This window comes from Nocardia sp. NPDC050412 (assembly GCF_044458825.1).
Classification (GTDB): Bacteria; Actinomycetota; Actinomycetes; order Mycobacteriales; family Mycobacteriaceae; genus Nocardia.
The window spans coordinates 608987-666657 of sequence record NZ_JBITIJ010000004.1; the positions used below are offsets into that span (position 1 = coordinate 608987).

The following is a 57671-nucleotide window of genomic DNA, read 5'->3' on the forward strand; positions in this document are numbered from 1 at the left end:
GACTGATGCGGGCAGTTGTCGTGCGTCAGGACGACACCGTCCGGGCCGATAAGCTCGCCGAGAGCGGACGTCGCCTGCGCGGCCGAGCAGCCGAGCGCCCCGTAGACCAAGTCGGGCGCGTTCGCGAAACCTGGCCGCAACGAGTCGAGGAATGCGTCAATTTCTTGGCGCTGGTACAGGCCGCCGACGATCATCGCGGTCCACTCGCCCAGGCTGTGCCCACTGAGAGCGCCGGGGACCACGCCGAGCTCACTGAGCGCTGCGGCGAGTATTCGACCCATCGAGATGAGGTCGACAGCCTGCTCGATGAAGTCGGTGCCGTGCCGTAACGCCGGCACAGGTAGCCCGAAGTGCGACGCCACTTCGTCCACGCTGGGCTCGAACCCAGCTTCCAGACCGGGGAAGACGAAAGCGAGGCCACTGGAGTCGGTGAGCAGGGGTTGTGGCGCGAAGTGGATGTCGTTTCGGCCCCGCCACGGCGTACCCCGAGCAACGATCTTGCGCGCCAACGCGAGCCGCTGATTATTCGGGCCGACGATGGCTAGCCGGGCGGGGCTGCCGTCGATGCGCGGGCCGGTGGCCGCCTGCGCGAGCAGCGCCTCGTCGTCGGCGTCGAGTTGGCGCGCGATATCTTCGGGGCCGGCCCCGGCGAGGAGCAGCAGGCATTCAACGGAACTGTTCCCATTCCGGCCGGAACGAGCATCGGCCTCGATGACGGCACCGGCAGAACCGGCGAGCCGCCTGCGAACTGTGTGCCCTTCGGACGGCTGCTCGACGATGACGTGGGCATTGATCCCGCCGAACCCGAACGCGTCGACTGCGGCTCGGCGCGGAACGTGTGCCCGGCTGTCCCAGGGCCGAGCCTGAATGATGGGGACGAACCGGCTGCCGGTAAACCCGCGGCGCGGGTCCTCGCAGTGCAGGGTCGGCGGCAGAACACCGTCATGGACGGCGCAGATGGCCTTGATCAGGCCAGCGATCCCGGCGGCCGGCATGGCGTGGCCGATCATGGATTTGACCGAACCGATCCCGATGTCCGGCGCCGCTGCAATGACCGGCCCGAAAACGCTGGTAAGGGTGGCCAGCTCGGCCTGGTCACCGGCAGGCGTCGCGGTGCCATGGGCCTCCATCAGACCGATCGCGTTCGGTTCGGTGGGGTCCAAGCCGGCGGATCGCCACGCCCGCTCCACTGCGAGCACTTGGCCCTCCATCCGGGGGGCCATCAGGGTGGCCGCCCGTCCGTCGCTCGAGACGCCCGTACCGCGGATCACGGCGTATATCCGGTCGCCGTCACGTTCAGCGTCGGCGAGCCGTTTGAGCACAACCATCCCCGTGCCTTCGCCGATGAGCAGGCCATCGGCCTCGCGATGGAACGGGCGAATCATCTGTCGGCGGCTGATGGCACCGAGCTGGGTGAAGACCGACCACATCACGATGTCGTGGGTGTGGTGCACCCCACCGGCGATCACCGTGTCGCAGCGGCCGGTGGCCAGTTCGGAGCAGGCCAGGTCGACTGCGACAAGCGCGGAGGCGCAGGCAGCATCCACGACATAGGCGGGGCCGTGTAGGTCGAGCCGATTGGCGATGCGCGAAGCCGCCAGGTTCGGCACCAACCCGATCGCGGCCTCGGGCCGATCGGGGCCGAGTTTCTCCTGGAAGGCCTCGCGCACGCGCACCAGTTCGTCCTCGGCAAGCCCCGGTACCAGCTCGCGGAGAGTCGTTACGAGCTGATGCGCCGTGCGAACCCGTTGGTCCAGGCGTGCGCCGGCCGCCGACAGGTAGCCGCCGCGGCCCACGATGACCCCGACTCGGCTGCGATCGTGCAGGTGGTCCTCGCCGCCGGCATCGGCAACCGCCTCGGTGGCCACGCGCAGCGCCAGCAGCTGGTCCGGCTCACTGCCCGCCGCCGCGACCGGCATGATGCCGTACGCCGCGGGGTCGAATGTCGCCAGATCATCGACGAATCCGCCTCGGCGGCAGTACATCCGGTCACTCGCGGCAGGCAAGTCCGGCTGGAAGTACGAGGGGTCCCAGCGGGTGGCGGGAACCTCGGTGATGGCGTCCACGCCCGCCACGATGTTTCGCCAGAACGCTTGGGCGTTCGGCGCAGCCGGAAACACCGCGCCGATCCCGACGACGGCGACGTCCTGGCCGGTGGGGCCCCGGCTCTCAGCCATCACGGGAACCATTGCGCCGCAGCCTGGCCGGTGCACCGGAATCGGCGCCGTACGCCTCGGGAGATCCACACAAGTACACGACTTGTGCGCTATCGCCCTGCGCCAGCTCCCGCAGAAGGCAAGCGACGCCCTCGTCGGGGTCGATCGCCTCGATGCCCCGGCGGGAGTACTCCCGCAACAGCTCAGCCGAGACCATGCCGCCCCCGGACGAGGTCCATGGACCCCAATCCACCGACACGACGCGTCCCGTGAAACGTTTTGCCCAGATGTGCGCGAGGGTATCGAGGGCGTCGTTGGCAGCCGCGTAATCCACCTGACCACGGTTGCCGTAAACGCCCGACACGCTGCCGAAAAGTACGAGGAAGGCAAGGTGGTCGGGGTCCACAGCGTCGGCGAGCGCCTTGGCCCCGTCGACCTTGGTCGAATAGACCCGTTCGAATCCCTCGGGACTCTTGTCCCGAAGCATCCGATCGTCCAGCACGCCCGCACCGTGGATCACGCCATCGAGCCGACCGTGTCGTTCGGAGATATTCTCGACGACACCGCGCACTCCGTCGGGATCTCGGACATCGACGGCGTGGTAGCACACGGAAGCGGCATACCGGTTCAGCTCTGCCATCGTGGAACGGATCTCCCGCTGAACGAGCAACTGGCGTGTGCGCACCTCGACCTCGGCCGGCGCCCGGGTACCCAGCTCGATCACGGCACGCCGCAGCGCTACCGAGTCGGGTGCGTCCGCGGTTGCGGGATCCTCGTCTTCGATCGGTTGCGGTGTACGACCCAGCAACTCGATACGGCACCCGCTGGCGCGGGCCAATCCGATCGCAACCTTGGCGGTGATGCCGCGAGCGCCTCCGGTCAACAGGACAACCGAGGAAGCATTCAGCCCCAGTTCCGGTTCCGCCTGTGCGCCTTGCACACGCTCCAGCGGGGCCGCCTCGATACGCCGGGAGACGCGCTCGCCGTCGCGATACCCGACAACTACGGGCGATTCCTCATCGGCCCCGAGCAACTCGGCCAGTAGGTGCGCGGCAATCCGCTCCGCGGCATCCGTGGGATCGACATCGACGGCGCGCACGACGAGTTCGGGGAATTCCTGCGCGATCGTTCGCACCAGCCCGTGCAGGCCTAGGCCCGCGGTTCGCCCGCCGTCCGGGGAAACCTGACCGAAGCGGCCGCCGAACGCGGTCACGACCAACAGCCGCTGAGCCCCGCCGAGGAAGACCTCGCGCATCTCGCCGAAGCCGCCTGGCAGCACGGGCGGCCCCTCCAGAGCGATGGCGCCCAGGTGAACGACCGTATCGGCGTCAGAAAGCGACCCGTGCCCGTTACCATCCGGCGACAGCAGTACCTCGGCGCCATGCCGTCGCAGGAGCCCTGCCAGTTCTCGGCTCACGCCGTGATCGGGGTTGATGATCGCGAACCGACGCCCGGCCAACAAGCTCGCCGGACCGGACCCGTTGGTGCCGCCTGGCGGGGGTAGCGGAGCGACCCGAACCACGTAACGCGAACAACTTGCTGCGGCAGGCGGTTCCGAACCGGATTGCTCGCTGTCCGTGGTCGCCTCGCTGGGCGCGGGTGGCCGAAGGGATTCGCCCACACGGGCCAGGAGCCAATCGACGATCGCTCGCAGCGTCTTCAGCTGGGCGAGTTCCTCAACGACCGACTCGTCGGGCGCGGCCGCGTTGAATCCCAAGAAAGATGTGTGCTCCTGTAAGGCGCCAACGATCTCGATGCGTTTGATGGAGTCGATGCTCAGATCGCCTTCCAGGTCGAGATCGGCTTGCAGCATGTCCTCTGGATAGCCGGTGCGTTCGCTGACGATCTTGCGCACCGCATCGAGTGCGCGCTCCGGCGTGACCGGGATGATGTCCGTGACCGCTGCAGCACTTTCCACGGCGACCAGGGCGGGGGCCTCGATAGGCACCGGCGTCTGCGCCGGTGGTGCCGGCAGCGGCGCGCCGAGGTACGCCAGCATGACGTCACGCTGGGCACCCATCACCTCGCGCGTGGACCGCAAGTACTCCAAGACCGCGCCATCACGGTCGGGTTCGGATCGCCCCGCCGCTGGAATGGGCTGGATTGCAAGTTCGCGGGCCGGCTTAAATGCACCTGGGAGGTACTCGCCTGCGGCGGTCCGGATCAGGTGGCCGTTCACGATCCATCCGGGTCGTCGCGCAACGGAGGACGTCGACACGGTCGTCGCGTCCCGGCCGTGGAACAGCGGCGTCAGGTCGACCGGCACGCCCGCCACCGCGAGCTCGCCGATTGTGAGCAGCAACCGGCGCAGCCCGGGCTCGCCCGGCACATCGCAGGCCACCGCCGTGTGCGGGCGCCCGGCGAGAATTTGACCGACCAGCCCGGTCAGCACTCGACCGGGTCCGGCCTCGACGAACACGCGAATGCCGGAGTCGTACATTGCCTCGATCTGGTCCGCGAAGCGCACTGGCTCGGCGAGCTGGCGCATGAGCATCGCTCGGATCGATCCGGGCACTCCCGGATACGGCGACGCGGTCGTGTTCGACCAGACCGGGATCGACGGTTCGGCCACCGAGTACCGGCCCAGATCGGCGGCCAGCTGCTCGCCAGCTCCGGCGACGACCGGGCTGTGGAAGGCGCACGCGACCTGAAGTTTGGTGGCCTTCAGCCCAATTTCGCCGAAACCGGCGATTGCGGCTTCGATCGCGGGAGTGGGCCCAGAGATGACAGTTTGCGCGGGAGCGTTGTGGTTTGCCACCACTGCACCTTGGCAGCCGGAGTTTCCGGCGAAGACGGCTCGGACCCGCTGCGGGGTTGCGGCTACGGCTGCCATCGCCCCTGGATCCCCGTCTGCCGCGGACACTGCCGCGGCGTGAATCGCCTCCCCACGCGCGATGCTCAGATCGAGCAACTCATCCGCATCGAATACGCCGGCCGCATACAGCGCGACGAGCTCACCATAGCTGTGACCCGCAACCGCGTCGGGCCGGACACCGAGCGAGGTAAGCAGCTGGTGCATGGCTATGCCCGCCGCTCCGAGTGCCCGCTGCGCGACCCTGGTGTCGGCCAAGGCGGCTCGCTGGCCTGCCACATCCTCCGGCGAGAACGCCGCGGGCGGGAACATCGCGCCGGCCACCTTGTCGTCGGCTATCAGAGTTCGCAGCCTGGGGAAGGCCACGAATAGGTCGGCGAGCATCCCGACCCGCTGTGAGCCCTGACCGGGGAATAGAAAGGCCACCTGTCCGGGCTCGACCTGCGGCGCGCGGACGTACAGTCCAGCGGAAGTATCGGTCTGGAACGCGCGGGCCAACTCCAATTTCTCGGCCAGTTCGTCCAGGTCACCGGCCACGAGTGCAACCTGTACCGGCACATCGGCGGTCGAGGGATGCCGCTCGGCCGTAAGTGCGAGGTCGCGCAGCCGCCAGGGCCGCCCCGCTGCGTCGTTTCCCGCAATCAGCTCGGCCAAGCGATCGATGTCCCGCACCGCCTCGGCCTGGTCGACACCGCGGAACAAAAACAGCTCGGCGGGCCATTCATCGAGGCCGTGCGCGGGCTCTGGTGCGCCGCCATAGCCAGCGACCACCGCATGGAAGTTGGTGCCACCGAAGCCGAACGCGCTCACCCCTGCGATCCGTTCGGCGGCCGGTGTGCACCACGGCCGGGCAGCTGTATCGAAGAAGAACGGGCTGTTCTCGCGCTGCCAGTATCCATTCGGATTCTGTAGGTTACCGGTCGGCGGGCGCACTCCCGCGTGCACTGCTCGCGCCGCCTTGATCAGGCTGGCCAAACCCGCAGCGCATTTGGTGTGCCCGATCTGGGACTTCACCGATCCCAGGGCACAGGCTCCGGCAGGTGCACCGGCCTCGGTCAGAAACGTCGTCAATGTGGACAATTCGGTTCGATCGCCGACAATTGTTCCGGTGCCGTGCGCTTCCATGAGGCCCAGCCGAGCGGGCGACACACCAGCCATGCGGTAGGCACGCTCCATCGCTAACCGCTGCCCCTCCGGCCGCGGAGCGGTCAATCCGCGCGAGCGCCCATCACTGGAGCCGGCCAGGCCCTTGATCACCGCGACAATGTGGTCGCCGTCGCGTTCGGCGTCGGTCAGACGCTTGAGCACTACGCACCCAACCCCTTCACCGAGCGCGATGCCGTCCGCCGCACCATCGAACGTGCGGCACCGACCGCTCTTCGACAGCGCGCCGACCGCGGCGAAAAGCAGGTAGTCGCAGATGCCGTTGTGGGTGTCGGCGCCACCGCACAGCACCATGTCGCTCGTTCCGGCCTGTAGTTCCTTGCATGCTGTGTCCAGGGCCGCCAGCGATGAGGCGCATGCCGCGTCGACCGTGTAGTTGACGCCGCCGAGGTCGAGCCGGTTGGCGATACGGCCCGCGAGCACGTTGCCGAGTACGCCCGGGAAGCTGTCTTCGGTCAAGGCGGGCAAATGAGCATCCAACGCTTCCGGCAGGGTCCCGAAGTAGCTGGGGAACAGGGAGCGGAAGCCGTACGCGGTGCCGAGGTCGGTGCCCGCCTCCGTGCCGAACACCACCGAAACGCGTTCCCGATCGAACTCGCGACCAGTGCCCCCGCCGCCGGCCCTGTCATCCAACACCCGGTATCCGGCATCGCGCAGCGCGCGGGCGGCCACCTCCAGCGCGAGCAGTTGCACCGGCTCGATGGCGGCGAGCGATGCGGGCGGGATACCGAATTCGAGTGCGTCGAACGGCACGTCGGGTAGGAAGCCGCCCCATTTGGACGGGGTCTTACGCCCGCCGGCGTGTCCAACCGCTTCCGGGTCGTAATACAGCTCGGGATCCCACCGGTCCGGCGACACCTCGGTAACGGTGTCCCTATCGCTGACAATGTTCGTCCAGTACCGCGCCAGATCCCCGGCCTCCGGAAATACGCCGGCCATTCCGATGATCGCCACATCCAATGGTGCTGCCGCACGCTCTCGGGGCGAACCGAAGTCGGCGTCGAAGCCCAGCTCGGCCGCGCGCGCGCCGAGAAGTCCGGTGGCACCCTCGCTCACCTGGGAGTGCAGCACGGGCATCGTCGTCGTGGCAGACCGCAGTGCAGCGACGTCGCCGATCATGACCATCCCGTCGGCACGCTGGATGTCCTCGCCGACCGGGACGATCTGCTCGCCCTCGCGTCGCAGCCCTTTACTAGCAATGCGCAGCCGGCCGAGGTTCAGTTGCTCCAGCTGCGCCCACATCTGTTGCTGTGGTGCCCGATCGGCGACGAGCTGTCGCTTGGTGTCCTGGAAGGCCCGCACATAGGGCGAGTCTGCGCACCGGGTGGAATGCCCGGGCGAAGTCTCGAGGAGCACGGTGCCGTCGCACTGCAATGCCGCCTGCTGGAAGGTCGGCATGATGGCGCCCGCCGCCACCGCCTCCTCGGTAAAGAGGTAGGCGGTGCCCATCAGCACCCCGATCCCTGCGCCACGCTCGACCAGCGGAGCGCCCAAGGCTGCCGCCATCGCCGCGGATCGCTCATCGTGAATTCCGCCCGCGAAGAGGATCTGCAGGTCCTCGAAGAATCTTTCATCGGCGGCTCGCTCACCGAAAGCGAGCAGGTGTTCCACCTGGACATCCCACAGTGCGAAGCTGCTGCGCGGACCGACATGGCCGCCGCACTCGCGCCCTTCGAATACGAACCGCCGCGAACCCTGCGCCAAGAACTGGTCGAGCAGCCCAGGCGAGGGGACGTGCAGGAATGTCGGGATGCCTGCCGCCTCGAGCTCCGCCCCCTGCGAGGGCCGTCCGCCCGCAATGAGCGCATACGGCGGACGAATCGCGAAGATCGCCTCCATCTGGGCATCCCGTACCTCACCCGGGACGAACCCCAAGATCCCGGCTCCCCAAGGGGCGTCGCCCAGCAGGGCTGCGGTCTGTTCGAGTAGCGCCTTGGTCTTTTCGCCGGACAGCAGCGACAGCGCGAGGAACGGAAGACCGCCGGCGTCGGCGACGGCTGCGGCGAACGCCGACTTGTCGCTGACATGCGTCATCGGTCCCTGTGCCACGGGATACCGCAGGCCATGTGCCGCGGCGAATACCGCCCCCGCCGCCAGGGGCCGGCGTTCGACAACGGTGTTCAGGTCAGCGGCAACCGAGGCGCGTACCGCTTGGACCACCGCTGCGGCGGTGACATACCGCTGCGCCAGCCCTGCGGCCACGGCGCCTTCCTGGCCGACCGGCAGCAACTGAGTACGCAGGTCACGCGCACCGAGTCGCGCGGCCGGATCTGGTTCGGTCGCGCCCGCTCCAGCTACGGGCAAGTCGGGGCGTACGTAGATCCGATGACCGCCGACGACCGCCGTCTCGCTGCCGTCCATAGCCCGGATCGCGGCGGCGACGGCGGGGGGCAGATCCATTTCCGCTACCAACGCCAGCTGGGCGTCCAGCACCACCCCTACTGCCCCACCGGCAATGGCGGCCGCTGCTGAATGCACCCCGATTCCACCCGCGGCCCAGACCGGCACGGTAATTCGCGGCTCGGACAAGAGCTGTTGCAGCAGCACGAATGTCGTCAACTCTCCGACTCGGCCACCCGCCTCACATCCCCGGACGATCAGGCCGTGTGCACCGGCCGCCACTGCCGTGCTCGCCTCGGCCAGCGAGACCACCTCGGCCAGTAGCCGCTTGCCCATCACACCGGCGGTCCGCCACGGCGATTGGGCACCCGGTGACAACAGGGGTGCTGGCAACACAATCGTGTCGACTCGGTCGGGCAGATCGGCGGGAGTGAGGTCGCAGCCGGAGGGGACCCGGACGCCGAAAGGTCCCGTCCACCACCGGCACACATCCGCTAGACCGGCACGTGCGATGTCCGGCCTGCGCCCGAGGTCGAGGACGCCCAGCCCACCGGCACGCTCCACCGCCACAACCAACGCTGCGTTCGGCTCCGTGAATGGGGTGACGACGACGACGAGATCTCGCGTATTCGGTGTGCTAGGCATATGCATCTTCCTCCGCGATGGACATAAGATGCGCCGGCCGTACACGCTCACGCGTCCGGCAATTTTTCGACCGAACACAAATGCTACTCGCTGGGGGCAGGCGCGCCTACCCCCGCGAAAAAGATAAAACGGAGCGGCCATGCACGAAAACCGTTCCCGCGCCAGCGCGGTAGCGCGCTGCCGAGGCCGCGATAGACACACCAACCGCCTCCTACGACGGAGGATGCAATGCCTGCAACCGAGGAAGGGTAAAATGCCGCGGCCATGCGGAACAGGTGAGAATTATGGTCTATTCGAGGATTACCACCTCACCCTCGCAAGGGCGGAGCACTGCCGTACTCGGCCGCGCACCACCAGCACCAGAAGCACTGTGCCGCAGCCAGATTCGATGGGATGACCAGGTTGCCCAACGTTTATCGACATCGCCCAAAGCCCTCTCCAGAATGGCGGGTTACATGGCTACAAATCTTCGGTCCACATTGATGGCCGGAGTCACGCTATGGGGATTGATCTTCAATAACACCCGTGCCGATAAGCGAAATGTCGCCAATCAGGAAGATACTCAGAATAATAATGTCGAGTTAGCCCACGACGCAGCCGAACAGCGTGAACTCGCCAAGTGACGAAGAGAGTCTGCCATATCAAATCCGTTCACCGATCACAGGAATTATTGGACTCTAGGCCACGAGTTGGATTGACGGCGAAATCATCTCGTACCCGATCGAGGTGCGCATGCGCAGGGCAGAACGACGGCGCTGACGGTTGTGGAAGATCTCTTCGGCGGCGACGGAGGCCGCCAGCGCCGCCAATTCGGCTACACGCGAAGGGCCTTCGCGGACACCGTCATCGAACCCACTGGACAGCCATGCCGCGGCGGCATCGTGGCGCGGTGTCGTGGCCAGGGCGGATCGCATCAGATGCCAGAAGGTTGCGCCTCATCGCCGGAATTCTCACACCGACATCCGGACGCATCGAAACCAGCGGCGCGGTGGGTTATCTGCCGCAGACGCTCACCCTCGGCCGGGACACCACCATCGCGCAATTGCTCGGAATCGCAGGCAAACTCGCGGCCTGCGCGCAGTCGAGGCGGCGCGGTCGATGAGGTGCATTTCGAAACGATCGGCGACGATTGGGGCATCGAATCCCGTGCCGACCAGGCGCTGCATGAAATCGGTTTCAGCGCAGCCGATCTCGACCGCAAGGTAGTGGAGATCTCCGGCGGCCGGACGGTGCTCATCGCGATCACCGGACTGCGGATCCAGCGCACGCCGATCACCCTGCTCAACGAGCCGACGAACAATCTCGACCGCGAAAGGCGGTAGGGTTTTCCGTCCTTGGCCGCACCGTCGAAATCGCTGGCGATGGTGCTGGCCGGCACGGGACAGCGGCGACGTTCACAGCCGGAAGCCGTCTCACCTCCGGCCAGCGACCGAGCCGGAGTGCCCTGGAGACGTGAGGTTCGGCGGTGTTCGGCCGCTGGGCCATGCGATGTCGTCAACGGCGAGAAACGGCTCGCCGGCCACGGTCGCGGGGGTCGCCCCGGTGAACGCCATGACGTCCCGATGTAGGTGGGACTGGTCGGCGTAGCCGGCTTCGGCCGCGACTTGGGCCGCGCCTTCACCCGCGATCAGGCGGTGGGCGGCACGGTCGAAGCGAACCAGCTTCCCGGCGCGCTTGGGCGGCAGGCCGAGCTGCGACCGGAACCGGGACCACAGCCGCTTACGGCTCCACCCGACCTCGGCCGCGAGTCCGTCGACCCGGGTCAGGCCATGGCTGCCGACGATCCGGTGCCAGGCCCAGGCCACCTCCGGGTCCACCAGCGGCCCCGCCTCATGCCGGCGGGCGAGCATCGCGTCCATCAACGCGAAGCGATCCTGCCACGACGAGACATCGCCCAGTCGTTCACGGATCCGCGACGCCTCCCGGCCCCACAGGTCCTCGAGGGCCAGCACGGTGTCGTCGAGGTCGGTGGGGGCGACGCCCAGAACCGCGCGTGCGATCACGGGGGACAGGCGCACCTGCACGCACTCGACGTTCTCACCCCACGCCCAGAGCGCGCCTCCGGACCCGACCCCCGGCCCGGCCACGACACTTCCTCGCTGCTGCCGTCCGGCGGCATCGCCCACGACCGGTGAACCGGCGCCGAACTCCACGAGCAGCGTCACGGCCGGGTGCGGGACCATCCGGAGCGCGTCCAAGTCACGAACACGGAACCCGGCCATGGTGACACCGACCACCCGGCTGGGCTGCCGCGGGCACGCGACACCCCACACAGCCGCATCATGCACGAACGTCCGCATCGTCCCATGCTAGTGAGTCGATGGAGGGGAACATTTGTCCAATACGCCGGTGTGTGTTGGCGGCGACAGTGGGCTCATGACTGTTTCTGACGGCGGACCGAATGTGAATGGCGGCGCCGAGAGTTCAACCCTGCCTATGGATGACGGTGACATCTACGTGTGCCAGGACGGCCCTCATGACGCCCCCACACTCCTGCTCATCCACGGGTCCGCCTCCTCGACCCGATCGTGGGACCCGATAGTTCCGCTGCTGACCGGATCGCACCGCGTCATCCGGATCGACCTGCTCGGGCACGGCAGGTCGGCCAAACCTGCCGACCGCAGCTACGCGCTCCCGGACCAGGCACGCAGGGTCGGCGCGGCCCTGGACCGGCTCGGCGTCGAGCACACCATAGTCGTGGGCCATTCCAGCGGCGGCGCGGTCGCCACCGCCCTCGCCGAACAGCGCCACGACCTGGTGACCGCGCTCGCATTCATCAACACCGGTCCAAGCCTGGACGCCTTCATCGCACCGGAGTCCGCCGCATTCGGGCCCGCGCAGTGGCCGCCGAACGACGAGCAGCTCCGTCAATTCGCGAGCACCGGTTTCAGCCGCGCGGGCTACCAGATCTCACAAGAGCTCCTGGACGAGGTGCGCGCCATGACCTTTCACACGCTCACCGCGACGATGCAGGCCACCCGCCATTACATGGAGCAGCAGGCGCTTCCGGATCGGCTGACGGTCCTGGGCAAGCCGCTACTGGTGATCTTCGGTGCGGACGACCGCAGATGGCGATCTTCATCCGCTTCCGCCTACCGAACTGTTCCGGGCGCGAAGGTCGAGTTACTGCCCGGTCTCGGGCACTCGCCCCTGCTCGAGGATCCGCCGCGGACCGCTACTCCCCTGCTGGCCTTCACCGCGATCCACGCCGTACGGGTGGACTGAATGAGGGACAGGGCCCAGGCGGAGATGCGCGAGCGGAAGTTCCACTTCGGGTTGCACCGCGTGCTGGACGGACTCGATGCGCGCCGAAATGCTCGACTCACCCTGAGTAGGTGCGGGTTACCACAACCGAACCCCCGTATCGGCTACGGTTCACGTCGCACCAACCTTCGTGATCCCTCAGGTCGAGAGGCGAAGTCTGTTGTCGGTGAACCTGTTCTGGCGTTCGATGTCTGTAGTCGCGGTGTCCCTGCTGGTGGCTGCGCCAGCCTACAGCCAGGCCGACCCGGTGGACGACGCCCTCCCGATCGGGTTGGACCGGTTCTATCACCAGCGGCTCGAGTGGAAGCCTTGCGGCGTCGAGAATGTCGACAAGGCCGGTGGCGAGTGCGCGGATGTACTGGTGCCGCTCGACTACGGGAATCCCGACGATCGCACAATGACCGTGGCGATTTCGCGGGTGAAGGCCGGCGATCCGCTGCAGCGGCGGGGAATTCTGCTGTCCAATCCGGGCGGTCCCGGTACGGAGGGGCTGGACAGTCTGGATCTGCTCGGTGATGTGCTCTCGCCGGAGGTCTTGGCGAGTTACGACCTGATCGGCATGGATCCGCGCGGCGTCGGCGAATCCGGTCGGAGTCCGCGGTGCGGGTGGCCGGTAGGCGAGATGATTCGGTCGGCGGGTCTGGATCCGCTGGGATTCGTGCACGACACCGTTCAGTCCGCGGGGATGGCCGCGACCTGCCTGATTCGTGATCCGAACAAGTTGAGGCAATTCACCACTCGCAACACCGCGCGTGACATGGACATTGTGCGAGGCGCCCTGGGTGAGGAGAAGGCCAACTTCTACGGCGTGTCCTACGGCACCTACCTCGGTGCCGTGTTCACGCAGATGTTCCCCGAGAGGGTTGACCGCGTCGTGCTCGATAGCACGATCGACCCGGACCGGTATTGGGAGGGCTTGGTTCAGGATTGGGGTCCGGCAGACGAGATCGCGCTGGACGACTGGGCCGGCTGGGTTTCCGGTCGGGATGACGAATTCCGGCTCGGTGCGACTCCACAGCAAGTGCGCGCGAAAATCGAGGAGCTCGTTCGTATCGCCGCACGCCAACCGATTGTCATCGATGGGTTTGCCATTGACGATCATTGGCTTCCGTTCATCCTGCACGGATTGCTGATGAACTTCCGGCTGAACGAAGCGATGGCCGCCACTGTGCGCGAGATCGCCGATGCCGCGGGCGGTCCGCCCACTGCATCGCGAACACCCCGGCTTCGCGCCATCGTTGAAGCGCTGCGCGACAATGAGAACTCGGTGCTTGCGGAGATCGCCTGCGGCGATGTCGGGGCACCGATTGATCCGACCTGGTACTGGCGCAACATCGAAGAGACCCGTGCCACGCAGCCGGTGTTCGGCGCGCTGGCGAACAACATCCAGCCGTGTGCCTTCTGGTCTCGCCCGGTCGAGCCTGCGACTGTCGTCCGGAATTCGGTGCCCGCGCTCATCTTGCAGGCGACGGGGGATCCCCGGACTCCTTATGCCCACGGCGTCCGATTGCATCAGGACATGTCCGAGTCGCGGATGGTGACGCTGCAGGATGTCCGTATCCACATGACATTTCGGCCCGAACTCAGCAGCTGCGTAAATCGCGCGATCAACACATACTTCAGCCTGGGAACCATGCCGGATACCGACATCACCTGCTACGCGGATCATTCCACGCCCTAGTTGTACTGACCGTGACGGGTTTCGTCGGATTCGCACCGAACACACTCTCCTGGCACATACCACGCCACGCTGGCAAGCCAGCCCGGTTGCGAGAATTTCAGACGACCACAGCTCGCCCTTTCCGTGCGAGAACTGTTGCAGCACAATGGATGTGACGGTTACGGAATCAGTACGAGCTTGCCCGGTGCGTGTCCGGCGATGCCGACCTCGTGAGCTTTCGCGGCCTCGGCGAGCGGGAAGGTGGTATCGACGATGACGCGCAGCGCGCCGGACCCGGCCCGCTCGACGAGTTCACCGCGGGCGGCGGCGCGGACTTCGGTGCCCGCGTCCTGCCCCGGCCCGTAGCCGAGCAGCTTGATGCCGGCCGCGGCACGTCGTGGCGACCCGGCGATCGAGGCGATCCGGGTGCGGTCGGCCACCAGCTCCAGCGAGACGTCGAGCGCCTCGTCGGTACCGGCGAAGTCGACTGCGGCGGTGATGCCCTGCGGCGCAGCGGAGTTCACCCGGTCGGCGAGCCCAGGGCCGTAGACGACGGGGATGGCGCCGAGCTCGCGCAACAGTGCGTGGTTGCGCTCGGCGGCGGTGGCGATCACCGTCGCCCCCGCAGCGGTGGCCAGCTGCACGCCCATCAGGCCAACCCCGCCGGCCCCGCCGTGGACGAGCACCGTGTCGCCGGCACCTACGCCTGCAGCGTGCAGCGCGTGGACGGCGGTGGTGCCGGTCAGCATCAGCGCCCCGGCCTGGGCCCACCCGATCCCCGCGGGCTTGGTGAAGATCGACGTGGCCTGGACCGTGACGTAGTCGGCGTAGGCGGCCGTCACGGGGTACACGATGACCTCGTCCCCGACCTGCACCCCGGTTACCTCCGCACCAACCTCGGTGACGACGCCCGCGCACTCCAGACCGATCGAGGGCATCGAGGCGGCGACCCCGGCGGCGTCCTTGTGGTCGTCGTCCACGGCGTGGAAAGCCCCACTGTAGAGCTTCCAGTCGATCGGGTTGACCCCCGCGGCCCGGACCTCGACGACCACGCCCCCGGCGGTCGCGCGCGGAGTCGGCACCTCGGTTACGGCCAGCACATCGGGTGTGCCGTAGGCGATTGGACGCACGATTCTGGGCATGACTGGGCTCCTGTCCTGGTGGGGTGGCAGTCGGCACTGCCCCGCGAAGGGTGGCGCGACCTATCGGTTGTCTCATCGGGAGCGGCACATCCGCTGTCGAGAACTCCCGCGGATCAGTATTGACCCACCCAGGCATGATCTGCAGCGCAACATCGGTAAGGAATACTTGCGTGGCACGCAACTCAGGTCCGGCCCGGCTGTGCGGCGAAAGCACCAGCTGACGAGCCAGTCACCGCAGCCAGGCCGCTGGCCGAGAGCCTCTCGGCGTGCTGAAAGGCCAAGACACCCAGACCAGTTCGGTCCGGCATCGAAGAAGACGGTCGGCGACGCTGGTCATCGAACAACGCGACAGCCTCGTCGAACCGGCCCGCACACCTCGGGATAGAATTCGAGCAACGCCTGCGCGCGACCCCCGCGACGCGCAGATCTTGCGACTCGAGGCCGACAACCGCGCACTCAGCGAACAGCTCGCCCAGGCCAGCGGCAGAACTCACCGAATTCCGGACCCGGGCTCTTGCAGAATCGCCGCCCAGCACGACGAAATCCAGCGAGACTCCGCACCGCAGCATTCTCAAATCCGACCGTGACCGCCTGCCACCTCCACGGCAGCAGGTCATCGGCCCAGGCCGAAGGGATGCGCCGAGAAACCGAAACCACAAGTACGACAAGTAGATCCACCCGCTACCCAACCGAAGCGAGCCGACAATGACATGGTCGATACCACGAATCACCACCGGTGCTGAACGACACCTGCTCGAGAGCATGCTCGACCGCAACCGGGCCGAATTGGTCAACACAGTGCGCGGTCTGTCCGAAGAAGACGCCCGCCGCCGGCTCGTTGCGTCGATGACAACCCCGATCGGACTACTCAAGCACGCCGCGGTCGCCGAACGGATCTGGTTCCAGCACGTATTGGCGGGCCTACCCAATAGCGAATGCGACGGCGGCACGACACCGGGCGACGCTAGTTTCGTCGTCGACGACAGCGAGACCTTGGCCGACGTAATCGCCGAATTCGAACGCGCCAGCGACCGTTCCCGCGTGATCGCCGCCGAATTCGACCTCGACGACATCAGGACACACCCGCGCGCCGGCGACGTCAACCTCCGATTCATCTATCTGCTCGCCATCGAGGACTTCGCACGTCACGCCGGCCACGGCGACATCCTCCGCGAGCAGATCGAACATCCCGCCGCGCCGAGCACCGATGTCCCAGAACAGCGCTAGCCGAGCGACCTATGCCGAATCATCCAGACGGAAAAGCAGCACACTCACGCGTTCACGTCGCACGTCTGCACGCCGCGAATCGATGCAGCGCAATCACCGCTGCCGTCGATGTCGTTGCAGGAGCCCCGCTCGGCGTTTCAGGAACCATTGCCACCGGAGTTGTGCGACAGCGGCCAGTTCGTCATCCTTCGCCGGAGGGATCCAAGTCGTACTCATTCGCAGCGCAGCGCATTACGCGGTCGAGTCAGGGCCCGACCGGCCCGTTTCGGTTACCGCCGATGATGGTCGCCGAGCACGGTCGCTCGCGAACCGCCGCCGTCCGCGAAGATGACTCGACTCGTGACGAAATGGTTGTCCGTGCCGGCAAGCCACCAGATGAGCTCGGCACCCCATTCCGGCCGGGCACGTGAATCCACCGAACAAGTTGCGACGCAGCGGCTTCGACGCCTTCCGCACCTCGACATCAGTGAAGATCCAAGCGGCCCCGGGCGCATCGACAACACCCGCAGCAACGACATCGAGGGCAATGCCGGCCAAGGCGTCGAGCCATATCTCGAGTATCCGCGAGCGGCCTTGTCCGCACCCAATTCTCGGGCCCGGCGCTGTTGTGTCGCCGCGGCCCGGCCGGGGAAGAGGTCATCCGGGCTCCTGGTGTCGGTCGGTGGTGCGCAACGGCGCGCCGACGTGGTGCAGGTGCTTCAACGCCTCGCTGTAAGAGGAGATCAGCCCGGTCTCGTGGTATGGCACGCCGATTTCGGCGCAGTAGTCGCGGACGATCACCCGGGCGTGACGCAGATTCGGCGTCGGCATGCTCGGGAACAAGTGGTGCTCGATCTGATAGTTGAGCCCGCCGAGGGCGAGGTCGGTCAATACGCCACCCCGTACGTTCCGGGAAGTCAGCACCTGCCGGCGCAAGTAGTCGGGGCGGTCGTCGCCGATCAGAGTTGGCATGCCCTTGTGGTTCGGGGCGAAGATGCAGCCCATGTACAGGCCGAACAGCGCTTGATGGACAGCGAGGAACGCGAAGGCTTTCTCGGCGGGCAACACCGCGAACAGTGCGGCCAGATAGGCGGCGAAGTGGCCGAAGAGCAGCGCGCCCTCCAATCCGCGGTGTTTGACGGATCGGTTTCTGAGCGCGCGGACACCGGCCGCATGGAGATTCAGGCCTTCCAGCATCAGTAGGGGGAAGAACAGGAATGCCTGCGCCCTCCCGATGAGACGAGCCACGCCACGGCTGGCCCGCGCCTGCCGTTGTGACCAGACCAGAATGTCGGGTGCGACATCGGGGTCGAGTTCCTCGTGGTTCGGGTTTGCGTGATGCCGGGTGTGCTTGTCCTGCCACCAGCCGTACGCCAGGCCTATGCCTGCGTTGCCGACGAGTCGGCCCACGACCTCCGTCGGCCGCCGCAACCGGAAGACTTGGCGGTGCGCGACATCGTGCATGACGAGGGCGACCTGAGCGCACGTCACGGCCATGAACGCCGCGATCGTGAGCGTCCACCACGAGTCGCCGACGAGAACGAACGCCGCCCAGGCGGCCACGAACGCGATCCCGACAAGGCTGAGCCGGACCGCGTAGTAGAGGGGACGCCGGTTCATCAGTCCCGCGTCGGAGATCCGGCGCAACAGACGGGCGTAATCGCCGTCGGCGCCGCCGCGCCGCGATGATCGTGGAAATGACTCGGGGACCAAGGCCGGTGTCGTCATAGATCTTCCTGAGAGCTGGGTCGGAGATGCCACCTTGGCCCGTCCTCTATACCGGCCCGGTCGATGTCGATCGGAGATTTGATTTCAGCGGGAACTGCTCGGTGTGTCGGGGAGGTGACGATTCGAAGCTATCGGCCGGATTCTCGTTCGATGTAAGCCCTTGGTATGACATGGAATCGGACTGCGGTGTGATAGCGAATGCGCACCGCAGACCGAGGGTCTCACTGAGACCTGGCGGTTTTCATATCGCGCAGCCCGCACAGTCTCCTAGGCTGCCCGCATGAGGGTTTCTCGCCAATCGTGGCACGGCTATCCCGCTGGCCCCCGGCGCGTAGCCGAGCAGATTCTGGGGGCCCGCCCATGAGGTGGAGCAAGGCGCGGGAGTCTGAGCCCAAGCCCGGTGCCGGCATAGATGAGCGTGTCGCCTGGCTGGAGAAGCTCGCCAGGAGCAGCCAGGACATGGTTAAGGCCCAGAACGAGTTGATCGAGGCGCAAGGCGCGATGATCAAAGCACTCCTGGAGCGGGGAGACGAGCACGCAAACCGTCTCGAGTCCATCGATCCGCTAATCACGGCCCAGGGCAATATGATCGACGCGTTAGTCAATCAGGCGGACGGGCACCATGATGTAATCCTCGAACTCAATGACCGCGTCGCGAAGCTGGAGGCGCAGGCCGCCCAGGCACAAGGCGAGGACAGCTAGCCCGACCGGTCTCCGCCACGACCTCGGTATTGCCGACGGTCAGGCGCTTGCGGCCGCCGTAGTAGTAGTTCTCCCCCGGACGGGAGAAGTACGCCAGCAGCGCTGGGAACCGGACGGCGGGCGATCGGTATCGGGCCCGGAGTCGTACCCCGCCGACGGGGACGTGGCGCAGCCGGTAGCCACGGCACCGGTAGCCACACCAACGGCACCCGCGAGGAACGCGCGGCGGCCGATCACGCCTCCGGGATTTCCCGGCCCCACGATTCGAGCGTGATGTCGGCCGGTTCCGGTCCGCCGCGCACTCCGGTGTCGAGCGCGTCGATCGCCGCGAGCTGCTCAGCGGTGAGCTCGAAGTCGAAGACGTCGAAGTTCTCGGCGATGCGGGCGGGTTTGGTGGACTTCGGGATGGCCGAGCGGCCTTCCTGGAGATGCCAGCGCAGCATTACCTGCGCGGCCGACTTGCCGTGCTCCTGCGCGATGTCCAGCAGCGTCGGGTCGTCGAAGCTGCGCTTTTCGCTCTCGCGGTAGGAGGTGATGCCGCCGATAGGTGACCATGCTTGGGTCACGATGCCATGGGCGGCGTTGACCTTCTGCAACGCGGTCTGCTGGAAGTACGGGTGCAGCTCGATCTGGTTCACGGCGGGCACGACGGACGTCTCGGCCAGGAGGCGGTCGAGGTCCTCGGGCATGAAGTTGCTGACGCCGATGGCGCGCACCTTGCCGTCTTCGAGAAGTTTCTCGAGTGCCCGGTAGGCATCGAGGGTGAGATCGAAGCGGGTCGGCAACGGCTGATGCAGGAGCAGCAGGTCGATTTGGTCGACACCCAGCTTGGCGGCGCTTTTGTCGAACGCGTGCAGGGTGGCGTCGTAGCCGTAGTCGCTGATCCAGACCTTCGTTTCGACGTAGATGTCAACGCGGGGGATCCCGGAGCGCCGAATCCCCTCGCCGACCTCACGCTCGTTGGCGTACCCGGCGGCGGTGTCGATATGGCGGTAGCCGACCCTCAGCGCCTCCGCGACCGCGGCGGATGTCTCCTCGGGAGGGGTCTGAAACACGCCGAGCCCAATGATCGGCATCTCCGCACCGTTGTTCAGAGTGATCTTGTGCTTGGTCATGAAACCACGGTATGACCCCGGCTGGCATGCGTGGGAGTGTTTGCCAGTACCCCTCAGTTCGGGCCGTTCAAAGCCGCAGTTGCCACTGTCGGACCAGCGCATTAAAGCGGTGGTCGCAGCTGTTGCCGGGAGCGATACGAAACTCGGTGTGCTGGTGACCCTCCTCGAACTGGGCCAGGCATATCCGGAGGCGATGCGGGCGTTCGCAGTGCTCGCGACCCGAAAGCCTCACCGAAGATCACCCTGGCCGAACCTATCTCGCGCAGCGCTACCGGGGGACCCGTTCCGCGCTCGGCGATGCGGTGTCGGCGGAGTTCGGGACCGCACTGCGACCGGAAGTGCTGCCGGAGCAGGCCGGGAGCATTGCTGACCGCCATGATGGACGGCCTGCGTTTGCAATGGTTACTCGAGCCCGGCTCGGTGAATCCTTCGGAGCTTCTGCAACCGGCCCGCGAAATCGGTTCGCACGGCGATGAATTCGGCGGCCATGATCGGTGTCCTCGCGCTGAGCGCTACCATCCCACAACACCGAATTCGACCGGGCGTGTGCCGTTACTGTGCGTCCAAGCGCATCGTGGTCTCGGCGGCGGGCGGGCCGGTGATCGCGTCGATTATCGAGGCGGCGTAGCGGCGGTATTTGGCGCGGTACGCGGCGTCCACCCGGTCGTTGATCGCACCGTCGACATCGGTGAACGTGACATCGGCGTCGACGCCGGGGGCTTGCAGGTGACCTTTGTGGCGGCTTCGCGTTCCGCGATACCAGGCGGCGGCGGGCCCGTTGACCGAACGGATGTAGACGTCGTCGCCGTCACGGACGGCCCAGATGGTGCGCGGTGTATTGAGGGTTCCGTCCTTTCGGAGGGAGCTGATGCCGATTTCGTCGACGCGCTCGATCGTGTCGAGTTGGGCCGGGGTCCATGCGGTCATGCCGAATCTCCTTCTGGTTCGGTCGGTGGGTCAGGGGCGGACGAGCACCTTGAGGGCTTCCCGATTGTCCATCGCGCGGTAGCCGTCGAGGACTGCCGCGAGGGCGATTTCTCGGTCGAAGACTTTGCCGGGTTCAACGCTGCCGGCCAGGACTGCGGGCAGCAGGATGTCGATGTAGGCGCGGACAGGCGCGGGCCCGCCGGTGAGGGTGATGTTGGGTCCGAACAGGCTGCCGAAACCGACTGGGGCGGACTCGTATTGGGGGACGCCGACACGGCTGATGGTGCCACCGGGTCGCACGACACCGATCGCCTGCTCGTAGGCGGGCAGGTGACCGACAGCTTCGATGACGACATGGGTGCCGTCGCCGCGGGTCAGCTCGCGGACGGCGGCGACGCCTTCGGCACCACGTTCGGACACCACATCGGTGGCGCCGAATTCGCGGCCGAGGTCGGTACGGTCCTTGTGCCGTCCCATGAGGATGACCTGTTGCGCGCCAAGTTGTTTGGCCGAAAGTACCGCCAGGAGACCGACCGCGCCGTCGCCGATGACCGTCACTGTGGTGCCGGTGGTGACGCGGGCCTTGGCCGCCGCGTGGTAGCCGGTGCCGTAGACGTCGGAGAGGGTCAGCAGTGACGGGATCAGCGGCGAGTTCTCCTCGACCGGGACCGCGACGAGGGTGCCGTCCGCGAGCGGCACGCGCACGGCCTCGGCTTGGCCGCCGCGGACGTCGCCGGAGTTCCAGAAGCCTCCGTGCCGGCAGGAGGTCTGCAGTCCTTCGCGGCAGAAGTCGCAGGTGCCGTCCGACCACGCGAACGGCGCGATCACGAAGTCGCCCTTCCGCACGGTGCGCACATCGCTGCCGACGTCTTCGACGATCCCGACGAACTCATGGCCCATGGAACTGCCCTGGGGTGTCGCGGACATGTTGTGGTAAGGATGCAGGTCCGAACCGCATACGCAGCCACGGACCACGCGGACCACGGCGTCGGTCGAGTGCTGGATGACCGGGTCGGGCGCGTCGATGACGCGGACGTCACCCGCGCCGAACATGTAGGTGGCTCGCATGCGAATTCTCCGATCGTCAGGGTCAGTGCCGGGTGAATTGCTGATCGGCGCGGGCGTATTCGGCCTCGGTGATGTGCTCACCCCAGATGGTTTCGGGTTCGTCCGGGTCGCCGGTGCCGTCCCAGATGGCCAGGTGGGTCATGAAATGCCCGGATGCCGAGCCGTGCCAATGCCATTCGCCGGGCCTTTCGTTGTCGCCGGTCGGGCCAACTGCTCCACGCTGAGCTCCTTTGATCGAATCGCATTTGCCATGAGATGGCTAGTTGAGCCACGAGAGACGCGGGAGGCTCACCGTTCGAGTACACGCCTGCGGCGGCCCAAGTGGGAGTCACTGCCGTTCCAGGTAATCGCAGTACCTCCCTCAACCGGCCGCAATCCGCCTACCGTGGGTGACATGGACGACCACCGCGCGCAGGTTCGTGAGTTCCTCACCTCCCGCCGGGCCCGCCTGACCCCCGAACAGGCCGGGCTGCCCGCCTACAGCGGTAACCGGAGGGTCGCGGGGCTGCGTCGCGAAGAGGTAGCTCTGCTCGCCGGAATGAGCATCGACTACTACGTTCGCCTCGAACGAGGCAATCTCGCAGGCGCCTCCGACAGCGTCCTGGACAATCTCGCCCGCGCGCTGCAACTCGACGACGCCGAACGCACCCACCTGTTCGACCTCGCCCGCGCCGCCGGCCCCGCTCCCGTCCGGCAACGCCGCCCGAAGGCCGCCTCCGGCATCACCTCGACCATCCAGTACATGCTCGACGCCATCACCGACGCACCTGCCTGGGTCCGCAACGCCCGCCACGACCTGCTGGCCGCCAACACCCTGGCCCGAGCCCTCTACGCACCGCTACTCGCCGACCCCCGCCGGCCCGCCAACACCGCCCGCTTCGTCTACCTCGACCCCGCCTCCCACGAATTCTTCGTCGACTGGGAACGCGCTGCCGACGACATCGCCGCCATGCTCCGCTCCGAGGCCGGCCGCGACCCGCACAACCGGCAACTCATCGAGCTCATCGGCGAACTCTCCACCCGCAGTGCGGAATTCCGCACTCGCTGGGCCGCCCACAATGTGCGCTTCCACCGCACCGGCCACAAGAAACTCCACCACCCCGCCGTCGGCCGCCTCGACCTCGAATTCGAAGCCATGGAATTCCCCGCCCACCCCGGCCTCACCATGCTCGTGTACACAGCTGCCCCGAACACCCCCACCGCCGACGCCCTCAAACTCCTCGCCACCTGGGCTGCCACGCTGAACCGAACCAACGAACTCCCCGCCCGGGCCGCTGACTAGAGCCTGTGTCGCTGAGAGATCTGCGAGCCGCCGGGATCGGCAGAGGCCAGTGAAGGCAAAGGATTTCGTAGTGCAGGAACTGGAAGAGGACGAGGGTCTGCCACCCAACGCCTGGCTGGCAGTCCATGTGAGGTGCGAAGGCGCCCTGCACGCATTGGCAACGACCCCCCTCACGCCCCAGCCGAATCCGAACCATCCCACGGCCGAAGGGCCCCAGCTGCACATCAAGCCGGTAGGCGCGCGGTAGGTGCCATCCAAGACATGACCTGCGGGTTCGGTGAATCGTTGATGATCGACGCTCGTCACGCGCCAACTGGTCGGCGGCTGAACACTCGCGATGTCCTGTTGCCGTCGCAACTAGCGGAAAACCGCTCGATATGCGGCTACCGGATGTCTTGAGCCGCAGCGCGTCTTGCCCCGTCAGCCGCGCGATAGGCAGCCGAAACCGACGTTGTCGCCGAGCGCGGGCGAGTGGCGACGTCGCGACCGCGTGCCCAGGGTGGTCATCACCGTGAACGTGGTGATGCCCACCTGGCCACGGTTGTGCCGGCTTCGCTGGTTGATTCAGGTGGCAGGCGGGGGTGTCCAGCGGCGTGTGCGTGGGAGTGTGGACGAGACGCCGAAGTCTTGTTTGAGATGTTCCGGGATGGCGTATTGCATGACGCGGCCGCGGGTCAGGGAACTGAGTTCGAAGCGGGTGGTGAGGTGGCCGAGGCGGTCCAGCGCCCATGCGCCCAGCGGGGATTTGTCCTCGATGGTTTCGAGGACTCCGAGCAGGCCGGGCACGGTTTTGACGGCGGTATCCCAAGCGGTGCGGGGTACTTGGAGCCAGTCAGCGCTCGTGTCGCCGATCAGGTAGCGGATGAGGGCGGAGACGACGGGGTCGAAGAGGGTGCCAGGGACAACCTCCTCGTAGAGGTCGATGAGTTGGCGGGTGAGGTGGACGCCTTCGTCGCTGGGACCCATGTAGCGGGTCAGGTAGGTGTCGAGGAATTTTCGAGCGGATTCGAGGTCTTTGGGCGCGTGCGCTTGGTCGACGCCGAGCATTGCGCCGACTACCCGCCATGCGTAGTAGTACGCCTCGGCCCCGTCGACACTCATGTGGATGTTGAGCCGATGCAGACTGTCGAGGACGAGGATGGAGAACAGCATTTGGCCGCCGATCAAGTCTTCCTGGCAGATCGGCGTGCCGAGGGTGTTGGTGTCCCAACGGTTTTTCCTGGAGAGGTGGTAGCGGATCGATGCGTGCAGCAGCCGGACTTTCTGGACGGCGGGGATGAAGCGGCTGCCTGCTTCGAAGGCGTCGGGCTGCATCAGGTAGACGGTGAACTGCCCGGTCTCGGCCATGCGTTTGGCGGGGTACTCCAGGGAGTGCGTGGCCGACAGCAGTTTCGCGATATGCGGGACGAGGTAGCAGGCGGGCATAGAGGCGAAGGACAGGGCCGTGGAGATGTGCACGTTGTTGTCGATGAAGAACAGCCGGGCCTTCTCCATCTCGCCCCAGTCCACCCAGGAAGGCGGAGCGCTGGTTTCGTGCAGGTATTCACGGGCGATATCGGGCAGACCGTCGGGTAGGGGCGCGCCAACGGTGGACACATAGCGCATGAGGGTGTTGAACGTGCCGAGCTCGCCACGTTCGAACAACGTGGCCACCGTTGAGTCGGCGAGTTCGTCACCGTATTGCCGCAGTGCGTCCATCGACGTGTGGGTGTAGGTCACCATGGCTCCTTGTGTCGACGGCGAGACGGTGGAAGTGCTTCTGCGGCAAGGTCAATGCCTGCGTGTGGTGGCGGCGTGCGCGAGCTCGGTCAGGGCTCGGGCGGCGGGCGGTGGAACATCCAGGCCGACCAATACGTGTGTGGCCTCCTCGACCCGCTCGCCGATCATCCGTTCGATCAGTTCGGGAGATCCGACACAGCTCATCAGCTCGCGCATCTCCCGGAGATCGTCGGGACCGAGATCGGGTCGATCCAGCAAGGTGTGCAACTGTTTTCGTTGTCCGCGATCAGCGGCCCGCCAAGTCTCGGCGAGCAGGGCAGTCGGACGGCGGGCGCGGAGGTCATCGAGGCTCGCCTTGCCGGTCCGGGCCGGATCGCCGAACAGGCCGAGCAGATCGTCGCGCAGCTGAAACGCCTCGCCGAGCGGTAACCCGTACGCAGAGAACGCTTTCAGCAGCCGGGGATCGGCGCCGGCCAGCGCGCCGCCGATGAGCAACGGCTGTTCGACGGTGTACTTCGCCGTCTTGTACCGGACCACCTTCAACGATTCTGCGGTGTCCGGTGCCGCGCCGGTGCAGAGAATCTCCAAGCACTCACCTGCGATCAACTCCCGCGCCAGCGCCGCCCACAGCGGACGCGCGCGCGACAGATATGCCGCGGGCAGTCCGCTGAGAATGAACAACTGCCCGGCCGACGCCATCAACAGATCCCCGACCAGCATGGCGAGGGCCCTGGCAGACTTCTTGGCGTTCGGGCGCCCGCGCAACGGTGTGCGCAGGGCGATCTGTGCGGTGGGCAGGCCGTGCCGCAGCGGGCTGTCGTCGATGATGTCGTCCTGCACGCTGGCCGCCGCGTGCACCAACTCCATCGCCGCCGCGGCCCGCACGAGCGCGTCACTGTCCGGTTGTCCCGCTGCCCGCCAGCCCCAGTAACAAAACGCCGCCCGCAACCGTTTGCCGTGCGTTGTCGCCACCACGATCTGATCGGCCACCGGCCGCAGTTGCGGGTCGACCGCCAGGAGTTGGTCATTCTCCTGCGCGACGAACTGCTCGAGTGTGGTGTCGATGCGGGCCTTGAACGCAGCGGGGTCGTATCGGTCAGACATCGCGCGGGGTAGCACGTCGCGCCGCAACCCGCTGGGCGAGGATCTCCAGGTGGGCCGGGGGAATTGTGGCATACCTGTCCAATGCCAGCCTGCCGCGCGCCTTCAAATCGGCGTCCGCCGCACCGGCCAGCGCCACCAGGTCCGACCGTCGCAGTAGTCCCCACATCCGGCCGACCATCGGTCCGATGCGGCTGAGTGTCAGTTCGGCTAGACCGGCTGCTAAAAGCACGGCGTCCTCGCCACGAGATCCGGGATGATCCGACTTTTGCGACATGCGACCACGCCTCCATCCACACGACCGGTATCTGACGCCGTGCGGTCCCGAGAACAGGATGGAATGGCCCGGCCAACACAGTGTGACACCGGCTCCACTCGGACACGCCGAGAATCTTGGCCACAACAACAAAGCAGATTCTCGCCCATCACCCAAGATCAGCAGGCTCGCGAAGACTCGGAACCATCCCTATGGTGCCACTGGGAGAACCGCGAACACCGAGGTGTACCAGCACATTTCGTTTTGTCTGGCCCCGCAGGCTCGCGGATGGTCTTGACAGCTACGGGAATCCGGCTTCATCTCGACCGGACGACCTGAAATCGGCATGTGCGCGTTCGCTGGTGAGTCGACTTGAGCGCAGGCCGCAGCCCGGCTTCGGCGCGCGCCAGCGGCGTGAGCGGATGCCGCGGGTGTGTGAGTCTCGCGTGGTATCCAGGCATCGCTCAGCTGGTTTCGGGCCCGGCGAGGCTGGCGTAGGGCACGGTCCGGTCCCGAGGCCGGGACAGATGCAATGCGGCATGGTAGTAGCCCTCGGTCTCCTTTCCGGTGGGGTCGGCGCCGGTCGCGGCGACGGCCGCGACGGCGTAGCGCTGTTCGTCGGGATCGGTGAATCGACGTTGAACGACCGTGCGTTCCGAATCGACCTCGGTGACCAACCCATGCTCGGCCAGAGCATCGGCGATGGGCTGGTAGGAGCCGGTGCGCAGCACAAACGCGGCGACCCACACCGGCTCCTTTGCGGCGTACAGCAACTGGTGGATGGTGCGGGCGGTCAGGAAGCTCGCGCCACCGGTCACGGTGATCAAACCGGCGGCTCCGGCCGCGCGCAGCAGGGCCGCGGAAGCGGTGTCGGTCTCCAGATTCTCGGAGAAGCCGGCGTCGAGCAGACCCACGGCCAGCGCGTAGTCGATCGCCGGGGCGGCGATATCCAGCCCGACCACCGGCACGGCATCATCACGGCGACGAGCGGCGTAGAAGTCTTTGTCGGACTCGATCAGTTCGGCCGTGTCCAGCGTGGCCATCCCCGGGGAGGTATAGCGGGCGTACAGGTCGGCGAGGGTCAGGTGGTGGTTGAGCAACGCCGCATTGACGCCGTACGAGCAGCACAGGTCCAGCACCGTCACCGGTCCCGATCGCGCGCGTGCCGCGGCCAGACGGCGGAATACCTGTTGGGCATGCTGCGGGGTCTGGTAGTCGAACCGGCCGAGACCGCCGAAGAACCCCCGAGGATCCGGCTGGTCATAGATGTCGTCGAAAGGTGTTCTGCCTCTAGGGATTTGCATCATACCTCGATGTTGGCACGGCAGGCGGCAGCAGGTGATCGCAAATGGATTCGCCACACTCGAGCAGCAGACCGGTATCACCTCCCGAATCCACAGTCGCCGACCGGTGCATGTACGGCCTGACCGCCCCCCCGACGACGCAGTTGCACCAGCACCCCTCTGCACCGGTTGCGCCGGCGGCGCCACCATCGATAGCGAGCAGACAGCCACAAGCCCATCCGGAAGCTCTACACGACATGCCGCTCTGCCCCGGGCCTTGCCCGCTACAGAACCGAAATGGTTCGGATTACTACACAAACGCAAAGAATCCGCAGGCCGTTGACCTGCGAATTTGTCATTCAGTGGACCTTGGGGGACCGTACTACAACACGAACATGCAGATAGAAGCGCTGGAGCCGTTGCTGGCGGCGCTGCCTGACCCCGACGGACCAGCCCCTGCACCGACCAAGCGGCCTAGTCCAGCCCTGCCCACCAACTCCAACGACGCCTCACCACCAACCAGCGCGCCGAGATCGCTGCCGCATACGACGCCGGAGCCTCCGCCAAACAGCTCGCCATCCAGTGGCAACTCGCCAAAGCCAGCATCCTCTCCATCCTGCGCGACGCGGGTACCCACATCCGGGAACAACGGCGACTCAGCGAAGACGAAATCGACCACGCCGTCACCAGCTACCAGCACGGCGAGTCGCTGAACCGCATCGGCGACCGGTTGAACGTCGCCCACACCACCGTTCGGTCGGCACTCGAACGCCGCGGAATCCCAAGGCGTGATAGCCACGGCCGGTCCCGGTGACCGTGCCGGTAGCAGAACAAAATTCGGATATCCGCTGGCTCGCTTATGTCCCACCCCGGCAGACAGGTCACCTGCTTGTTGTCAACCAGCGCTGGGGATCTAGGACCGTCCCCCGAAGACGGTGATGTCGTCCAATGCGTCTTCAACGCGACCACCGATGATCGGGTCGTTGACGAGTTCGCGTAGCGCAGGAACGACGCGGTCGGTGTCGATGGCCCTGTGAATACGCGCGATGTGTCCCAGGGCCGTCACCGCACCGGAGCGAACATTGGGGTCCGGATTCTCGAGCAGGGCGAGCGCGCGGTCGGTGACCCATCCGCCATCAGGGTCGTGAAGAGCCAACCGCAGTATGGCCTGCGAAACCGCCAGGTTGTCCTCCGAATCGAGCATCGCGATCGCCTCGTTCCGGCCGATCGGTTCGAGGCTTTGGTACGTACTCACAGCGGCTTGCCCTTCCTGTTCACCACGCCCGCCTTGATCAAGGCGTTCTGCATCTCCTGTGTCAGCTCGTCCCATGCACGTTTGTGGCCATGGAAGATCCCCGATTCCGGATACGTCTCATCGAACACGTCGAACTCCCCAGTTTCGGAGTCCAAGCCTACGCGGCGGGAGGAGGTGGGCTTGATCTGTAAAGACTTGTCCAGTGTCTCCTGCGGATGCGTCGGCTCCGGCGCAGCGTTACCTCGTTGCTCTGGACCATGTTTCGGAGAAGGCTCGAAGGTCAGCTTCTTCTCTTCACCATCGATTGCGACCTTCAACGCGATGATCGCCGCGAGCTTGGCGAGGGACTCGGTGAGATCGGGGACCTTGCCGAAGGCGTCGATAACGCCGACGGCGACGCTCGCGGCCAGCGTGATCTCGAGGATCTGGAAGAGACGTTTCGTCGTGTAGAGGCCGCGCAGGGTCGCGATCGTGTCCTCGACCGCGAGGGCGACACCACCGCCGGCGACAGCGATACTCCCGCCGAAGCTGAAGATCGCACCAACGATGGCGCCGGTGACCAACAGCCCGACAGCCCAGGCGAAGGTCGTCATCGCCGTCTTGATACCGTCACCGACTTCGACTGTCGAGCTGTGATAATCCGCGACAGGGGCGGCGACGTTGGTGGACGCGGAGACCAGGAGGTCGGCGCTGGATTTCAGTGTGCCGAAATGTTCCTGGATGATCGTGCGGTTCTCGGTGGCGTCCATGTCGTCGAACAACGCGGCGATCGTGGCGATCTTCGCGGGTGCGCCGGTGATGGTGGCGTGGGTGGAGAAGGTCTTCCACGTGGTGGCGGCCTTCGACAGCTTGTCGACGTCGCCGTTGGGAAGTTTCTCGAAGGTGCCAACGATCTTCGAGGTGAGTTCGTTGAAGAATTCCTCGACGCCACCGTTGTGTTTGACGCCGTCGCCGTTGTCATGAACCGAGGTCGGGATGGTGACCTTGTACTCGGATACCTGTTGCAGAGGCGGGCTTTCAGGGTTGGCGTTGTCGGCCTTCCCGTACTTGTACCCGTTGGCGTAGAGAATGTTGCCGAGATTGGTGAGCGCATCGGCCAGGTCGGTGCAGGTCTGCATCGTGTCCCGGGCGTAACGGTCGTACGCCTCGCCCCACTGTTTGCAGCCGGGAGCGTCACCGGCCATACCTGCGCACTCGCCTTTGACCGCGTCGTGCACGGGTTTATCGGCGTGCCGCAGCTCGCCGGCGAGGTCGTGGCATTGCTTGGCGGCCTCGTAGTAGGTCCGCCAGTTGACCTTCACCGCTCATCCCCCTCGGAGCATCTTCAAGTTCTCCTCGACCGCGGTCGTGTAGCCGGTGTGTGCCTTGCGCGCCACCTCGCTGATATCGCGGGCACCTTCGGCGAATTCTCTTGCCCCGGCTGCCCATTCACGATGAGCATCCGAATATGCCTGCGCGGCAACACCGTCCCAACCCGTTCCCGCCAAGGTCGCGACCTTGGCGTCGATCGCATCGAGATGTTCGGCGATAGCGCTGGCGAGGGCGGACAGACGGATCGCGACCTCATCCAGGTGGTCCAGGTCGACCTCGAACTCCTCTGAACTCATGGCAGGTCCAAGCTCGACATACCCGCGCTGTAGAGCACTTCCGCGTTGCTGCCGTCGAGGTTTTCATAGGTTGAGGCTGTGACCCCGAGCTTTTCGGCCAACCCGGCCAGCGCGGTGATGATCTGGCCGCCGCCGTCGCGGATGTCGTTCCAGCCATCGGCGAACTCGTTGGCCAAGTTGCCCTTCCATGTTCCGTTGACCAGCGACTCGACGTGCCCGGCCGCTGAGCCCAGCGCGGTCTGCATCGCTGTGGACAGCTCGTATACTTCCTCCCCCACTTCGCGTACTTTCTCGGGTACCACCGAGAGGTTCTGTCCCGAAGCTGGCGTACCCCCGTCGCTCATGCCGCCGAATACTACCGATCTTGCGGTTAGACCGTCGAGCCCGCCTACTGGGTGTGCTGCCGTCGCCGTCCCTCACATCGGCTTGGCCTACCAAGAAGCGGCCAAGGTCTGCAGTGTGCCGGTCAGTGCCGTCCACTCCCGCATCACACGAACCAGCCAGAATCTCCTCGCCGCCGAGGAAGAGGGCCGCTTCAGACTCAACCCATCCCCAAAGTGACCATCGACCCACTACAAACGGTGGCGACGACGGTATCGGGACGATCGAGCCCCTGCCGCCGCAAGCCGGGCAGGCCGGTACCGAGAGTGCGTCCGAGAATGGCAGCGATACTGTGGTCGTCCCCGTCGCGGCAACATGGCAACTCGCCGCAGGCTCCCGGCACGACAACCTGACTGACGCGCTGGCCCGCTGTGAGCCGACAGCAGACGAACGACATCGACCCCTTACGGGAATAGAACCAACGAAAAGCTCTTGAACTGCAAAAACTCTCGCTCACGTAGTGAGCGAGAGATCTACTAGAACCACAAACGCGCAGGTCACAGCGCAAGATCGAACATATGGTGGACCTTGGGGGAGGTTACTATAACTCGAAATCGCAGGTAGAAGCCCTGGAGGCCCTGCGCCGAAAGCTTCCCGACCCCACCGCACCCGCCCCACCACCCGCCAATCGGCCCAAACCCGGCCGGGCACGCCGACTCGGCGCCGACCAGGTCCTGGAACTCATCGCCGGATACAAGGGTGGAGAGACGGTGTACCAGCTGGGTGTCCGATTCGGTATCGAGCGGCGGACGGTCAGCGAGATTCTTCATCGGCATCAGGTGCCGATGCGTCGTCGGGGGTTGTCGCCGGAGCAGGTCGATGAGGCGGTTCATTTGTACAAGCTGGGTTGGTCTCTTGCTCGAGTTGGTCAGCATTTGGGGGTCGCTCATACCACCGTGCTGGCCAAGATTCGTGAACGTGGAGTCCCCACGCGCGACGCCCACGGTCGGCCACGCGCGTAGGCAGCATCTACACCGAGCATTGGATGCTGTTGTGGCCGGTTGGTGCCCTCGGCAGTACACGCAAAACATGGGAGAACTGGAAAATGCCTGGTCATCGTGGGTGCATATTCGGCATGACGCTCCGACGGATGCTGCCACGTTGCAACGCCTGGGATTGCCCAGGGGGTTTGGAATCCGGCAGTTGCTCGAACGTCCGTGCAAGCGTGTGTTCGCGACTCGCTCGATGACTGGCTGTCCAAATAGAAAGCACGAATGAACCTGGCCGGATCTCAATGATTGTGTCAAGCAACGGTTGCCGGGGTCGGGGGCGCGTCTGGTTGCCAGAGGCGGTTGTCGCGCAGCAAGGCCCAGACGACGTCGACGAGGCGGCGGGCCAGCGCGATCATCGCCTTGGTGTGGCGTTGTCGCTCGGTTCTCTTGCGGCGGTAGAACTGTCGTGATGGGCCGTCGGTCTTCAAGCTAGCGAACGCGGCCATATAGAAGACGTGCCGCAGCCTGCGGTGATAACGCAGTGGCCGGTGGAGGACCCCGCTGCGGCGGCCGGAGTCGTTGGGCACCGGTGCGAGCCCGGCGTAGGTGGCCAAGCGCGCGGCGCTGCCGAATGCGCCCAGGTCCCCGGCGGTGATCGCCAGGAATTCTGCACCGAGGATCGGCCCCATGCCGGGCATGCTCTCGAGGATTTTCGCCTGCGGGTGGGTGCGGAACTTGATGATGATCTGCTTGTCGAGGTCCTTGATCTGCCGGTCGAGGTCCAACAGTCGCCGGGCCTGCTCGGCGATCAGGCCAGCGGCCGTCGCTTCGCCGGGCAGGGTGATCGTCTGTGTGTCCGCGGCCGCCAGAGCCTTGGCGACGATGCCGTGGATCGACGGCCGGTGTGCTCCGGCGGTGCGCAGGTGTTCGGTGAGGCCGCCGGCGCCGGCGGTGCGAATCGCCTAGGCTGTGCAGTAAGCACTGACCAGGATCAACGGCGAACGGGTCGAGTAGTCGAAAGCCCGTTCCAATGCTGGAAATACCCGCGACAACAGGTCCCGTAGGCGGTTGACCCCGCGCACCCAGTCGGCCATCAGATCCGTGCGATGACCGGTCAGCAGGCCCAGTTCCACGACCAGCTCACTCGGAGTGGACAAAATGGTGAGATCCCGGCGCAATCTGGCGGTTTCAGCGATCACCTGGGCGTCGCGGGCGTCGGTCTTGCCCTCACCGGTGAACGCACCGCTCATTCGGTTGACCATTGTGCCGGGCACAAACAACACCTGCTGGTTGGCAGCGACCAGGACCGCCAGCAACAACGTCGCGTGGGCCGAGGTCAGATCCACCGCCCAGCGAAACCGCCGGGCCGTTTCGGATGCCGTCGCGATCAACTGTTCGATAACTGCTTGATCATTGCGGATCTGCTTGGACCACAACACGATTCCGCTGGCATCCACCGCAACCGCGTGGTGATGAAATTTGCCGACATCGATGCCGATCCAAGCCGCGTCGACCGCTTCTGCCATGCGTTCACCCAGTCTTCCATGAATGCGGTTGCGCCCATGGACAATCCCGCTGGCATACCCCTAAAAAGCGACCGGTTCGCCACGTGTCTCAATCAGCAGCCGGAGCGTCCGCAGCGGCGGGGTGACCATCCGGCCAGAGCAACCCACTACCAGTCCCCGATCAGTCACGCCCCGCCGCTTTCGGGCATCCGAACGATCTTCGCCCGGACTACTACAAACTTAGGGGTCCCCGATGATAGGACCACCTGATCTCATCCATGGGGGGACAGGACAATCGCCCTCCAGGAGGCAGGCAGGCAGGGTAGATCTGGCGCTGCTGGAGCTTGATCGCAGACACGTTTGGTGCCAGTAGGCAGATCGTCTCGGCGGGGTCACGACTACCGATGCTCTAGTCAGTCTGCATCGGTTAAAGAACGGACATGTGAATCAGAGGCGGGATGTCTCAATGCAGGTCATCCCAGCCCCAGGGTGCGGCAATGGACCCGTCAGGCTCACGACCGAATCGGTAACGTGCCCAGTGGTCGGACTGAGCCATAAAGAGGCCAATTAATCCCCAAGCGGGCAGACGGGCCACCAGAACTCTATAGGGCTGATCCTCCCCTAGGACGAGGAACTGTTTCAGCAATCGTTCAACAGCACCTTCCCAGCTTGTGAGGTCTGTGACGGAACGGGCCGCGCGCTCTGACACTGTCGACAGCTGCCGGCATTGTCCAGCCATATGCAGGGCATTTAGCAGCTCGGACACACCAACCGGAGAGCTCAGGTTGGTTTGCTCGGCGATACGATCAGCTAACGCGGTCAGGCGATCAGGAGTCGCCACATCACGTAAAGTTGTCAGCAGCTCAGCGGCGATTTCAGGGCGATCGACCTTCACCTCAAGCGGAGCTCGTTGCACCAGGGATATGACATCGTCAGTATATTCATTGAAGCGTTGCGCTGAATCCAAGATGCCGACAACCTCAACCGGAAAATGTATAATCATATCGATTCCGGTTCGCGGTATTTCCCCTGATTCAATCCTCCCCATCACTTCGATCAGGTCATCGTTATTATCGTGTCTTGGATAGAAGTTCCTTGTTTGGCGTTCCAAATGGTCCGCGGCTGCCAGTAGGTTGCCGCCGGCCGGAGAGGTAATGTGGTCGACGATAGCGTTCGCTGCGGTGACCTGCTCAGCACGTCGCAGCGCATCGCAAACAGCTCTTACATCCCGGGCAGGTTGGGTAATTGACATTACTTCAGAAAGCTGAAGGAATGGCGAATTCTCGACCATGCGAAGTAGGTCGTACGCCGGTTCGGATCGTTCCTCGCGATCCGGTTTCCATGGCGGATGGCAATCAACGACCCGTCGAGCAAGCATTGCCAGCTGCACCGCTTGCCCGGTTTGCCTGAGTACGTCGATGATGGTTGCCAGCCTTGGCGCTGGTATCGGGCTTGTTTCGGTTGCCACACGATTCGAGAGAGCACTCAGCTGATCACCCATACCGCCACGACTGAGCGCTTTCATCAATGAGGCGACGGCGTCGGCGTCGGTGTCGGTGTCGGCAAGCGTCAGTTCAGATATCTTGTTCCCGATCCTTTGCAAGGATGCGCGTTTGGAGCATATTTCTTGAGGTATTTCCGGCATTCGGGAGCGGTGGTCGGTAGATTGGTGGAGTTCTTTTATCCATTCCTCGGGCCGGGTATCGCCTGGGTGCAGATTGGACAGTTCTTCTATCAACCGTATGCTGGCCATGGGATCGCCGCCTTCGGTCGCGGTTTTCCAAAGCTGGGCGGCATCGCGGTACAAGCCGCGCCCCCAGGCTGCGTGGCCGAGGGCGGTGAGGTCAGCAGCACAGGCGTGGTCGGCGACCGCGTCCCAGAACCCTGTCGGCGGTATGCAGTCGGCACGGTGAATACGACCGTGTTGGTCGAGGTATTCGGCCAGCTCATATCGCGGACCTGCATCCTCGGCTGAAGGGTGCCCGCGACGACGGGATCCGGTGCGGCGGGGCGGGATCGGGGTGAGCGGTCCGGGTAGCCCGCGGGCAGGTTTCCTGAGTTCTTCCAGGTCCCTGGTCAGCCACTCGTCATCGAGTGCGCCGACCGCGATGTAGTCGGGGGCAGCGTCGCGTAGCAGGCCGATCGAGATACGGTTGGAATGCCCCAGACGGCGAGCGTCCATCGCAATCTCGATGATTCCCTGAACCGATTCGGTGCCGTATTCGTAGCGTCTCAGCAGCTCCGGCACCCCGGCCAGGTACTGGATGATCCGTCCGGACACCGCCTTTTCTCTTGCTTCCGCCAGTCGCGGATCATCGCCCGCCAGCCGATCCAGCTCTTCCAGGTCCTCGCCGGTGAAGGCGTCAGCGACCCGGATCAATCGCTCCTCCAGCAGCTGGTGTGCCTGCGGATGCTTGTCACTGGACAAGATCTCGTAATGCTTTGGCCACAGCGTGGCTAAGATCAGAACCGGCTTCAACCCCGTACCGCGAAGCAGCTTACGAAGCTCGACTGCAACCGGTTCACCGGTATCACCGTCGCGGGTATCGAGGTACCTTTGCGCTTCGTTGAGCCACACCACTGTACGGGGTTGTAGGTTCGGTAGCTCGCTCAGGAAAGCGTTGCGGTCCAACGGATGCCACAATCGCCACCCGCGGTGACCACGCAGCCGCCGCAGTGCCTCCCACATCGCCCGGGTCTTGCCCGTGGACGAGCCACCGAGAAGCACCGCCATCTCATTGCAGCCCGCTATGGCCCGCCCGACCACCTCATCGAGCTCGTCATCATGCCCGCGAAGCACATAAACCGGAAGTTCCCCAGCGACCGCGCGGCTTGTGGTGATCGAACGACGCACCTCCAGTTCGAACGGATCGTTCACCTCGGTCAACGGCCGCAAATGCGGTATCACCTGACTCGTCCGCCTATAGGCGGCCTGCCAGTCGGGCCTGGTCTTCGCCCACGAACCCGGCGCATCAAGCTCGACCAGCGTCTGCAACACCGGCCCCAGCAGCCGCCAACTCGGCCAGGAAACCCCATTCACCCAGTTGTGCAGCGCCCCCCTTGTCGGCGACCCGTCCTTGACACGCTCAAGGATCTGGTCGTAGCTCAGGCCCGAACGAACCTTGAGTTCACGGAGAGCGGCGTGGAACTCGGTCTTGGAGTTGATCAACGCCAACTCGATCGGTACCAAGCCGCTCACCTGTCCCTCCCGAGGCCCAGCTGTTCAATCCTGTTCAATCTTTCGCCGACCACAATAGACCCGTGACTCTTCGAGCGGGCTTCGCCGAAATCTGGCAGAAGATAATGACTTTGAACGGTCCCAGCGGCAACCGTCACTGTCATGGCTCCCCACCTCGCGACCGTGACCGCCGCGGTCGACCCCGTCCGGCTCGGCCACCGCACACCTGCCCGTGCAGAGATCACCCGACAGCGCAGCTCTGTCCACAACGAGTTCCACACAGCATGTGAGTTGTTCGCGTACTGGTGCTCCAGGCAGATCCCTACCGTAGGTATGGCGGTGACGGGGTGAGGAAGACAGCAGCTGCCGCAGCAGCCCTGGGCGGCACCAGTTCCGGTGTGACGCTGCTGGTCACCGCCCACGGATCCCTCTCAGCCGTGACACTGATCCTTGCAACCGTCGTCGCGGTCATCGCGTTAACTGTGATCGTCATCGTGTGCGGAGTGCTGTGCCTGGCTCGCAAGGCCATGAAGGACGCCGACGTCCCAGACCGCATCAAAATCCTGAAATCGGTCCTGGACGCCCTCGTAACTCTCGGGCGAGGACCCCACCAGCAGCACAGGCGCTAGATTCTGTGCCGACCTGCACGGTACGACCGATACCGGAAGCTTGACGTGAACTTGCCTTCAGGTAGGACAGTGGACGCATGACAACTCCGATCAACACCGTTACCCGGTGGGGCGAACTTGCGGTTCGTGGCGTCCGTCATGATCCGCCCGATGCCGGCAAGATCGCGAAGGTGCTCGTCGAACTGGCGCGAGAACAGATGGCCGACAAGCCACGGCGTCGTGACGACCGCTCCGCGATCGGTGGCGAGAGTTCACCGTTGCCGCCCCTGGTGGCCCACCAGTCCACACCGCGGCGGGCACGACAACTCGATCAGGACCACGTCCAGATGCTGATACACGACTATGTCGCTGGCGCAACGACCTACGAACTGAGCAACCGATTCGGTGTCGACCGCCGCACCATCAGCGCCATCCTGCATCGCCACGACGTGCCGATGCGCCGACGCGGCCTGTCCCCCGACCAGACCGACGAGGCGATCCGCCTCTACCGTCTCGGTTGGTCCCTGGCACGAGTCGGGAAACACTTCGCCGTCGATCCGACCACCATGTTGAACCGCCTGCGCCAGCGCGGCGTCCGCACCCGCGACACACACGGGCGATCTCGGCCCTGACATCAATCCACGAGACCGGGTGAGACCCCACTCGTGACTAGCATGGCTCGCGGTCGCGGTAATGAAAGAGTGCCTTCCGACTTAATCAACACCGCGCCGGAACGAAAACACACCTTGGGGGCCAACTAGAACAAGAAAACAGGCGCTGACCAGGAGATATGTGACACCCAACCGAAGCTGGTCTCAAGGCTGAAAGACAGCAAAACCCCTGATCAACAGCACTATTCATGTCAATTTGTGGACCTTGGGGGACCTTACTCGAACACGAACACGCAGGTAGAAGCCCTGGAAGCCCTGATCAAGAAGCTGCCCGACACCACGACAACTACCCAGCCGCCTGCGGAACGGCCCGCTCCGCGGCGGGCACGGCAACTGGACGCCGACCGAATCGCGGTACTGATCGCCGGGTACCAGGCCGGGTCTACAGTGTATGAACTGGCCTCCCGATTCGGCATTGAACGACGCACGGTCAGCAATATCCTCCACCGGCACGATGTGCCGATGCGCCGCCGCCGCCTGTCCCCCGACCAGGTCCAGACCGCCGTCCACCTCTACAAGCTCGGCTGGTCACTCACCCGGATCGGACAACATCTCGGCGTAGCCCACACAACCATCCTGACCGCACTCCGCCAACACGGAATACCCACCCGAGACACCCACGGAAGACCTCGGTAGCGGGCGCATGACCATGTCGTCGATCCGAGCAACCGCAAGGGGCCCGGCCTCGGGTGATCGATCCGGCTTCTTCATGCTCCGCGCCCTATCCCGGTTGTCATCGAAGTGCCGGTTCGGTGCGTGCAGATCTTCCGCAGCCCAGGGCTCAGAGGGGAACATGAGCCGGTGAGGCAGTTGGCGGACTTCGCCATACTGGGAGGCACCGAGCGGGTGGTGGGAGCGTGAGCGTGGACTGGAGCACGATCGGCAATGCGAAGTTCGACACGATCGTGGAGACGCTTCTGGCCCGCCGATGGCGCGGAATCGCCGATTTCATCGCCCCGGACGGCCGCGGTGGGGACAGCGGGATCGACATTGAAGTACGCCAAGGCAGTCGCCGCCGGGTGTATCAGCTGAAGTATTTCCCCGACGGGTTCTCTGGAGATCGCAAATCCACGCGCCAACGCCAGATCCGCCAGTCGTTCCGCCGGGCACTGCAACTCGATCCTGCACCATCCGAATGGACACTGGTGGTCCCCGTCAAACTGACCCCGGGGGAACGTGATTTCATTACCGGTCTGTCCGCCGAGGTTCCTGTCGGCACCGCAGCTCCGAAAATCGCCATCATGGACCGCATCGAGCTCGACCAATTGCTGATGGACTACCCCGACGTCTACCGCTACCTCGCCCGTGAGGAAATGCGCACCGAAGTCGAGCTGTATCGTCTGGAAACCGAGACGCTCACCGGCGGCGTGACCTCACTGTTCGACCGGATCCGCAATCTCGGCGAATTGGCCGACTCGACTGACCTGCACTGGGGCACCGACTTCGCGCGAATCGGGGATACGGTCACCCATATAGTGCGGGCAAAAGACCCGCGCGCACATGAGAAGAACCCCATCACAGTCAACTTCTCCAACACATTCGCACCCGAGCACGAATACCTTCGCCAGCAGATCGAGCGTTGCGTGAAGTTCGGGGCATCGGGGCGAGTGGTGTTGCCCCCAGATGTGGTACGCAGGGTGACCGTCACCGGACCAGAGTTCATAGCGGGCGAATACACCGGCCTGGCATTGACCTTGGAGCCGATGAGTGACCACCCGAAAATAGGTGCCCCAGCCGAGCTTAGATTCTTCGACCAGAACGGCACCCAGATCATCTCCCACGAAGGCCGCATCTCCCACTTCAACCATGGTTCAGATGGAATCGCAGTGCGGATCGAGTTCTACGGACATTTGCACATCGAGCTGCTCTTCCCACTAGGGAAATCCCAGACCGGTCACATAGAGGTCAACTACAACTTCCGCCGGATCCGACCCAACGAAGCGCTGGGGCTGGAGGAGATCCTGACAGCGATCAACCAAACCGATCTGACGTGCAAGGTGTACATCGAAGACGAGCCCGTCACCTCTCTCGCGCTTCTGCCCGCAGAGACCGGCCCGCTCAGTGATCAGGACGAGGTCAAGAATCTGCTCAGCGTCGCCGCCGATCTGAAGGTTGTGCAGGACTACTGTCACGTCAGCTTCGCCATCCCAGTGGGGATACCCATGATCGAGCGGATACACCTCCGCGTGGCCAGGCTCCTGCTCGACGGCTACGTCACCGCGTCCCCTGAACCAATCCCCGGAATCCATATTCTCGACGGCAGGGACTATCCGCAGTTGAGAACGCTGCTGACCGGCGAGCCCACCCTCGCCAGGTTCACAGCCTCAGTCATCCCGTTCTCCTTCGGGAAGAAGGAGCTCTTCCTCAAAGAGGTAGTAGTCTTCCACCCCCGCACCATTGCACTCAATGGCGCGGAAGCGCTCGACGCACTTGACGCCGGTCGCAGCGAAGGTTTTCGGCTCCAAGTGAATCCCGGGGACGACCCCTGCTTCTACCTGGCTATGCCGAGCCGCATGGGTAACCCTCCCCCCGCATATGGGCAGTGGAGAACTGCAGCATGGAACCTGCCTGGCGTGACCCAGCCCACCATGAACCAGTACGACGTGGTTTCGGAATTGTATCCACCGACGACACCGGGAACAGGTCCCTCGACAAGCGAATGACCGCGCGCACCACGCCCCGGTCCACAAACTCCTTGCGGACCGACTGTTCATGTTCATCCGATGACGTCGCCGATACCGGCATCAGCACCGGTGCCCGCCCCCTGCTCCGCTCTTGCTTTCAGCGCGGCCTGCATCCAGGCGAAGTTTGCGTTTAGCTCGCCACCAGCAGGCCAGCTCAGCCACCTGGACTACGGCCTGGAGAGCAGCGCACGAAGCGCCTCTTCCTGACCGATCCACCCTGCCGAGTACCACCAGTACTCGATGACTCTCTTTACGCGCCCCTCTCCTCAAGATGCTGCCAAGATCAACCATAATACGCTATCTAACTGCACAAATATAAGCTTCCCAGCCGACGGTGCGGCCGCTCTCACCTTCGCATCGCAACCAACGATGGCCAGATTCTGATAACCCCCTTGTTGCACCTCTGATGGTTGGCCGCCTACGGTCGCAGGGGGTCCGAGACACGGTTCCCAGAGCGGAGGGGCAGGACACCATGTTCGTTGACGAGTTCGTCTCGCGGGCACGACTCGCCGACTTGGCCGACGTCAGGCGGCCGACGATTACCACGTGGTCGACCCGGCACGACGACTTCCCTCGGCCGGAACCCGGCTCTCGCCATGTGCGGCTCTCGGCAGCGATCAAATGGCTCGACAGGCGCCCGATCCCGGCCAAGGAACTCAAGGACGGCGAACCCGCCGGGTTCACCTACGGCGCCCGCGTCCTCGCCCGGGTCTCGACGTCGAAGACGAAACAGACAGAGCAGAAGCAGGTCATACCATCCGAGAGAGAGGACGGTCGGGCGGTCATCGATGAGCTCGTTGGCCCCCAAGCCGCCAGGATCCGGGGCAATGGATCACATGCGGACTATCTGGAGTTCCTGGTGTGCCTGATCTTCTTGCTGCACTTCGAGACCCTGGACAGCATTCGTGACAGGATGTTCTACCGCCCTGGTAGCACGGGTGAATTCCTGGAGACTCTCGAACGGCTCACCCACGAGCTGATGCTCCAGCGCGCAATCCCCGCTGGACTGGAAACGGCGTTCCGGAGGGTCCAGCCCGCCAACATCTATGACCTCGAACGGATGGTCGAGATCTGCTCCACACTCGGCATCAACTCGTTCCGGTATCTGCTCGACCTGCTGTCGCACGAGAGAAGCGCATCTGGCAGCGAGTTCTTCACCCCGCCCCGGATCGCCGCACTGGCCGGGGCGTTGGTGGTCGGGCCAGGAGCGGAGCCGGGCAGTATCTACGACCCCTATGTCCGCGGAGGCGAGCTACTCGCGGCGGCCGCATCTAGATTCGCCCGCGAAGCCATCCCGATGGCGACCGGAGAAGGGCCGAGCGTGACCGACATCGGGATCGCCGCCTTCCACCTGAACATGCGCGGCATGACCGTCGATGCCCGCAAGAGTTCGGGCACCATTTGGGACTACAAGGACGACCACGCACCGAAGGCGCGGTACGTTCTCACGAACCCGCCCTTCAACGCACGAACTGAACCGGGCAGGCGGTCGGGCAGGCACGATTGGATCTTCGGCGAGCCACCACGGAAGAACGACAACTACGCCTGGGTTCAGCACACGATCTCGAGCCTCGGACCGGCCGGTCGCGCTGTCATCGTGATGCCCACCACCGCCAACGCATCACGAGACCGGCAAGAAACCGGTATCCGCCAACAGATGATCGAACGAGGATCGGTCGAGGCCATCATCATGTTGCCGGCTCAGTTGTTCCCGAACACCGACATTAGCGTCTCGATCTGGGCGCTGAAAGTACCGGCAGAAACTCCGCAAGACATCCTCTTTGTCGACGCCACTGCGATGGCCGAGCCCCAGGGCGGCGGTCGCGGACGCCCTCGGCAGAACCTGAACCCGACAGCGCCCTCGCTCATTCCCGACATCTTTCATCAACGCCACACCATGACCAAAGGTCACTCGGTTCCGATGGAATCCGGCGGACGCGCCATCCTGACCGACATCGACACCATCCGCAGGCTCGGCTACTCGCTCGCCCCCACCGACTACCTCGCAGCATCGGACAGTGACTCCTCTGATCCTGAGGGCGTGGTCGAACAGTTCGACGCCCTCAAGCAGCGCATCATCGCGACCGCTGACCACGATGCGCGTATCGCAGCGCTGCGCCCGATCCACCGGACTCGTACTCGACAGGATGCCGTCCCGCTGAGAGAACTGTGCTCGATAAAGCCCGGACCCTCCCACAGCCGACTCCGGACCGAACACCGATCCATCGACGGCACCGTTCCCGTGGTGATGCCTCGGCACCTGCGTGAGCGGCGGATCGAAGCCGCGGATGCCGACCGAACCACAGCGCGCGTTGCCAGCAAGCTCGAGCAGTTCACATTGGAAGCCGACGACATCCTGTGCATCCGATCGGGCGCTATGGACCAGCCCGCCATCGCCCGCACAGAGCAGGCCGGATGGTTGTTCGGCGGAAACATCTTGCGCCTGCGCGTGCTCGACCGCACCGCCGTCGAACCCGACTTTCTTCTCGCCTACCTGTCTCTCCCCGAAGTACAGCACTGGATCGGCGAACGGACAGCGGCCAGCGTCATACCGACGATAAGCGTCGCGACACTGGGAGAACTGTCGGTGCGCCTACCCCCGATCGCAGAGCAGACCCAGATGGGCGCGGTGCTGCAACAGTTCGATCAAATGATCGCCAACCACCGCAAACTGATCGCCGTCGCTGACGAGACCCGCTCGGCTTTGGCTGTCCGGATGCTGCACAGGGAACTGGACCTGCGATGACACCCCTGACGCGAACCCAACGTCCTGGCACGAAGCACTCCGGGACGCCGCGCAAGCCGGGCGTTCAGGGAGTTGTTTCCGGCGTGGTAGGACTGAGTGGGCCGGCGGCGGCGCTCGCCGCTCAAGCCCCCTGGTGGGCGGTCATAGCCCTGAGCGTTGTCTCGCTAGCGGTTACAGGTCTGCAGACATGTCTCCCGCAGGAGTCCGGCGATCGACTTGCCTGGTGGAAGGACCGACGACGTCACCGCGAGCGGCTCCTACAACACTCCACGGACGACCACGCGTAAACGCCGCAGCCATCGACACAAACAAACGGATGTCGCAGGTTCACGCCCCCGGCGGGACATCATGTAGACGGGAGCAGTGCCGACCAGGCATGGCGAGATCAGCTTCGACAAGAGTTGGCCGACGAGAAGATGCTCCCGGCTGTGCCCCGGCCGAGTATCGCCGCGATCAAGGAACTGATCGAAATTTCGACGGAAGGCAGGGTATGCCTTGTCTGCAAACCGGCCCCGGCTTCACACGTCGCCTCGGCATACCGCCGCTTCATCGTCTTGCGCCACGCGTACTGCGCCTCGCCGACATCTACCAGGCGGGTGCCGTGTAGCATCGGCAGCTCTAGTTGCCGCCAGCTGCCCGCCAATCCGTGGGCCCAGGACGAGGTGCGCGCTATGCGTCGGGTCGCACGCCGCCTGTGCATCCCAAACAATCCTCGACATCGATATCGTTGGCTGATCTGCAGTTTTGGCAAGTCCAATGGGTCGGTAGCGGCGGTGCTTTTCGTGAATTCTGAGGGCGAATGGACAGGTCGGGGTCTCTGAGCAGCGTGTCCATGACGGCGCCGTCGCTGTCGAGGTCTGACGCGGAGATCGCCATTCGTGCGGCGTACCGGAGATCCGGCGAATCCGAGGTGGCTGCTTGGGCCAATAGGGTGCTGCGGTTATCGCCAGCGGTGAGAATCGCAACCATATGCAGCAGGCCCGCTCGAGTTCGATGCCAGCTCGACATATCCTTCGCGAGGAGCTCTCGGCTATCCCATGGGGGCTCGGTGACAGCGACGAGGACCGACGCTGCCGCCCACGCGATCCAATCAGATTCTGCCTCCAGGCAGGACAGCAGTGTCCGCAATTGGTCAGTGGTGAGCGCGGAGTGCAACCCATCTGACAGCGGGGGCTCGACCAACGGGCTGACGGCTGCGACAGACCATTCGCTGTCCCTGCAGTCGTCGTTAGCACCCGCTGCCTTGACCTCCTGGAGGTAGCGGGCTTGACTCGCCATGGCCGACTTGTCGATGCCGTACGCGTCAGCTATCGCGCCGAGCCAGGATCGTCGGACCTGCGCACTGTCGTGGGAAAAGGCTCGGTTGAAGTCTTCGATCCCAGTTTCCTGGTAGTTGGTCGCGGCAATCAGGTCGCCGATATCGGAGAGTGACCAGCAGTCGTTTTCGCTCAGATCGGTGTCCAGCGTGCCTAGGTCGGCCAGGAGGGCTGTTTCGTTTTCCTGGTGTGCAGCCAACCACTTTCTGAACCGGGTTGAATCGAAGGACCGCGATCGGTTGGTGTCGACGCCAGCACGCTCGAGTGCGGCGAAGAGAGGACCGGCGGCAGCCCGTCTGGTGCGCATCCCGATCTGGTAGGCCAGCTCTCCCGAACCTTCTGCGAGTTCATCGAGTCGCCCGGCTGCGGCCAAGGCAACCTGATCCAGGCCAGGTGCCATACGTCCTCCGCTGACAAGTTTCGACCTTCTGCGACTTTCTTTGACCATCTTCGATTTGGGCGGGAGCGGAATCGACAGGGCTGAGTTCACCGCTGCTGCAGCGGTTTCGCCGAGCGGGCGATTGTCGGTTGTGGCGTCGGTCAGGGCACTGAGTGCAGCTGCGATCATCGTCGAGCGATCATCGAGGGCAGCTCGGGCGATCAAATCGGCACGCCGGAACCTACATTCGATCGGCAACGCAAGCAGGCATGCAGCCTCGACAAACGGCCACGGTCCGGGATCGCGGGTCTCGTCCCAGAGGGTCGGATGCTGGTTCGACGAGTGCATAGGTCCTCGTCGGGCGGGCGGCGCGCTATCCTGGGAGGCAATGGCTCCAGCGGTGAGCTGCGCAAGTATGCGTTCCAGCTCGTGAGGTGTGACGGTTGCGATGCCGCGGGTGGCGAGCTCGGCCACCAAGAGAGTCGCTTCCGACCGTCCGGTGGCGCCGACATTAAGTAGCGCTGCGATAGTTCTCGGGTCGAGTCCTGCGGCCAGTGCAATCGCGCCATCGGAATCGGTGTACTCGAGGGCGTCGGACAGCCAGTTGATCAGTTCCTCGGCTCCACACCTGCTCGCCCACATGGCGGTAGCGATTTCGGCGAAGACCTTACTACGGGTCGTCAGCTCGTCGGCGGCGTTGACGACGAAGACGGCTACATGTTCGTCCCAGAAGCGCAGCACCTGCTGTGCGAGCTCCTCGGCCTGGGCCGGAGGCATCGACCAACGGTTGGTGTCTTTGAGCATTTGCTCGACAGTGTCGACGGCTTGCGCCCGCGTTGGCGTCGCCCCACCGTCGAGCACGCGCCCGAGCACGATGAATCCATCGAGCAACATCGTTGTGGTCAATGCGGGCAACCACGGCCGACCCTGTTCGAGAGTCTCTCGTGTGCGTTCCCAGCGATGTACCGACTGCTCGACAGCACGATGGAGCAATGTAGCGCGACCCTTCGGAAGGTCCGCGTCCGAAGTGCCAGCGCAAATCAGCGTAAGCAGGATGGCCAGCAGTGGCACGGCGAGCAGGTGCTCGTGCTGCTCCGCGGCATCCTTGATCCAAGTCCGTCGGGTCACCAGCCACGCTTCGCGCTCGACCTGTGGGACACGGGCTTCGGCACACGCGAATAGCACTCTGTCGATCGTGGCCGCGAGGTCCTGCGGAGACACCAGTTCCACCCGTGGTAATCCGAGTCGAGTGGCTGCTATCTGGGCGTTCGCGCGGGTAGTTAGCACGAATCCCACTCGAGGAGGCAGGGTGTTGAGGATGTCGGCGAGTTGCTGAGCCACCCACGGGGCGCGTGTGCCGCACTCATCGAGCCCGTCGCACAGGATAATTGCGCGCCCGGCCGCGAGCTCTGCGGCCAGGTACTCGGTCAGCGGAACACGCTGGTCGCCACCGACCGCATCCGCTACGGCGCTGTCGATGATGCCGTCGATCGTCAAACGCTCAGGTTGCTGAGCAATCAAGCGCGGCAACGCCACTCGAATCGGTACCGGGGCGTGTGGGTGGATGGCGCAGTGCGCGGCAATCTCACGCAAGGCCACGGACTTACCCGATCCTGGCTGGCCAACGATCAGCATTCTGCGCCAACGCCGCACACAGGGCAGTAGATCCGAGGACGAACGTTCTGTCTCAAGGTTGATTTTGAGGCCGTCGACCAGACCGTCTATCGAGATAGGAGGCAGATCCTCGGCGAGCAGACTCAGGTCGATCCGTCCGACCTCAGCCTTGAGCCGATCACGATAGGTGCCAACGGCGGCGAGCCGGGCCGCTGCTCGCATACCTGCCGGACCACCGCGATCCGCGATCACCGTCAAGTCGGTGTTGTTCAGGGCCGTAACCCAGTCATCGATACCGCTGCCCAGTGCCTTGCCGGCCTGTTGATGGAACAGATCGGCGAGCGTACTCACGGCTTGATGGCCTCGTGCCCCGGTGACAACGAGGTCCATCAACGCTGCCAGCAGGCTTCTCGCTGCTCCCGCGCCGGTCGAATCGGGTAGGTGCAGGATTCGCACCCGGTCCAGAATCGGCTCGCGTAGATCTTCAGGTAGCAAGTTGGCAAGGGGGTCGAACGCATCGCGCTCGTCTTTCGTCACCATTTGCAGCCCAGCCCTGTGCCTGCGCAGCACTCGATCGAGGTCCTTGGTCGGGCCTACGAAGTCCTCGCCCGCGATCACCAGCAGGTCGTCACATCCGAGGGTAGGGACTTGCCCGATCCATCCCGCGACGGTTTCGGTCAGCGGGCGGCCCTTGGAGACTTTGCGCTTGGCGGAGACATAGGCTCGGCGTCCGTCGGAGAAGGTGACCCGGATGTCGTCGGTCGCGTCACTGGTTTCGAAGTCGAGCCGAATCGGATCCACCCCACCGATGAGATCCAGACCCGACACCGGATGGCCCCTCAGCCCGTGTACCGCCAGATGCGTTGCTACCACGCATCGAAACAGGCTCCCGACCTCGCCAGCCTGACCTGCCCGGCTCATCACAGCCTCCCTCACCGCGTGACCTGATCACCACGATCCAGCGCGGAAAAGTGTGTCATATTGACATCTCGTGGGCGCATACCGGCGACTATCCGTGCTCTCAGGGACTGCAAATTGCCCCTCGGTCAAGCAGCGGTGGAGGTTTCGTGGTCGGCGATCATGGCGCGGTAGACGACGTCGGAGAGTCGATGCTTGAGGATCCGGAGTGCCTCCATGCCCCCGTCGCCATTGGCTTTGCGTCTGGCCAGAATGGCTCGCGCGTCGCGATGCCAGCGGGCCGGGTGAGGGCGATCCGGTGTAGGCGGCATTGAGTTGCCGATTCCTGGTGCGGGACAAGCGGTGTCGAGCGCGGTTGGATGACCAGACCGGTAGCGGCGCGCTGCCGTTGTGGCGGGCGAACGCGTCTTTGGACCGGAATCGGCGGACTCCTGCGGTCTCCCCGATGATCTGCTGACTCAGGCCGCCCAGAGCACGGTGTCAGAGAGCGCGGCGCACGCCGCTAGGGCAGTAAGATGCTGAGCGCCACAGCGCAAGATCAGCTCGCTGATCTCGTCGAGCCCGAGTTCGATCCCCTTGTAGTGACTGCGGGATGTGTGAATGTTTGCGATCTCGTATCTGAGGAAACAACCTCGCACACCGGCGGGATTTCGGTACCCCGACTGCGCCGAACCGGCTGAGTGCGTGCAGTCGCCGACAGCGGATGCGGTGGCCGTCGTTATGGTGTAGATCGTGGTCGGTGCGACGGTCCCGGTCCTCGCGGCCTGACATGTAACCGGCTGGCTGACGGCCGCTGTGGCGGCGGTTCCCGTCGTAGCCGAAGGAATTCGGCAGCTGTTTCAGTGGCACACCACCTGGTTACGCTGCCGGTCTATCGCCGAGGCATTGAAGAACGAAACTTTCCTCTACACAGCTGAAGCAGGCTCCTACGCGTCTACCCACAGCCCAACCCTCCTGGCTGAACGAATCGCCGCGATCGCAGTAGAACAGACAATCAACTGGGCCAAATCCGGCAAGCTCAGGGTTGAGAATCAGAAGGAGTCCTGACCGGAATGTTGACACGGCGCGACTTCCGCCGTTCGATCCCCGAACGGCACCGAGCCGAGAAGTATAACGAAGCCAGAACAATTCGTCGTCGCATGTCCAAATGCGTGAGTGGACCTTGGGGGACCTTACTGCAACACCAAATCGCAGGTAGAAGCCCTGGAAGCCCTGCGTCGGAAGTTGCCGGACCCCACCGTACCCGCTCCACCGCCCGTCGATCGACCCAAACCCTGCCGGGCACGCCAACTCGACACCGATCAAGTTCGGGAACTCATCGCCGGATATGAGAGTGGAGAGACGGTGTATCAGCTGGGTGCCCGGTTCGGTATCGAACGACGAACGGTCAGCGAGATCCTGCACCGTCACAGCGTGCCGATGCGCCGCCGGGGCTTGTCCCCCATACAGATCGATGACGCCATTCATCTGTACAACCTCGGGTGGTCGCTCGCCCGAGTCGGCCAGCACCTGGGAGTCGATCCCACCACCGTGCTGGCCAAACTCCGCCAACGCGGCATCCCAACTCGTGATGCCCACGGACGACCACGCGCATGAACCCCGCAGCATCGACAGAAAGGAACAGACGATGTTGTCATAGGCTCGCGCCCTTGGCAGGACACACAAACATGGGGAACCGGAAAACGGCTGGTCATTGTGGGTACGTATCCCATCTGGGCCTCGCGATGCCCTGCGCCGGTTATGCAGCCGGGGGCTTCGCGACTGGATAGTATTGGCGACCAATGGTTCTCCGTTGTGGAGGGGGCGGGATGGCGCGGGTGTTCCTGAGTCATTCGAGTCGCGATAATGTGCAGGCTGTCGCTTTGGTGCGCTGGCTCGGTGAGCAGCAGCCGGGTTTGGCCGGAGATATCTTTCTGGATTCGGATGAGACGGCCGGGATCCCGCAGGGTGTGCGTTGGCGGGATGCGCTGCGTCGGGCTGTCACTCGGTGCGAAGCCGTGATCTGCTTGACTTCTCGGGATTGGCATATCTCCACCGAGTGTGTCGCCGAGTATCTGACGGCGGTGAACCTGGGCAAGCGAATCTTTTGTGCACGGCTTGAATCGGTGACCGACCCCGACAAGACGCGCGAGTGGCAGCGCTGTGACCTGTTCGGCGACGGTCCTGTCACGGAGATCCGGGTCGATGGTCATCCCGAGCCGGTGCGGTTCCGTACCGAGGGTTTGCGTCGGCTGCTGGCCGGGTTGGGCAACGCCGGGATAGGTGCCGAGAATTTCCCGTGGCCACCGGCGGACGAGCCGGGCCGATCGCCGTATCGGGGCTGGCAGCCGTTCGATCCGGTGGATGCGGCAGTGTATTTCGGTCGCGATACCCAGATCAGGCAGGGCATGGACCGATTGCGGGGAATGCGGTCTGCCGGTTCGGATTCGGTATTCGTCGTGGTGGGTGCGTCGGGAACGGGCAAGTCGTCGTTCCTGCGTGCGGGGTTGTTGCCGCGATTGATGCGAGAGGATCGGCAGTTCCTCGTGCTGGATCTGGTGCGGCCGGAACGTCATGCGCTCACCGGCGTTCATGGCTTTGCCGCGGCAATCCACGCCACGCGGGGCCGGTTGGGGCTGGCCGCGCCCGCGCTCGGGGACATCAAGTCTGCATTCCCTGACGACATCGATCGAATACGGAGCTGGCTGATCGAATTGCTGCGTGCCGCGCACGACAGACTGCTTGACGATGCTGCCGAGCCCGCGCCTACGCTCCTGCTGCCGGTCGATCAGGCCGAGGAGCTGTTCGTCGCAGACGCCGGTTTCCAGGGTAAGCAATTCCTGACGATGCTGGGCCGGTTGCTCGCCATGCCGGAAAATGCTGGTGTGCAACGGATTCCGATGATCGTGGCACTCACCATCCGTACCGATCGCTACGAACGGCTGCAGAATGCCCCGGAACTCGATGGTGTGCAGACCTACGTGTTCAATGAGTTGAAACCATTGCCGCGCACTCAGTTCAAGGAGGTCATCACCCGACCCGCCGCACGAGCCGACAAGTACGCCGCGCTGGCGATCGAACCCGCGCTGGTGGATCGTCTCCTGGCGGACGGTGACCATGGTGCGGACAGCCTGCCCCTGCTGGCGTTGACCTTGTCACGGCTGTACGAGGACTATGCTTCCAGCGGAACTCTCATGCTCGAGCAGTACATCGCTCTCGGCGGGATCGGCCGGGTGGTGCAAACCGAGATCGACGCACTACTGTCCGCCGATCCAGAGTTCAGGCGGTCGCAGCTGTGGTTGCTGCGGTCGGCGTTCGTTCCCGCGCTGGCGACGATCAACCCCGACAACGACCAGCCGATGCGCCGCATCGCGCGCTGGGACGAACTCCCGGCCGAAAGTCATGCTCTCATAGACGCTTTCGTGAACAAGAGACTGCTGATCAAAGACCACCGGGACGGTCGGACCATCGTCGAGGTCGCGCTGGAAAGCCTTCTGCGGCAATGGGAAGAACTGTCCGGGTGGCTTCTCGAGCAAGCAGAGGATCTCAAAGCCGCCGACCGCCTCGAGCAAGCAGCACTGGCGTGGGACCACAGCGGCCGCGACCAGGCATGGCTGTGGGAGGGCGCTCGGCTTACCGAGGCCGAAACGCTCTGCGCGAAACCCGAATTCCGGCTTCGGCTCGAGCCCACCCGCGAATTTCTGCTCGCGTCACGCCACCGCGAAAGCGACCGCATCGCCGCCCTGCGCCGACAGGCCCTGACGTTGGCTACGCTGCTGGTCGTCGCCGTCGTGGTCGCGATACTCGCCGGGGTCGGGTTCTGGCGAGCCAACGTGGCCAGCGACCGAGCCGACGCACGCACGCGCGAAGTCGTGGTCCAGCGCCTGCTCGCCGATAGCGAAAGCGCGCTGGCCGGAAACGGGTCCGATACCCGGGCGTTCCAGGAGATTCTCGCGGCTCAGGCGATCGAGCCCAGTCCGCAGACCAACATGGCGATGATCAACGCGCAGTATGCGCGTCAACATCTGCGCACCGTCATCCAGACCGGCACTGCCGTTGACAGCGTGGCGATAAGCCCCTCCGGGACCCGGATCGTCACCGGTGGCAGGGGCCAGTTCGGCGGTGTCGGCCCTGGCGCCCGGCCGGGAATTTCACCGGTTCGGTTGTGGGACGGTGAGACCGGCAGGCAGATCGATGCCCCGCCGGCCGCACCATTCGATAACGCGGCCGCAGTGGCATTCAGCCCGGACGGGCAGCGGATCGCGGCAGGGGGGGCTACCGCCCTCCGGCTCTGGGATGCGGCAACCGCCCAGCCGACCGATCCCCCGCTGCCCCATCATATTGCGGTCCGCGACGTGACGTTCAGCCCTGACGGACAACGGATCCTCGTCAGCGACAACCTGGGCAGGGCCGAGGTCTTGGATGCCCGGACGGGTCAGGAGATCAGCAATGCAACTATCGGCCCGGGCGAACTCACGGAGCGGGTCACGTTCCGTCCCGACGGGCAACCTATCGTCGCCATCAATGACAACGGTGCTTTGCGGCTGCGCAACGCTACAACCGGTCAGCCGATCGGTCCGTGGCTGCCTGAGCTTGCCGCCGGTCCACGCGTCGTGGCGTTCAGCAGGGACGGTAGTCGAATGGTCTCCAGCGGTGCCGACGGTACGCTGCGACTGTGGGACACCAGCACCGCGCAACAGATCGGTGCTCCGTGGAACAAGGACAGCAATAATTCGGCAAGTGTAACGGTCGTTGCGTTCAGCCCCGACGGCCAACGGGTCGCCACCGCCGAATCGAATCACGCGGTACGGCTGTGGGATACCGCCACCGGCCGCCCGATCGGCGCGGCACTCACCGGCCATCCCGATGCGGTCGTCGACATCGCGTTCAGCCCGGACGGCACAAAGATCGTGTCCGGCAGCCGTGATGGTTCGGTGCTGGTGTGGGATGCCACGAGTATCGCGCTGGCATACCAGCATTCGGCATTCACCGCACTGGCGGTGAGCCGAGATGGCGGGCGGATCGTCTCCGGTGATGCAGATGGCATCCTCCAATTGTGGGATGTTCGTTCCAGACAGCCGATCGGTACGCCGATGACCGGGCACGCCGGCGCGGTAGTGCAGGTGGCATTCAGCCCCGACGGACGGCGGATCGCGTCTGCAGGTATCGACGGAACCGCCCGTCTATGGGATGCCGAGACCGCAAAGCCCCTCGGCGCCCCCATCGCCGACCACAAAGGCGGTCTATTCGGTGTAGCCTTCAGCCCGGACGGCGCACGTGTCGTGACCAGCGGCCCATGGGTGCGCTGGTGGAACGCCGAGAACGGTCAGCCCCTCGACTCCCCACCGCCGATCGGGGATCCGTTGACAGGGACCGACGTCGCGGTGAGTCCGGACGGCACCAGCCTGGCCACAGGCAGTAGTCTTTCTCCGGCGGTGCTGCTGTGGGATGTGGCGACCGGGAAGCGAGCAAACGTATTCCACGACGGTGAATACGGAAGCGTGCGGAGTGTGGCCTTCAGTCCGGACGGGAAGACGGTCGCTTCGGCCACCGATGATCGAATCATGTTGTGGGATAAGGACTCCGGAAAAATCGACGAAAAACCGTTCGGCACTCTGCAAGGCACCACCGGGGCGGTCGGAAAGGTAGCGTTCAGTCCCGATCGGCGCACCCTCGTCGCCGTCGGCGTGGACCCGACCATTCAGCTCTGGGACATCCCGAACAGACATCCCATCGCCGCGCCACTGGCCCCCCACACCGCGGCAATCACCGACGTCGCATTCAGCCCCGACGGGACAACCATCGTCACGACCAGCACCGACGGCACAATTCAAGTGACGCCGGTGTACTCCGCCGATCCAGCGAGAATATGCGCCAAGATCACGGCGAATCCGAGCCGCAAAGAATGGAACGACCTCGTGTCGAATGCGATTCCCTACACGGAACTCTGCCCCGGCCTGCAGACCGCGCCCGAGTGACCGAGTACAGGAACGGACGAACGGTTCGGGGCATGTTCGTCGAGGACCTGCTCCGGAAGCTCCGGCGACACGCTGCGCTTCGGGACGCGGCTACCGGACACCCCATAGGTGCACCGCTAACCGGCCTATAGGTGACCAGGTGATATCCAGTCCAAACGGGTCAACACATATCGTGACCTCGAGCGTTGCCCGGCCCGGATCCCGGTCTCGAGATCGATGTCCAGCAAGATCTCCCCGGCCAGATTCGGCTGCTGTTCGACAGCGACCGCTGCACCGCGACCGCCCACACGCTGTCACGACTGGAATGACTGATGAACACCCGAGACATGACGACCGGCCCCCTCGCTCGGCACAACCCCAACGCCCGGCACCGTACCGCCCCCGAAACCCGGTGCCGGGAAACGGCTCACACCAGCCGAACCACGGTATCGGACACAGTCGACCATTCATGCCTAAAGAAGGGCCTGACGGTGGAGTACGAGAGGTTCAGGCTCAGTGCGCCAATTCACCGGCCGTGCTATCCCTAGAATATGGAGGCAACTCAGCGAGCCCAGTCGATCGAGGATCTGGTCCGAAAACGGCTGGAAGACCAGCTGAACTACTACCGATCTCGAAGCCGTGAGGCGAAAACGGCCTACCTAAAGGTGAAATTGGTGCAGATCGTGGTGGGTGGGTGCGGCGGTTCCGGTCCTTGCGGCCTCGGGCGTGATTGGCTGGGTGACCGCGGCCGTAGCGGCGGTCCCTGTGGTGGCCGAAGGTATCCAGCAACTGTTCCAGTGGCACAGCACATGGCTGCGCTGCCGTTCTACAGCCGAGGCCTTGAAGGTCGAGAACTTCCTGTACATGACCGACGCGGGGCACTACGCCGACGGCGGCCGGTCGACCTTGCTCGCAGAACGGATCGCCGCGATCACAGGCAAAGAAACGGACGACTGGGCCGAATCCAGCAAAAGCGAGGTCGAGAAGCAGAAGAAGTCTTGACGGGACTCGCGGGCACCCCCGAAACCGGGCTGAGGCCCCTTACACCACGTAATGCGCTCCCGCAGACCAGGGATTAGGGGCAGATCGCCAACGAGGTAAGCTGAAAATCTCTCTCTACCAAGATATTACGTGATCTCATTCATCTGAGAGTAACGCTCGCACCTCCAGCGCAACCACCAGGACAACCAACGCCAGCATCACCACCTGGGTCAATGGCCTGACGCCCGAAGGTAAACGCCCCTGGCCTTCCCGTGGTTTGTCCGTAAACAGTTGCGCTTATCGCTGGAGCCTCGGCCGCGCTGTGGCCTGCCCCGGTCGGGTCTGTGCGGAGTTCTGCTCGACGACGCCATCGGGGCGATCGAGGCGGCCGGGCTGTCTCGTGCGGGTCTTCTCTGCTCGGGAGATCCCGGCTACGCGGTCGGTGTCGGAAAGTGAACCGGTACAGGGTGTTCGGATGCCTTAGCTCGCCGGCCAGCTCGCGGACGAGCGGGTAGTTCATTTTCCCGACAGGTTCGCCTGCGCGAAATAGGCGGCGGCCCGCTTGAGGACCTCGTTCTCCTGCTCCAGCAACCGGATTCGCCGTTTCGCCGCCCGCAACTCGGCCGACTCTCTCGTTCTGGTGCCGGACTTTGCTCCCTCATCGACGTCAGCCTGGCGCATCTATTTCGACAACGTCATCGGGTGAACCCCGAAATCAGCGGCGATCTGCTCGAGCGTCACACCGTCATCGCGGTTACGCGCGACGCGCACGACATCGTCGCGGAACTCACGAGGGTAGGGCTTGGGCACGATGACGTCCTTCCAGCCCGCCCGAAGGGCAAGCCAACTCAGTTGTCACCAATCTGTGCAGCAGTCCCAGTTGTCGCCTATCCGTGCAACAGGCCCAAGCGATCAACCTTTACATTCTCGGCCGGTCTCTCACTCAAGTCGGGCAACACGTCGCCGTCGACCCGGTCACTGAACCGGCTGCACGAACGCGGCGTCCGCACTCACGACACCCACGGACGGACCCGATCCTCCGTTCCGCACAACAGCGAGCAGTCCACCCAGGCCAGCCGACCGGACACCAACGATTCCCGACCTGATCAACGCCAGGACAAAGCAAGACACCATACGGGATTAGAACCCGAAAAGGGTCAGTGAGCAGGGGAAACGCGTAGAAGCGCGATTTCCTCTTGTACGCGCGACTTGATGCAATCCCCCAGTTCAAAGCCACTATTCGAACCGAATTGTGGACCTTGGGGGAGCTTACTACAACACGAAACACCAGGTAGAAGCCCTGGAGACCCTGCGACGGAAGCTTCCCAACTCCACCGCACCCGCTCCACCACCCGCCAATCGGCCCATACCCGGCCGGGCACGCCGACTCGGCACCGATCAGGTCCGGGAACTCATCGCCGGATACAAGGATGGAGAGACGGTGTACCAGCTGGGTGTCCGATTCGGTATCGAGCGGCGGACGGTCAGCGAGATCCTTCATCGTCACAACGTGCCGATGCGTCGCAGGGGCTTGTCCCCAGAGCAGGTCGACGACGCCATCCATCTGTACGGCCTTGGCTGGTCCCTCGCCCGAGTCGGTCAACACCTGAGAGTCGACCCCACCACCGTGCTGACCAAACTCCGCCAACGCGGCAGCCCCACCCGTGACGCCCACGGACGACCACGCGCATAAACCGAGCAACATCGACACAAAGATCTGGGGGAAACGTGGTGCAGGAGGGGTGCTCCGGTGAGACACTTTCTTCTGGCACCTGCCAGCTTGAACTCCTCTGCATGCAGGCCCGACGTGTGGGGTGGCCATGCGGGGCGAGTTCGACCAGCGGCAACGCGAACTCGTCCCCCAACCGTGCTGGCTGCTGGAAGGCAACTATCGAGGAATGGCCGTCACGAGCAGTCGTCGGCGTGCCTTAGTCGCGTTGCCTTTCGCGCCGTGCAAGACTCTGCGATGCAAAGCTCTTCTATCCGCGACCATCAACATCCTGGTGAGAGGATTTAGTCATGGACGAGAAAGAATGCTGCTGCGAACGTTTCGAATCAACCACCAAAAAGCTTCACGATCTCGGAGCTGAACTAATGTTTCCAACCGAGGAAGATGAGAACAAAACACTCCAAGAAATCGAAGAAAGAGGCCCTGCCACCAACGATGAAGTTGCCAACTGGACCCCTTGCCCAGATCGGCATCAGGTTCTCTATCACCTCAGAGGTGACGAGAAAGCTGCGGCGCTATTGAGAGAATTGCATGATGCCGGGACTCGATTCGTTTACCTCGAGGATCCGAGCCAACACTCGAGAACTCTCGCCGAGGTCAAGCAACGGAACCCTATCGTTTCCCAGATTCTTGACGACATAAGGAAAGGTCCCGAGATGCTCTGCGGACATGCAGACTGGCCGCGATGGACAGGAAGTAGCTAATGTTCGGATCGGATTGCGGTTCACAAGCTGACGGAAATGCTATGCCGCTTCCAGAACCGACTACATTGAGCGCCGTTGTGAAAATCGCAGAGCGCTGCAATATCAACTGCTCCTACTGTTACGTGTTCAACGCAGGAGATGAAACATACAGAGAGCGGCCCAAGATCATGGGTCAGGATGTGATTGAGGCAACGGCGCAATTCCTTCTCGATGGATGCGTGTCACTGGGCATCTCGAATCTTCTTGTCATTTTACACGGTGGCGAGCCGTTGCTAATGGGAAAAAAGGAATTCGATCGGATGTGCACTACATTTCGAGAAGTGCTGACGCCCGATCTGAATATGTATATCACCATGCAGACCAACGCAACATTGATCGATCAGGATTGGCTTGAGATCTTCGCCCGACATCATGTCCGAATAGGCGTAAGCATTGATGGGCCCAAACAGTACAACGACGAATTCCGGGTGACATTCAAAGGCGGCGGAACCTACGATGCTGCCAGACGCGGAATAGACCTTCTTCTCACTGCGCAAGAGCGTAACTTGATTCCGGACATCTCGGCACTGTGCGTAATCAATTGCCAGCGCTCGGCCGATGTCATCTACAATCACATAGTTCACGATCTCGGCATTCGCAAGCTCGATTTCCTTCTGCCGGACTTCACACATGACACAATTGGAGCTCAGGACCCTCGACTCTACGGGAAGTTCTTGTGCAATGCGTTCGATGCATGGATCGCTGATAAAGATCCAGCCATTGAGGTCCGCATCCTCAAATCGGTCTTGTCTACCCTGCTGGGCGGTCCTCGCTATGTCAGCGTGCTGGGGAGAGAGGCAATCAATGTAGTCACGATACAAAGTGATGGGACGCTGGCGGCCGATGACACGCTGAGAGCATGCGGGTTCGAAGTCATGAGTGAGGGTGACACCATATTCGACACTACACTGCAACAGT

At 64.3% G+C, this 57671-nt stretch carries 40 protein-coding genes and 5 pseudogenes (2 of these 45 running past the window's edge); 19 read left to right on the forward strand and 26 right to left on the reverse strand.

Annotated elements, in window-relative coordinates; genetic code table 11:
- On the reverse strand, window positions 1-2177 hold the 5' portion of the coding sequence (locus ACIBI6_RS14225; RefSeq protein WP_396956408.1) for a beta-ketoacyl synthase N-terminal-like domain-containing protein. 2260 nt of this gene lie to the left of the window's left edge; 2177 of the gene's 4437 nt are visible here — the first part of the coding sequence; it begins with the start codon at window positions 2175-2177; its stop codon lies off the left edge, out of view.
- The gene (locus tag ACIBI6_RS14230; protein ID WP_396956410.1) at window positions 2170-9117 is read right to left on the reverse strand and encodes an SDR family NAD(P)-dependent oxidoreductase; all 6948 of its coding nucleotides are present in this window, start codon (window positions 9115-9117) and stop codon (window positions 2170-2172) included. The genes ACIBI6_RS14225 and ACIBI6_RS14230 overlap by 8 nt, the downstream gene beginning before the upstream one ends.
- Before the next feature lie 455 nt (window positions 9118-9572).
- Between ACIBI6_RS14230 and ACIBI6_RS14235 the strand changes: the two genes are divergently transcribed.
- Window positions 9573-9740, forward strand: coding sequence for a hypothetical protein (locus ACIBI6_RS14235; protein ID WP_396956411.1), 168 nt, complete (start codon window positions 9573-9575; stop codon window positions 9738-9740).
- A 54-nt stretch (window positions 9741-9794) separates the two neighbouring features.
- Here the strand turns inward: ACIBI6_RS14235 and ACIBI6_RS14240 are convergent, their stop codons facing one another.
- Window positions 9795-10031, reverse strand: coding sequence for a hypothetical protein (locus ACIBI6_RS14240; RefSeq protein WP_364344967.1), 237 nt, complete (start codon window positions 10029-10031; stop codon window positions 9795-9797).
- On the opposite strand from ACIBI6_RS14240, the pseudogene ACIBI6_RS14245 reads away from it, so the two are divergent.
- Window positions 9983-10436 (forward strand): annotated as a pseudogene (locus tag ACIBI6_RS14245) (ATP-binding cassette domain-containing protein); the annotation flags it as partial. The gene ACIBI6_RS14240 and the pseudogene ACIBI6_RS14245 overlap by 49 nt on opposite strands.
- Before the next feature lie 93 nt (window positions 10437-10529).
- Here the strand turns inward: ACIBI6_RS14245 and ACIBI6_RS14250 are convergent.
- Complete coding sequence (locus ACIBI6_RS14250) at window positions 10530-11417, reverse strand: helix-turn-helix domain-containing protein (protein WP_364344970.1); 888 nt, start codon at window positions 11415-11417, stop codon at window positions 10530-10532.
- Window positions 11418-11493: 76 nt separating this feature from the next.
- Between ACIBI6_RS14250 and ACIBI6_RS14255 the strand changes: the two genes are divergently transcribed.
- Both ACIBI6_RS14255 and ACIBI6_RS14260 read left to right on the forward strand, forming a co-directional pair.
- Window positions 11494-12342, forward strand: coding sequence for an alpha/beta fold hydrolase (locus ACIBI6_RS14255; RefSeq protein ID WP_364344973.1), 849 nt, complete (start codon window positions 11494-11496; stop codon window positions 12340-12342).
- 226 nt (window positions 12343-12568) lie between these two features.
- Window positions 12569-14062 (forward strand): alpha/beta fold hydrolase, encoded by a 1494-nt coding sequence (locus ACIBI6_RS14260; protein ID WP_396956412.1) that lies wholly within the window; start codon window positions 12569-12571, stop codon window positions 14060-14062.
- A gap of 158 nt (window positions 14063-14220) precedes the next feature.
- Here the strand turns inward: ACIBI6_RS14260 and ACIBI6_RS14265 are convergent, their stop codons facing one another.
- Entirely contained in the window at window positions 14221-15183 is a 963-nt protein-coding gene (locus ACIBI6_RS14265) for an NADP-dependent oxidoreductase (RefSeq protein WP_364344976.1), read from the reverse strand.
- 705 nt (window positions 15184-15888) lie between these two features.
- Here ACIBI6_RS14265 and ACIBI6_RS14270 point away from each other — a divergent pair.
- Window positions 15889-16410 carry a DinB family protein gene (locus ACIBI6_RS14270; RefSeq protein ID WP_396956414.1) on the forward strand — a complete coding sequence of 174 codons (522 nt, stop codon included), beginning with the start codon at window positions 15889-15891 and terminating at the stop codon, window positions 16408-16410.
- Window positions 16411-17046: 636 nt separating this feature from the next.
- Here ACIBI6_RS14270 and ACIBI6_RS14275 read toward each other — a convergent pair.
- Window positions 17047-18117, reverse strand: a complete 1071-nt coding sequence (locus ACIBI6_RS14275; protein ID WP_364344980.1) for an acyl-CoA desaturase — start codon at window positions 18115-18117, stop codon at window positions 17047-17049.
- A 360-nt stretch (window positions 18118-18477) separates the two neighbouring features.
- Between ACIBI6_RS14275 and ACIBI6_RS14280 the strand changes: the two genes are divergently transcribed.
- Entirely contained in the window at window positions 18478-18819 is a 342-nt protein-coding gene (locus ACIBI6_RS14280) for a hypothetical protein (RefSeq protein ID WP_396956416.1), read from the forward strand.
- Between the two features lie 233 nt (window positions 18820-19052).
- Here ACIBI6_RS14280 and ACIBI6_RS14285 read toward each other — a convergent pair whose 3' ends face one another.
- The 3 genes from ACIBI6_RS14285 to ACIBI6_RS14295 form a co-directional block, all read right to left on the reverse strand.
- Window positions 19053-19934: an aldo/keto reductase gene (locus tag ACIBI6_RS14285; protein WP_396956503.1), complete on the reverse strand. Its 882-nt coding sequence runs from the start codon at window positions 19932-19934 to the stop codon at window positions 19053-19055.
- A gap of 552 nt (window positions 19935-20486) precedes the next feature.
- Window positions 20487-20861, reverse strand: coding sequence for a DUF2255 family protein (locus tag ACIBI6_RS14290; protein ID WP_396956417.1), 375 nt, complete (start codon window positions 20859-20861; stop codon window positions 20487-20489).
- A 30-nt stretch (window positions 20862-20891) separates the two neighbouring features.
- Window positions 20892-21929, reverse strand: a complete 1038-nt coding sequence (locus tag ACIBI6_RS14295; protein WP_396956418.1) for a zinc-binding dehydrogenase — start codon at window positions 21927-21929, stop codon at window positions 20892-20894.
- Window positions 21930-22323: 394 nt separating this feature from the next.
- Here ACIBI6_RS14295 and ACIBI6_RS14300 point away from each other — a divergent pair, with 394 nt between their 5' ends.
- Complete coding sequence (locus ACIBI6_RS14300; protein WP_396956420.1) at window positions 22324-23211, forward strand: helix-turn-helix transcriptional regulator; 888 nt, start codon at window positions 22324-22326, stop codon at window positions 23209-23211.
- 564 nt (window positions 23212-23775) lie between these two features.
- Here ACIBI6_RS14300 and ACIBI6_RS14305 read toward each other — a convergent pair.
- The 12 genes and pseudogenes from ACIBI6_RS14305 to ACIBI6_RS14360 all read right to left on the reverse strand — a co-directional run bounded on the left by ACIBI6_RS14305 (window position 23776) and on the right by ACIBI6_RS14360 (window position 36449).
- Window positions 23776-24930 carry an oxygenase MpaB family protein gene (locus tag ACIBI6_RS14305; protein WP_396956421.1) on the reverse strand — a complete coding sequence of 385 codons (1155 nt, stop codon included), beginning with the start codon at window positions 24928-24930 and terminating at the stop codon, window positions 23776-23778.
- A 51-nt stretch (window positions 24931-24981) separates the two neighbouring features.
- Window positions 24982-26034, reverse strand: coding sequence for a polyprenyl synthetase family protein (locus ACIBI6_RS14310; RefSeq protein WP_364344988.1), 1053 nt, complete (start codon window positions 26032-26034; stop codon window positions 24982-24984).
- Entirely contained in the window at window positions 26027-26308 is a 282-nt protein-coding gene (locus tag ACIBI6_RS14315; RefSeq protein WP_364344990.1) for a hypothetical protein, read from the reverse strand. Before ACIBI6_RS14315 ends, ACIBI6_RS14310 begins: the two co-directional genes overlap by 8 nt.
- A gap of 443 nt (window positions 26309-26751) precedes the next feature.
- Complete coding sequence (locus ACIBI6_RS14320; RefSeq protein WP_396956423.1) at window positions 26752-27594, reverse strand: hypothetical protein; 843 nt, start codon at window positions 27592-27594, stop codon at window positions 26752-26754.
- Window positions 27595-27952: 358 nt separating this feature from the next.
- Entirely contained in the window at window positions 27953-28369 is a 417-nt protein-coding gene (locus ACIBI6_RS14325; RefSeq protein WP_396956425.1) for a hypothetical protein, read from the reverse strand.
- A 114-nt stretch (window positions 28370-28483) separates the two neighbouring features.
- The gene (locus ACIBI6_RS14330) at window positions 28484-28825 is read right to left on the reverse strand and encodes a HEAT repeat domain-containing protein (protein WP_364357752.1); all 342 of its coding nucleotides are present in this window, start codon (window positions 28823-28825) and stop codon (window positions 28484-28486) included.
- Window positions 28822-30126, reverse strand: a complete 1305-nt coding sequence (locus tag ACIBI6_RS14335; protein WP_364357755.1) for a hypothetical protein — start codon at window positions 30124-30126, stop codon at window positions 28822-28824. The genes ACIBI6_RS14330 and ACIBI6_RS14335 overlap by 4 nt, the downstream gene beginning before the upstream one ends.
- Before the next feature lie 3 nt (window positions 30127-30129).
- The gene (locus ACIBI6_RS14340; RefSeq protein ID WP_396956428.1) at window positions 30130-30432 is read right to left on the reverse strand and encodes a WXG100 family type VII secretion target; all 303 of its coding nucleotides are present in this window, start codon (window positions 30430-30432) and stop codon (window positions 30130-30132) included.
- The gene (locus ACIBI6_RS14345) at window positions 30429-30776 is read right to left on the reverse strand and encodes a type VII secretion target (protein ID WP_396956430.1); all 348 of its coding nucleotides are present in this window, start codon (window positions 30774-30776) and stop codon (window positions 30429-30431) included. The genes ACIBI6_RS14340 and ACIBI6_RS14345 overlap by 4 nt, the downstream gene beginning before the upstream one ends.
- A 534-nt stretch (window positions 30777-31310) precedes the next feature.
- Entirely contained in the window at window positions 31311-31646 is a 336-nt protein-coding gene (locus tag ACIBI6_RS14350) for a hypothetical protein (protein WP_396956432.1), read from the reverse strand.
- Window positions 31647-32056: 410 nt separating this feature from the next.
- A pseudogene (locus tag ACIBI6_RS14355) lies at window positions 32057-33271 on the reverse strand (IS110 family transposase).
- A 442-nt stretch (window positions 33272-33713) separates the two neighbouring features.
- Window positions 33714-36449, reverse strand: a complete 2736-nt coding sequence (locus ACIBI6_RS14360) for a hypothetical protein (RefSeq protein ID WP_396956434.1) — start codon at window positions 36447-36449, stop codon at window positions 33714-33716.
- A 326-nt stretch (window positions 36450-36775) separates the two neighbouring features.
- Here ACIBI6_RS14360 and ACIBI6_RS14365 point away from each other — a divergent pair, with 326 nt between their 5' ends.
- From ACIBI6_RS14365 to ACIBI6_RS14380, 4 genes are all read left to right on the forward strand, one after another.
- Window positions 36776-37057, forward strand: coding sequence for a hypothetical protein (locus ACIBI6_RS14365; RefSeq protein WP_396956436.1), 282 nt, complete (start codon window positions 36776-36778; stop codon window positions 37055-37057).
- A gap of 77 nt (window positions 37058-37134) precedes the next feature.
- Complete coding sequence (locus ACIBI6_RS14370; protein WP_396956438.1) at window positions 37135-37668, forward strand: hypothetical protein; 534 nt, start codon at window positions 37135-37137, stop codon at window positions 37666-37668.
- Window positions 37669-37905: 237 nt separating this feature from the next.
- Window positions 37906-38343 (forward strand): hypothetical protein, encoded by a 438-nt coding sequence (locus ACIBI6_RS14375; RefSeq protein WP_396956440.1) that lies wholly within the window; start codon window positions 37906-37908, stop codon window positions 38341-38343.
- A gap of 221 nt (window positions 38344-38564) precedes the next feature.
- Window positions 38565-40370, forward strand: a complete 1806-nt coding sequence (locus ACIBI6_RS14380; RefSeq protein ID WP_396956442.1) for a hypothetical protein — start codon at window positions 38565-38567, stop codon at window positions 40368-40370.
- Between the two features lie 13 nt (window positions 40371-40383).
- Here ACIBI6_RS14380 and ACIBI6_RS14385 read toward each other — a convergent pair.
- A pseudogene (locus tag ACIBI6_RS14385) lies at window positions 40384-40452 on the reverse strand (hypothetical protein); the annotation flags it as partial.
- Between the two features lie 411 nt (window positions 40453-40863).
- Here ACIBI6_RS14385 and ACIBI6_RS14390 point away from each other — a divergent pair.
- Window positions 40864-43137: an N-6 DNA methylase gene (locus ACIBI6_RS14390; protein ID WP_396956444.1), complete on the forward strand. Its 2274-nt coding sequence runs from the start codon at window positions 40864-40866 to the stop codon at window positions 43135-43137.
- A gap of 669 nt (window positions 43138-43806) precedes the next feature.
- Here the strand turns inward: ACIBI6_RS14390 and ACIBI6_RS14395 are convergent.
- Together ACIBI6_RS14395 and ACIBI6_RS14400 are read right to left on the reverse strand one after the other, a co-directional pair.
- The gene (locus ACIBI6_RS14395; protein WP_396956446.1) at window positions 43807-47274 is read right to left on the reverse strand and encodes an NACHT domain-containing protein; all 3468 of its coding nucleotides are present in this window, start codon (window positions 47272-47274) and stop codon (window positions 43807-43809) included.
- A 453-nt stretch (window positions 47275-47727) separates the two neighbouring features.
- A pseudogene (locus ACIBI6_RS14400) lies at window positions 47728-47835 on the reverse strand (hypothetical protein); the annotation flags it as partial.
- Window positions 47836-48144: 309 nt separating this feature from the next.
- On the opposite strand from ACIBI6_RS14400, the pseudogene ACIBI6_RS14405 reads away from it, so the two are divergent.
- The 4 genes and pseudogenes from ACIBI6_RS14405 to ACIBI6_RS14420 form a co-directional block, all read left to right on the forward strand.
- A pseudogene (locus tag ACIBI6_RS14405) lies at window positions 48145-48411 on the forward strand (DUF4231 domain-containing protein); the annotation flags it as partial.
- Between the two features lie 297 nt (window positions 48412-48708).
- Complete coding sequence (locus ACIBI6_RS14410) at window positions 48709-48960, forward strand: hypothetical protein (RefSeq protein ID WP_396956448.1); 252 nt, start codon at window positions 48709-48711, stop codon at window positions 48958-48960.
- Between the two features lie 212 nt (window positions 48961-49172).
- Window positions 49173-53321 (forward strand): TIR domain-containing protein, encoded by a 4149-nt coding sequence (locus tag ACIBI6_RS14415; protein ID WP_396956450.1) that lies wholly within the window; start codon window positions 49173-49175, stop codon window positions 53319-53321.
- A gap of 669 nt (window positions 53322-53990) precedes the next feature.
- The gene (locus ACIBI6_RS14420) at window positions 53991-54302 is read left to right on the forward strand and encodes a DUF4231 domain-containing protein (protein WP_396956452.1); all 312 of its coding nucleotides are present in this window, start codon (window positions 53991-53993) and stop codon (window positions 54300-54302) included.
- A gap of 495 nt (window positions 54303-54797) precedes the next feature.
- Here the strand turns inward: ACIBI6_RS14420 and ACIBI6_RS14425 are convergent, their stop codons facing one another.
- Both ACIBI6_RS14425 and ACIBI6_RS14430 read right to left on the reverse strand, forming a co-directional pair.
- The gene (locus ACIBI6_RS14425; RefSeq protein WP_396956454.1) at window positions 54798-54962 is read right to left on the reverse strand and encodes a hypothetical protein; all 165 of its coding nucleotides are present in this window, start codon (window positions 54960-54962) and stop codon (window positions 54798-54800) included.
- Window positions 54963-55091 carry a hypothetical protein gene (locus ACIBI6_RS14430; RefSeq protein ID WP_396956455.1) on the reverse strand — a complete coding sequence of 43 codons (129 nt, stop codon included), beginning with the start codon at window positions 55089-55091 and terminating at the stop codon, window positions 54963-54965.
- 442 nt (window positions 55092-55533) lie between these two features.
- On the opposite strand from ACIBI6_RS14430, the gene ACIBI6_RS14435 reads away from it, so the two are divergent.
- The 3 genes from ACIBI6_RS14435 to ACIBI6_RS14445 form a co-directional block, all read left to right on the forward strand.
- Window positions 55534-55974: a hypothetical protein gene (locus ACIBI6_RS14435; RefSeq protein ID WP_396956456.1), complete on the forward strand. Its 441-nt coding sequence runs from the start codon at window positions 55534-55536 to the stop codon at window positions 55972-55974.
- 326 nt (window positions 55975-56300) lie between these two features.
- A complete protein-coding gene (locus ACIBI6_RS14440) occupies window positions 56301-56714 on the forward strand; it encodes a hypothetical protein (protein ID WP_396956458.1) in 414 nt (137 codons plus the stop codon).
- Window positions 56714-57671, forward strand: partial view of a radical SAM protein gene (locus ACIBI6_RS14445; protein WP_396956459.1) — the 5' portion only. The gene runs 311 nt beyond the window's last position; the window shows 958 of its 1269 coding nt (coding positions 1-958); its start codon is at window positions 56714-56716; its stop codon lies off the right edge, out of view. Before ACIBI6_RS14440 ends, ACIBI6_RS14445 begins: the two co-directional genes overlap by 1 nt.

Excerpts from the sequence above, each read along its gene's own strand:
- ACIBI6_RS14230 (WP_396956410.1), bottom strand. The coding sequence starts at position 9,117 with ATGCCTAGCACACCGAATACGCGAGATCTCGTCGTCGTCGTCACCCCA.
- ACIBI6_RS14235 (WP_396956411.1), top strand. The coding sequence starts at position 9,573 with ATGGCTACAAATCTTCGGTCCACATTGATGGCCGGAGTCACGCTATGG.
- ACIBI6_RS14240 (WP_364344967.1), bottom strand. The coding sequence starts at position 10,031 with ATGCGATCCGCCCTGGCCACGACACCGCGCCACGATGCCGCCGCGGCA.
- ACIBI6_RS14250 (WP_364344970.1), bottom strand. The coding sequence starts at position 11,417 with ATGCGGACGTTCGTGCATGATGCGGCTGTGTGGGGTGTCGCGTGCCCG.
- ACIBI6_RS14255 (WP_364344973.1), top strand. The coding sequence starts at position 11,494 with ATGACTGTTTCTGACGGCGGACCGAATGTGAATGGCGGCGCCGAGAGT.
- ACIBI6_RS14260 (WP_396956412.1), top strand. The coding sequence starts at position 12,569 with ATGTCTGTAGTCGCGGTGTCCCTGCTGGTGGCTGCGCCAGCCTACAGC.
- ACIBI6_RS14265 (WP_364344976.1), bottom strand. The coding sequence starts at position 15,183 with ATGCCCAGAATCGTGCGTCCAATCGCCTACGGCACACCCGATGTGCTG.
- ACIBI6_RS14270 (WP_396956414.1), top strand. The coding sequence starts at position 15,889 with ATGACATGGTCGATACCACGAATCACCACCGGTGCTGAACGACACCTG.
- ACIBI6_RS14275 (WP_364344980.1), bottom strand. The coding sequence starts at position 18,117 with ATGACGACACCGGCCTTGGTCCCCGAGTCATTTCCACGATCATCGCGG.
- ACIBI6_RS14280 (WP_396956416.1), top strand. The coding sequence starts at position 18,478 with ATGAGGTGGAGCAAGGCGCGGGAGTCTGAGCCCAAGCCCGGTGCCGGC.
- ACIBI6_RS14285 (WP_396956503.1), bottom strand. The coding sequence starts at position 19,934 with ATGACCAAGCACAAGATCACTCTGAACAACGGTGCGGAGATGCCGATC.
- ACIBI6_RS14290 (WP_396956417.1), bottom strand. The coding sequence starts at position 20,861 with ATGACCGCATGGACCCCGGCCCAACTCGACACGATCGAGCGCGTCGAC.
- ACIBI6_RS14295 (WP_396956418.1), bottom strand. The coding sequence starts at position 21,929 with ATGCGAGCCACCTACATGTTCGGCGCGGGTGACGTCCGCGTCATCGAC.
- ACIBI6_RS14300 (WP_396956420.1), top strand. The coding sequence starts at position 22,324 with ATGGACGACCACCGCGCGCAGGTTCGTGAGTTCCTCACCTCCCGCCGG.
- ACIBI6_RS14310 (WP_364344988.1), bottom strand. The coding sequence starts at position 26,034 with ATGTCTGACCGATACGACCCCGCTGCGTTCAAGGCCCGCATCGACACC.
- ACIBI6_RS14315 (WP_364344990.1), bottom strand. The coding sequence starts at position 26,308 with ATGTCGCAAAAGTCGGATCATCCCGGATCTCGTGGCGAGGACGCCGTG.
- ACIBI6_RS14320 (WP_396956423.1), bottom strand. The coding sequence starts at position 27,594 with ATGATGCAAATCCCTAGAGGCAGAACACCTTTCGACGACATCTATGAC.
- ACIBI6_RS14340 (WP_396956428.1), bottom strand. The coding sequence starts at position 30,432 with ATGAGTTCAGAGGAGTTCGAGGTCGACCTGGACCACCTGGATGAGGTC.
- ACIBI6_RS14345 (WP_396956430.1), bottom strand. The coding sequence starts at position 30,776 with ATGAGCGACGGGGGTACGCCAGCTTCGGGACAGAACCTCTCGGTGGTA.
- ACIBI6_RS14350 (WP_396956432.1), bottom strand. The coding sequence starts at position 31,646 with ATGAACCGCCTCATCGACCTGCTCCGGCGACAACCCCCGACGACGCAT.
- ACIBI6_RS14370 (WP_396956438.1), top strand. The coding sequence starts at position 37,135 with ATGACAACTCCGATCAACACCGTTACCCGGTGGGGCGAACTTGCGGTT.
- ACIBI6_RS14390 (WP_396956444.1), top strand. The coding sequence starts at position 40,864 with ATGTTCGTTGACGAGTTCGTCTCGCGGGCACGACTCGCCGACTTGGCC.
- ACIBI6_RS14415 (WP_396956450.1), top strand. The coding sequence starts at position 49,173 with ATGGCGCGGGTGTTCCTGAGTCATTCGAGTCGCGATAATGTGCAGGCT.
- ACIBI6_RS14425 (WP_396956454.1), bottom strand. The coding sequence starts at position 54,962 with ATGCGCCAGGCTGACGTCGATGAGGGAGCAAAGTCCGGCACCAGAACG.
- ACIBI6_RS14440 (WP_396956458.1), top strand. The coding sequence starts at position 56,301 with ATGGACGAGAAAGAATGCTGCTGCGAACGTTTCGAATCAACCACCAAA.